Annotated in this window: 44 protein-coding genes (2 of these 44 only partly in view); 31 read left to right on the top strand and 13 right to left on the bottom strand. The window is 44.2% G+C overall.

Annotated elements, in window-relative coordinates:
- On the top strand, positions 1-37 hold the final stretch of the coding sequence (locus AC4BAP_RS16795) for a hypothetical protein (protein WP_490583830.1). 1,094 nt of this gene lie to the left of the window's left edge; only the last 37 of its 1,131 coding nucleotides appear in the window; its start codon lies off the left edge, out of view; its stop codon occupies positions 35-37.
- 54 nt (positions 38-91) lie between these two features.
- On the opposite strand, the gene AC4BAP_RS16790 is transcribed toward AC4BAP_RS16795, so the two are convergent.
- The 3 genes from AC4BAP_RS16790 to AC4BAP_RS16780 all read right to left on the bottom strand — a co-directional run bounded on the left by AC4BAP_RS16790 (position 92) and on the right by AC4BAP_RS16780 (position 3,048).
- Positions 92-1,966 (bottom strand): ABC-F family ATP-binding cassette domain-containing protein, encoded by a 1,875-nt coding sequence (locus tag AC4BAP_RS16790; protein WP_490583829.1) that lies wholly within the window; start codon positions 1,964-1,966, stop codon positions 92-94.
- A 100-nt stretch (positions 1,967-2,066) separates the two neighbouring features.
- Positions 2,067-2,456, bottom strand: coding sequence for an SPW repeat protein (locus AC4BAP_RS16785; protein WP_490583828.1), 390 nt, complete (start codon positions 2,454-2,456; stop codon positions 2,067-2,069).
- 88 nt (positions 2,457-2,544) lie between these two features.
- On the bottom strand, positions 2,545-3,048 hold the full coding sequence (locus tag AC4BAP_RS16780) for an RDD family protein (protein ID WP_490583827.1): 504 nt from the start codon (positions 3,046-3,048) through the stop codon (positions 2,545-2,547).
- A gap of 299 nt (positions 3,049-3,347) precedes the next feature.
- Between AC4BAP_RS16780 and murI the strand changes: the two genes are divergently transcribed.
- Entirely contained in the window at positions 3,348-4,163 is an 816-nt protein-coding gene (murI, locus tag AC4BAP_RS16775; protein WP_490583826.1) for a glutamate racemase, read from the top strand.
- 181 nt (positions 4,164-4,344) lie between these two features.
- On the opposite strand, the gene AC4BAP_RS16770 is transcribed toward murI, so the two are convergent.
- Positions 4,345-5,058 (bottom strand): hypothetical protein, encoded by a 714-nt coding sequence (locus AC4BAP_RS16770; RefSeq protein WP_490583825.1) that lies wholly within the window; start codon positions 5,056-5,058, stop codon positions 4,345-4,347.
- A 146-nt stretch (positions 5,059-5,204) separates the two neighbouring features.
- Here AC4BAP_RS16770 and AC4BAP_RS16765 point away from each other — a divergent pair, with 146 nt between their 5' ends.
- The 11 genes from AC4BAP_RS16765 to AC4BAP_RS16715 all read left to right on the top strand — a co-directional run bounded on the left by AC4BAP_RS16765 (position 5,205) and on the right by AC4BAP_RS16715 (position 19,826).
- Positions 5,205-6,308: a complex I subunit 1/NuoH family protein gene (locus AC4BAP_RS16765; RefSeq protein WP_490583824.1), complete on the top strand. Its 1,104-nt coding sequence runs from the start codon at positions 5,205-5,207 to the stop codon at positions 6,306-6,308.
- 78 nt (positions 6,309-6,386) lie between these two features.
- Positions 6,387-6,980, top strand: a complete 594-nt coding sequence (locus tag AC4BAP_RS16760; protein WP_490583823.1) for a NuoI/complex I 23 kDa subunit family protein — start codon at positions 6,387-6,389, stop codon at positions 6,978-6,980.
- A gap of 219 nt (positions 6,981-7,199) precedes the next feature.
- Entirely contained in the window at positions 7,200-7,712 is a 513-nt protein-coding gene (locus tag AC4BAP_RS16755) for an NADH-quinone oxidoreductase subunit J family protein (protein ID WP_490583822.1), read from the top strand.
- 2 nt (positions 7,713-7,714) lie between these two features.
- A complete protein-coding gene (gene nuoK, locus AC4BAP_RS16750; RefSeq protein WP_490583821.1) occupies positions 7,715-8,026 on the top strand; it encodes an NADH-quinone oxidoreductase subunit NuoK in 312 nt (103 codons plus the stop codon).
- 488 nt (positions 8,027-8,514) lie between these two features.
- Complete coding sequence (nuoL, locus tag AC4BAP_RS16745; RefSeq protein WP_490583820.1) at positions 8,515-10,689, top strand: NADH-quinone oxidoreductase subunit L; 2,175 nt, start codon at positions 8,515-8,517, stop codon at positions 10,687-10,689.
- 396 nt (positions 10,690-11,085) lie between these two features.
- A complete protein-coding gene (locus AC4BAP_RS16740; RefSeq protein ID WP_490583840.1) occupies positions 11,086-12,765 on the top strand; it encodes a complex I subunit 4 family protein in 1,680 nt (559 codons plus the stop codon).
- Positions 12,766-14,265: an NADH-quinone oxidoreductase subunit N gene (locus AC4BAP_RS16735; RefSeq protein ID WP_490583819.1), complete on the top strand. Its 1,500-nt coding sequence runs from the start codon at positions 12,766-12,768 to the stop codon at positions 14,263-14,265.
- An 8-nt stretch (positions 14,266-14,273) separates the two neighbouring features.
- Positions 14,274-16,169 carry an amidophosphoribosyltransferase gene (locus AC4BAP_RS16730; RefSeq protein ID WP_490583818.1) on the top strand — a complete coding sequence of 632 codons (1,896 nt, stop codon included), beginning with the start codon at positions 14,274-14,276 and terminating at the stop codon, positions 16,167-16,169.
- Between the two features lie 94 nt (positions 16,170-16,263).
- Positions 16,264-16,461, top strand: coding sequence for a hypothetical protein (locus AC4BAP_RS16725; protein ID WP_490583817.1), 198 nt, complete (start codon positions 16,264-16,266; stop codon positions 16,459-16,461).
- Positions 16,462-16,651: 190 nt separating this feature from the next.
- Entirely contained in the window at positions 16,652-17,059 is a 408-nt protein-coding gene (locus AC4BAP_RS16720) for a hypothetical protein (RefSeq protein ID WP_490583816.1), read from the top strand.
- A gap of 214 nt (positions 17,060-17,273) precedes the next feature.
- Complete coding sequence (locus AC4BAP_RS16715) at positions 17,274-19,826, top strand: T9SS type A sorting domain-containing protein (protein WP_490583815.1); 2,553 nt, start codon at positions 17,274-17,276, stop codon at positions 19,824-19,826.
- A gap of 55 nt (positions 19,827-19,881) precedes the next feature.
- Here AC4BAP_RS16715 and AC4BAP_RS16710 read toward each other — a convergent pair whose 3' ends face one another.
- Entirely contained in the window at positions 19,882-22,077 is a 2,196-nt protein-coding gene (locus AC4BAP_RS16710) for a M3 family metallopeptidase (RefSeq protein ID WP_490583814.1), read from the bottom strand.
- A 225-nt stretch (positions 22,078-22,302) separates the two neighbouring features.
- On the opposite strand from AC4BAP_RS16710, the gene AC4BAP_RS16705 reads away from it, so the two are divergent.
- Together AC4BAP_RS16705 and AC4BAP_RS16700 are read left to right on the top strand one after the other, a co-directional pair.
- Complete coding sequence (locus tag AC4BAP_RS16705) at positions 22,303-22,542, top strand: hypothetical protein (RefSeq protein ID WP_490583813.1); 240 nt, start codon at positions 22,303-22,305, stop codon at positions 22,540-22,542.
- Between the two features lie 76 nt (positions 22,543-22,618).
- Complete coding sequence (locus AC4BAP_RS16700; protein WP_490583812.1) at positions 22,619-22,870, top strand: hypothetical protein; 252 nt, start codon at positions 22,619-22,621, stop codon at positions 22,868-22,870.
- A gap of 144 nt (positions 22,871-23,014) precedes the next feature.
- On the opposite strand, the gene AC4BAP_RS16695 is transcribed toward AC4BAP_RS16700, so the two are convergent.
- A complete protein-coding gene (locus AC4BAP_RS16695) occupies positions 23,015-24,340 on the bottom strand; it encodes a hypothetical protein (protein WP_490583811.1) in 1,326 nt (441 codons plus the stop codon).
- Between the two features lie 309 nt (positions 24,341-24,649).
- On the opposite strand from AC4BAP_RS16695, the gene AC4BAP_RS16690 reads away from it, so the two are divergent.
- From AC4BAP_RS16690 to AC4BAP_RS16660, 7 genes are all read left to right on the top strand, one after another.
- Positions 24,650-24,952: a hypothetical protein gene (locus AC4BAP_RS16690; RefSeq protein ID WP_490583810.1), complete on the top strand. Its 303-nt coding sequence runs from the start codon at positions 24,650-24,652 to the stop codon at positions 24,950-24,952.
- A 178-nt stretch (positions 24,953-25,130) separates the two neighbouring features.
- Complete coding sequence (locus tag AC4BAP_RS16685) at positions 25,131-25,499, top strand: hypothetical protein (protein ID WP_490583809.1); 369 nt, start codon at positions 25,131-25,133, stop codon at positions 25,497-25,499.
- 423 nt (positions 25,500-25,922) lie between these two features.
- On the top strand, positions 25,923-26,405 hold the full coding sequence (locus tag AC4BAP_RS16680; protein WP_490583808.1) for a thioredoxin family protein: 483 nt from the start codon (positions 25,923-25,925) through the stop codon (positions 26,403-26,405).
- A gap of 8 nt (positions 26,406-26,413) precedes the next feature.
- The gene (locus tag AC4BAP_RS16675; protein ID WP_490583807.1) at positions 26,414-27,475 is read left to right on the top strand and encodes an FAD:protein FMN transferase; all 1,062 of its coding nucleotides are present in this window, start codon (positions 26,414-26,416) and stop codon (positions 27,473-27,475) included.
- A 4-nt stretch (positions 27,476-27,479) separates the two neighbouring features.
- On the top strand, positions 27,480-27,707 hold the full coding sequence (locus AC4BAP_RS16670) for a DUF4266 domain-containing protein (protein ID WP_490583806.1): 228 nt from the start codon (positions 27,480-27,482) through the stop codon (positions 27,705-27,707).
- A complete protein-coding gene (locus AC4BAP_RS16665; protein WP_490583805.1) occupies positions 27,692-28,903 on the top strand; it encodes a DUF3570 domain-containing protein in 1,212 nt (403 codons plus the stop codon). Before AC4BAP_RS16670 ends, AC4BAP_RS16665 begins: the two co-directional genes overlap by 16 nt.
- Before the next feature lie 109 nt (positions 28,904-29,012).
- Entirely contained in the window at positions 29,013-29,414 is a 402-nt protein-coding gene (locus AC4BAP_RS16660; RefSeq protein ID WP_490583804.1) for a DUF983 domain-containing protein, read from the top strand.
- A gap of 39 nt (positions 29,415-29,453) precedes the next feature.
- On the opposite strand, the gene AC4BAP_RS16655 is transcribed toward AC4BAP_RS16660, so the two are convergent.
- Positions 29,454-30,341 (bottom strand): dienelactone hydrolase family protein, encoded by an 888-nt coding sequence (locus AC4BAP_RS16655; RefSeq protein WP_490583803.1) that lies wholly within the window; start codon positions 30,339-30,341, stop codon positions 29,454-29,456.
- A gap of 1,099 nt (positions 30,342-31,440) precedes the next feature.
- Between AC4BAP_RS16655 and AC4BAP_RS16650 the strand changes: the two genes are divergently transcribed.
- The 3 genes from AC4BAP_RS16650 (at position 31,441) to AC4BAP_RS16640 (ending at position 44,363) form a co-directional block, all read left to right on the top strand.
- Positions 31,441-40,767, top strand: coding sequence for a LamG-like jellyroll fold domain-containing protein (locus tag AC4BAP_RS16650; protein ID WP_490583802.1), 9,327 nt, complete (start codon positions 31,441-31,443; stop codon positions 40,765-40,767).
- Between the two features lie 77 nt (positions 40,768-40,844).
- Positions 40,845-42,977 carry a cadherin domain-containing protein gene (locus tag AC4BAP_RS16645; protein ID WP_490583801.1) on the top strand — a complete coding sequence of 711 codons (2,133 nt, stop codon included), beginning with the start codon at positions 40,845-40,847 and terminating at the stop codon, positions 42,975-42,977.
- 48 nt (positions 42,978-43,025) lie between these two features.
- On the top strand, positions 43,026-44,363 hold the full coding sequence (locus AC4BAP_RS16640) for a PorP/SprF family type IX secretion system membrane protein (RefSeq protein ID WP_490583800.1): 1,338 nt from the start codon (positions 43,026-43,028) through the stop codon (positions 44,361-44,363).
- 94 nt (positions 44,364-44,457) lie between these two features.
- Here AC4BAP_RS16640 and AC4BAP_RS16635 read toward each other — a convergent pair whose 3' ends face one another.
- Positions 44,458-45,396 (bottom strand): DUF808 domain-containing protein, encoded by a 939-nt coding sequence (locus AC4BAP_RS16635; RefSeq protein ID WP_490583799.1) that lies wholly within the window; start codon positions 45,394-45,396, stop codon positions 44,458-44,460.
- Between the two features lie 796 nt (positions 45,397-46,192).
- On the opposite strand from AC4BAP_RS16635, the gene AC4BAP_RS16630 reads away from it, so the two are divergent.
- A complete protein-coding gene (locus tag AC4BAP_RS16630; protein ID WP_490583798.1) occupies positions 46,193-47,077 on the top strand; it encodes a hypothetical protein in 885 nt (294 codons plus the stop codon).
- Positions 47,078-47,089: 12 nt separating this feature from the next.
- Positions 47,090-47,566 (top strand): hypothetical protein, encoded by a 477-nt coding sequence (locus AC4BAP_RS16625; protein WP_490583797.1) that lies wholly within the window; start codon positions 47,090-47,092, stop codon positions 47,564-47,566.
- Positions 47,567-47,836: 270 nt separating this feature from the next.
- On the opposite strand, the gene AC4BAP_RS16620 is transcribed toward AC4BAP_RS16625, so the two are convergent.
- Positions 47,837-49,324, bottom strand: coding sequence for a recombinase family protein (locus tag AC4BAP_RS16620; protein WP_490583796.1), 1,488 nt, complete (start codon positions 49,322-49,324; stop codon positions 47,837-47,839).
- A gap of 1,184 nt (positions 49,325-50,508) precedes the next feature.
- Here AC4BAP_RS16620 and AC4BAP_RS16615 point away from each other — a divergent pair.
- Positions 50,509-51,903: a hypothetical protein gene (locus tag AC4BAP_RS16615; RefSeq protein WP_490583795.1), complete on the top strand. Its 1,395-nt coding sequence runs from the start codon at positions 50,509-50,511 to the stop codon at positions 51,901-51,903.
- An 83-nt stretch (positions 51,904-51,986) separates the two neighbouring features.
- Here AC4BAP_RS16615 and AC4BAP_RS16610 read toward each other — a convergent pair whose 3' ends face one another.
- Together AC4BAP_RS16610 and AC4BAP_RS16605 are read right to left on the bottom strand one after the other, a co-directional pair.
- A complete protein-coding gene (locus tag AC4BAP_RS16610; protein ID WP_490583794.1) occupies positions 51,987-52,235 on the bottom strand; it encodes a hypothetical protein in 249 nt (82 codons plus the stop codon).
- A 128-nt stretch (positions 52,236-52,363) separates the two neighbouring features.
- The gene (locus AC4BAP_RS16605; protein WP_490583793.1) at positions 52,364-52,885 is read right to left on the bottom strand and encodes a hypothetical protein; all 522 of its coding nucleotides are present in this window, start codon (positions 52,883-52,885) and stop codon (positions 52,364-52,366) included.
- Between the two features lie 403 nt (positions 52,886-53,288).
- Here AC4BAP_RS16605 and AC4BAP_RS16600 point away from each other — a divergent pair, with 403 nt between their 5' ends.
- Positions 53,289-54,116, top strand: coding sequence for a hypothetical protein (locus AC4BAP_RS16600; RefSeq protein ID WP_490583792.1), 828 nt, complete (start codon positions 53,289-53,291; stop codon positions 54,114-54,116).
- 156 nt (positions 54,117-54,272) lie between these two features.
- Positions 54,273-54,500, top strand: coding sequence for a hypothetical protein (locus tag AC4BAP_RS16595; protein WP_490583791.1), 228 nt, complete (start codon positions 54,273-54,275; stop codon positions 54,498-54,500).
- Position 54,501: 1 nt separating this feature from the next.
- On the opposite strand, the gene AC4BAP_RS16590 is transcribed toward AC4BAP_RS16595, so the two are convergent.
- Together AC4BAP_RS16590 and AC4BAP_RS16585 are read right to left on the bottom strand one after the other, a co-directional pair.
- A complete protein-coding gene (locus AC4BAP_RS16590) occupies positions 54,502-55,161 on the bottom strand; it encodes a hypothetical protein (protein ID WP_490583790.1) in 660 nt (219 codons plus the stop codon).
- 68 nt (positions 55,162-55,229) lie between these two features.
- Entirely contained in the window at positions 55,230-57,467 is a 2,238-nt protein-coding gene (locus AC4BAP_RS16585) for a GmrSD restriction endonuclease domain-containing protein (RefSeq protein ID WP_490583789.1), read from the bottom strand.
- A gap of 166 nt (positions 57,468-57,633) precedes the next feature.
- Between AC4BAP_RS16585 and AC4BAP_RS16580 the strand changes: the two genes are divergently transcribed.
- Positions 57,634-57,671, top strand: the beginning of a protein-coding gene (locus AC4BAP_RS16580) for a type I restriction-modification system subunit M (protein ID WP_490583788.1). The gene runs 1,681 nt beyond the window's last position; the window shows 38 of its 1,719 coding nt (coding positions 1-38); the start codon lies at positions 57,634-57,636; the stop codon falls past the right edge of the window.

The raw sequence follows: 57,671 nt of genomic DNA, 5'->3' as shown, positions 1-57,671 counted from the left end.
GAAGAACAGCATTATGATAAAGGGGCTTGAGAAATAAAAAACGGCTGACAGGTTATACTTTGTCAGCCGCTTTTCTATACTTCTTGTCTGGTTACATCAACTCAGCCAACTCCAGCCACCTGAATTCCTTCTCCTCCAGGTTCTCGTTTATACTTTCGAGTTCGGTTGCCAGTGCATGCAGCGTTTCGTGGTCGGTTACGGAGCCGCTGTTCATCGTTTCGATGATCTCGGATTTGCGGGTCTCGAGTTGCTCAATTTCCTGCTCCAGCCGCTCATACTCTTTCTTCTCGTTGTAAGTGGCTTTGCGCTTGTTGCCAGGCTGCTCCTGTTTTTTCTCTGGTGCCGGTGCAACGGCAGGTTTTGCTTCCTGCTCCTGTTTTTCCTGTTCTTTCTGCCACTCGCGGTAATCAGTGTAATTGCCCGGGAAGTTGCGGATCTTGCCATCGCCCTCAAACACAAAAAGGTGCTCTACCAGCCTGTCCATAAAATAGCGGTCGTGGCTCACAATCAGCATGCAGCCGCCGAAATTCAGAAGAAAGTCCTCAAGTATGTTCAGCGTGATGATGTCGAGGTCGTTGGTAGGCTCATCGAGTATCAGGAAGTTTGGGTTCTTGATCAGCACGCGCAGCAATTGCAGGCGACGCTTCTCACCACCGCTCAACTTGCTTACATAGGTATACTGCTGCGGCGGCGAGAACTGGAAGTGCTGCAGAAACTGGCTGGCCGTTATCACCTCGCCGTTGGCCATCTCTACTACTTCCGCAATCTCTTTTACAATATCAATTACCCGCTGATCTTCTTTATACTCCAGTTCATCCTGGGTGTAGTAACCAAATACGGTTGTCTGACCTGCGTCTATCACGCCGGCATCCGGTTGCAGGTTACCAACCAGCATGTTCAGGAAAGTTGACTTGCCGGCTCCGTTTGGCCCTACGATGCCAATGCGGTCTTTTTTCTTGAACACATAGCTGAAGTCATCTACGATCTTTTTGTCGCCGAACGATTTTGAGATATGGTCTACTTCGATGATTTTACCGCCCTGGCGTGTGGTTTTAACAGATAGCTCCAGTTGTGGGGCTGCGGTTTTCTTGGCTGCCTTCTCTTTTAGCTCTTCAAAGGCATCTACTCTATACTTTGCCTTGGTGCCACGTGCCTTTGGCTGACGACGAATCCAGTCGAGCTCTTTGCGCATCAGGTTGCGGGCCTTCTCGGTTTCGGCGGCAGCGGTTTCTTCGCGTTCGGCTTTCTTCTCCAGAAAGTAGCTATAGTTGCCTTTGTAAGAAAAAATCTGACCGTTGTCGAGTTCAGCAATCTCGTTAGCCACCTTATCCAGGAAATAACGGTCGTGGGTAACCATCAGCAGTGTAGAGTTCTGGGTGCTGAGCACACCTTCCAGCCATTCGATCGTATCCAGATCCAGGTGGTTGGTTGGCTCGTCCAGTATCAGCATGTCTGGTTCCTCGATCAGCACGCGGGCCATGGCCACACGCTTGCGCTGCCCACCCGAAAGGTGCTTTATTTTTGTGTCGAGGTTGTTAATGCCCAGTTTAGACAGGATCTGTTTCACCTTCACCTCAAAGTCCCAGGCCTGCAGTTCGTCCATCCGCTCCATCAGCTTCTGCATTTTTTCGGCGCTGGTGCCTGGGTTTGCAATGGCGGCCTCGTACTGGCTTATCAGTTCCAGCGTTTCGTTCTGCATCGAGAAAATATTCTGCTGCACGGTAAGTTCTTCGTCGAACTCCGGGTTCTGGCCCAGGTAACCAATGCTGACTTCTTTGCGCACGCTCACGCTGCCCTCATCGGGTGGTAGTTTGCCGGCAAGCACGTTAAGCAAGGTGGTTTTGCCGGAGCCGTTTACGCCCACCAGGGCAACACGCTGGCCCTGGCTAATGCCAAAGTTCAGGTTTTTGAAAAGCCAGCGGTCGGCAAAGCTCTTCGCAATATTTTCTGCTGATAAGAAATTCATAAGGCAAATTTAGGCATTAAAATCCATTGCGGCAGGCAAAAATAAAGCAGGTCAGCCAAAAGCCAACCTGCTTCACTTACATGTAAACTTTCAAAATTAATTAATGTGGTGCTTCATGGTGTATGTATTGCGCAGTGTATTCTTTACTGGGTACACGGTGCGTGGTTAATGAAGCAAGTATGGCAAAAATGCCACCAATCAAATGGGGCAAGTAAACCAAATCAGCAAAACCAAACACCCACGGCGACAGGGCCAGCATTACGCCCAGGCCAAAGTCAACGATCAGGTGCGTTTTCATGGGTATCCTTCGTACCAGTCCAACTTCAAAATCAGTAAACACAGTTTGAAGAAGTACAATTATTCCGGCTACCACCATAACCCAGGTTGCGGCTGATACATTTGAGAAATCAAATATCCAGGGCGCAACTATATATAATAATCCCACTACATAGTCCAGAATGCCATGAAAGCGGGTTGGAATAAATCGCATCTCAATCCTCCTTTCTTTTTAATCATTCATCAGATTATACGGGCCGGGAAAAAAGGGGTGCTAAAAAAGTGCAATTTTTTAGTTATCGTTAGTCGGTTACTACTACGGTGCGTGCCAGGTAGTCGTGCAGCATCTGGCTGCGGCGTGTGGTAAGTATAAGCAGGAAGCCAAGCAGCAGCGGCACGGCAGACAAGATTTTGCAGAAATAACGCAGGTTTGCCTGGGCAAATGTGATACGCTTGCCACGCAGGTCGGTTACCTTAAGCCCCAGCGTAAACTTACCTATGGTAGCCTGCTTTGGCGACGACTCCAGCAAAGTATAGTATAGCCAGTGCAGCACAGGCAGGTAAATGTTAAAGAAAAGCATCTTTATAATTACCCAAACCTCATCAAAGCTGAAACCGCCATCCTGCATCAGTTCTTTCCAGGTATACAGTTTTTGCGTTTCGCCGGAGGTAGAGTATAGAATAATGGTATACCAGAAAACCAGAAGCGACGTATCCACCAGAAAAGAAACAAATCTATTTGCTAAACTGCCATACAACGAGGTCCGCTTTACGGTTGGGTTTGGTATGGTAAGTATGGATTGCATATGGGCTCCTGCTTTTTAAAGTATTGTCGACTGATAAGTTTGCTGCAGTTGGACACCTAGTTGCTAGGCTGGCTTAGGCGCCAGATGTGGGGTTCTTGAATGTGAAATTATGAATTTGATTTAAATCAACAAATAATTTAACAAAAATTATATATATAAATCTGAAATAGGAATATAACGATCAGTAGTAGAACTAAAAAGTTACACAAAACATTCAAACGTATCCAAATATCATGTAAACGTACTTAATTGGGTGGTAAACATATGTTTTGCTTACTTTTTATATAACTTCGCTGCGTATGGCTTTAGATATTAAACACAGACCGATCGGGATTTTTGACAGTGGTATTGGCGGACTTACTGTGGCTCAGGCAATTGTGAATGTGCTGCCCCAGGAACGCATTGTATACTTCGGCGACACGGCCCACTTGCCTTACGGCGACAAATCTACTGCGGCCATACAGGCCTATGCCGTCAAGATCTGTGACCTATTGATAAAGCAGCACTGCAAGGTTATACTTATCGCCTGCAACTCAGCCTCAGCGGCAGCCTACGAACTGGTAAAAGAGTATGTTGGCAGCAAGGCCAAGGTGCTGAACGTGATCGATCCGATCGTTTCGCACATCGGGCAGACCTACCCTGGCAAAACAATTGGCCTGATTGGTACCAAGCAAACGGTTAACTCTAATGTATACCGCAAAAAAGTAGACGAACTGGATAAAAGCATTGAGTTAAAATCTCATGCAACACCACTGCTAGCTGCCATGATAGAGGAGGGTTTCTTCAATGATTCTATCTCTGAAAGCGTGATCCATGCTTATCTGTCAGACCCGGACCTTGCCGAAATTGAGGCGCTTATACTTGGCTGTACGCATTATCCGCTTATCAAAAAGCAGATAGAAGGCTATTATAAAGGAGAGGTGGATGTGCTGGATGCCAGCCAGATCGTGGCGCAGCATGTAAAAACCTACCTGGAGCAAAATAACCTGGCATCGGATAAACTGGTAGGGGAGCACCACTTTTATGTATCGGACTTTACCCGCTCATTTGAGGAAAGCACTCGCATCTTCTTTAAACGCCAAGTGTACCTGGAGCATTACCCGCTTTGGGAATAGAGGGAGTTAGAGAGTTGACCGGTGATTAAGGTGATTTTTTTGATTAATTCTAATAATAGAATGTTTTACTGAGGTAATTAGCGTATCAAAGTATAACTTGGAAGTATAACGAGAAGGCCGGAACCGCTGCTGAAAGTATAAATTAATTTCAGCAACGGCTCCGGCCTTCTGATCTTAGTAATTATTGTTGACTCATATTGCCTGGCAAGTTCATATTTACCAGTTTTACCTCGCCATCTTTGCCATCCTGCCCCTCTGTCTTGCCATACCTTCCCGGCTTTCCGCCTTTCCCGCCTTTATGCAGCAAAATAATGGACCTATGTTTCCGGTATTGGTTGAACCTCGGAATAAAATCTGTAGTGCTATAGGTTAATGTGATATTGCCGCCTTTGCCTCCACGGCCACCCGGGCCACCTACTGATGCCGAACGTACCGGCGCGGCGCTCTTAAAGGTACCATCGCCGTCTGATTTTGAGGTGGACTGAAGTTCATGCACTCCGTCTACCCCTGTGTCGCCATTGCCTCCCCGCGTATCAACGGTGAGGCTGCCCAGCGTTACAAAATGGATATTAACCTCTGCCGGGCTGCCATCCTGCCCGTCAGTCCCGCGCACACCCGCTGTTCTTTCCGAAGCATCCGGACCTTTGGCTATAACCTTGCAGTTTTTTCCAACAAAAGCGGTGTTTATACCCAAAAATGCAGGTTGCCCGGGTGTAAAGAGTATAACAGCTTTATCATGCATGATCAGGGTGTCTGCCAATAAAACATTGTCCGGACCTACCTGGTATACCTCTTTCTCTTTAATGAATAATTTAGAGATGGCATTTTGCGCTCTGAGGGCGTGTGCGCTACCCAGCAACAGCAGGGCAGTGGCAAGTATAAGTTTGTTATGCATTTATTTCATGAATGAGTTTATGGTAATAAAGATATTAAAATAGCAATATACCTGTTACATCTGTTACTATTTTATTTAAACCCGTCTTTGAGTACCAATTTAGCACATTAAAAACTACCTTTGCCTGTTAACAAACCTCAACGCCTATGCTTGCTTTTGTGCTCACTTTGGTGCTGCTGCTTGTGGTGGTAATTGTGCTGGCGTATGCCGAGCGCAAGGTAGCTGCCTTTATGCAGGACCGCCTTGGGCCTACAGAAGCCGGCCCTTACGGGAGCCTGCAGCCTGCCCTGGATGTACTGAAGCTATTGCAGAAAGAGGACATAGTGCCAGCCGCCGCTGATAAAACGCTGTTCAAGCTGGCTCCGATACTCATTTTTGCCGCCGTGTTTGCTGGCTTTGCTGTCATCCCTTTTACTCCTGACCTGGTACCTGCGGGTATTGGTATTGGCGTGTTTTACCTGCTGGCTATTATCTCGTTGGATGTGATAGGCTTGCTGATGGCGGGCTGGGGTTCTAATAACAAGTATGCCATGTTGGGTGCCATGCGCTCTGTGGCTCAGATCGTTTCGTATGAGATTCCGGCAGGCTTGGCTATACTTTCGGCGGTAATGGTTTGTCAGTCCCTGGATTTTCAGGAGATAAGCTACCAGCAAGGAGCCTTGATGAACCAATTTCCGGGGATGGAATTCGACATGAACTGGCTTTTCGGTATCCGTGAGCTAGGCATCAATACGACTACCATTGGCGGCATAACTACCTGGAACATTTTCAGGGCACCTATACTGTTAGTGCCTTTTGTAATATACTTCATAGCATCATTGGCCGAAAGCAACCGCGCCCCTTTCGATATTCCGGAAGCGGAGTCGGAGTTGGTGGCGGGTTTCCATGTGGAGTACTCAGGGTTCAGGTTTGCAGTGCTGTTTCTGGCGGAGTATAGCATGATGGTGCTGGTGAGTTTGGTGGCTGTAGTGTTGTTTTTGGGTAGTTGGAATACTCCTTTCCCTAACCTTGGGCCTGTGGCGCTGGCTTACTGGACCTCAGGTACTGTGGGAGAAGTTTCGGGTATACTTTGGGGGGCTTTCTGGCTATTGAGCAAAACGTTCGTATTACTGTTTATACAGTTGCAGCTACGCTGGACCTACCCACGGTTACGTGTTGACCAGCTGATGCACTTGTGCTGGAAAGTGCTGACACCAGTTGCGCTGGGTGTAGTGTTGCTAGCCGGCATCTGGCGACTGTTAATGATTTAGTTAGTTAAAAGTTAAGAGTTATGAGTTAATAGTGGTCTGACTCATAACTCTTAACTCATAACTCTTAACTTGAACGAAGTGAAAAAATATAAATCCGGATTCTGGAACGTGGTGAAGTCGCTGGCGAGTGGCATGCGGCTAACGTGGCAGCACTTTTTGCGTGCCAGGAACCGCCGTACCCCAGAGTACGTGACAAATGAAAATTACTTTAAGCAGCCTGACGGACTTGTAACACTGAAGTACCCGTACGAAGCGCTGCCTGTACCCGATAATGGCCGTTACCGCCTGCACAACGAGATCGACGATTGCATTGTGTGTGACCTGTGCGCTAAGATCTGTCCGGTAAACTGCATCACTATCGAGTCTGTGAAAGCAACAGAAGATATTGGCGTAACTTCGGATGGTACCAAGAAAAGGCTTTATGCCCCAGTATTTGATATAGACATGGCCAAATGCTGTTACTGTGGCCTATGCACCACCGTTTGCCCAACCGACTGCCTGACCATGACGCCTGTATACGATTTTGCCGAAGTGGACATCAAGAACATGATCTACCACTTCACAGATTTAAGCCCAGAACAGGCCGAGGAGAAAAAGCAGCTGTTGGCAAAGCAGCAGGAAGAGATGGCCGCTGCCAAAGCAGCAGCGCTGGCAGCCAGAAAAAAAGATTAATGCAGACCTCGCGGCGTCCGGAGGTCCCGCGAGGTCTAATGAGTTAGAGAGTTAGAGAAGTAGAGAGTTTAAGAGTTTGGGAATTATAAAATCCGCTCATTCACTCATCCGCTCATTCAAAATTTACCTGTCTAGGTATTAGACACTCGCAGGACCTTCGGGCGCTGCAAGGTTTTTAAAAAACGAACAACCAATAACTAACAACGAATAACCAAAACCGTGCTTTTCTACATCTTCGCCATACTAGCCATACTTTCGGGAGCATACATGGTGCTGACGCGCAATCTGTTGTATGCTGGTTTTTCGCTGCTAGTAACCTTGCTAAGCATAGCGGGAATTTACGTAATGCTGTTTGCCGACTTCATGGCTGTGACGCAACTGATGGTATATGTAGGAGGTGTGCTGGTGCTTATACTTTTCGGCATCATGCTTAGTAGCCGGGTACAGGATAAATCGGTGCTGTCGGAAAACGTGAACAAAGTATGGGGGCCCTTGGTGGCGAGTTTGATACTAGTTGGGTTGAGCTATACTATCCTGAAAGCTGATCTGCAGAATTTACCGTGGGTGCAAAATGCTGATATAGATGTGCTGGGACAGAAAAAAAGCACGGTGCAGCAGATCGGTATAAATTTAATGACTGATTTTGTGGTGCCTTTTGAGGTAGCGTCGCTGTTACTGCTGATTGCCCTGATCGGGGCTGCCTATATTGCCACCGACAAACAGAAAGTATAAGTATGGAACAGATTCCTTTAGAGCATATTTTACTTTTAAGCGCTGCACTTTTCAGCATTGGGGTGCTGGCTGTTATTACCAAGCGCCATGCGGTGGTAGTACTGATGGGCATTGAGCTGATATTTAATGCGGCCAACCTTAACCTGGTAGCCTTTAGCCGCCACGACCCGATTCTTCTGCAGGGGCAAATGTTTTCGCTGTTCGTTATTTTAGTTGCCGCCGCTGAGGCAGCTGTGGCTTTGGCTATTGTGCTGCGTGTGTATCAGTATTTTAAAACGGCTAATTTGAGTGAGATAGTAACTCAGGATCGGTAATTAAGAAAGCCACAAATTGATAGGGTTTCTCCTGCCGCAAGTTTAGCGTAAGCGTAACTTGTGGCTGTAAATGAGGCCAGTTTGTAACTGGCTTTCTGCGCAAGCAGAAAAGTATACTTTGCTCGGGATCTATACTTTATCAGATTTATACTTTATCGTCTATAGTCGAGGTATAAAAGTGTAGCTAAGGCCATCGCAAACCTTGCTTTTTCAAAGCAAAGCAGTTATAAACTGCTGCCAAGTACAGCCACAAGTTACGCTAACGCTAAACTTGCGGCATATTTAACTTTTCCCTACAAGCTTAGGTCTAAGGAGGGGCAGGGGTGGTTGGACCCGGTACTGAAGGTAATCTTGCCCTCTTTCAAAATCGCGCAAATCCTGATTCTGACAAAAAATCATTTTAAATCAATTCAATCCCCTTAATCTGTGGTCCAATATACTTAACTTTGGCACCTTAAAGGCATAAACCCGAAAACTCAAAGTATACTTTGGAGCTATCCGAACTTTTAAGGCCACTGGTAGGAACGCCGCAAACAACTACTGCTATGGCAGTGCTGTTGCTGCCGCTTCTCGGCTTTATTACGCTATACTTTTTTGGCCGCAAGCTGCCCCATAAAGGCGATTGGCTGGGGATCTGCTTAACGGGTCTGGCTTTTATACTTTCCGTGTGGCTGTTCGGCCAAACCTGGAACACCGCCACCTACCATGCACGCACCACCTGGTTCAGTATTCCGGCTAGCATCGTTTCTGATTTTACAGCAGGTATACTTTTGGATAACCTTACCGTGCTGATGCTTGTGATCGTTACTTTTATCTCAACATTAGTACAGTTATTCTCGGTTGGCTACATGCACGGCGATAAGGGGTACCATCGCTACTTTGCTTACTTGGGGTTGTTTACTTTTAGCATGCTGGGTATTGTGCTCGTAGACAACCTGTTACTGCTGTTTATGTTCTGGGAATTGGTGGGCTTCTCGTCTTACCTGCTTATCGGGTTCTGGTACCATAAACCTGCCGCCATTGCAGCAAATAAAAAGGCTTTTCTGGTAAACAGGGTGGGAGACATCGGCTTGCTGTTAGGTTTGTTTGCCTTCTATACTTACTTCCGCACTTTTGACCTGGAGGCGCTCAGAGCCTTGATAGCTGCAGGCAATTGGGCAGATGCTAACTTTATACTTGGCTATACTTTAAATAACCAGCCCTGGCTACTGGAGTTAAGTCCCTTGTTCCTGACGCTCGCCGGATTGGGCCTGTTTATGGGATGTGTGGCTAAATCGGCGCAGTTTCCTTTGCAGGTGTGGTTGCCGGATGCCATGCAGGGGCCTACCCCGGTTTCATCCTTAATTCACGCTGCCACCATGGTGGCAGCTGGTGTGTACCTGGTTGCGCGTTGCTATGCATTCTTCACTCCGGATGCTCTTACGGTTATCGCCGTTGTGGGTGCAATAACTGCCCTGGTTGGTGCCATTGCGGCCTTAAAGCAATACGACATAAAAGCGGTGCTGGCATTTTCCACAATCTCACAACTGGGGTATATGGTAATGGGCATGGGTACAGGCGCATACGATGCCTCGCTTTTTCATCTTACAACACACGCTTTCTTTAAAGCGGCGCTTTTCCTTAACTCCGGCATTATCATACACGCCATGCACCGTGGTTTGCATCACATGCACCATGTGGGGCACATAGACGCACAGGATATCCGGAACATGGGTGGACTGCGAAAAACCATGCCGCTCACGTTTTATACTTACTTGCTGGCTGCAGCTGCGCTGGCCGGTATTCCATTGTTCTCAGGATTTTTGTCCAAAGATGCCATACTTTCTGTTGCCTGGGCATGGGCACAGACTATGAGCCAGAACGGCAGTAATTTATATTTTATAGTGCCGATCACTGGATTTGTGGTTGTGCTGTTGACCGCCTTCTACATGACGCGCCATATGTGGTTCATGTTCTTTGGCAGTTTCAGGGCTCCTTTTGACGTGCACCTTATTCGCTTATCGCATAAACAGGAAACAGAGCAGGTTATGCTTGTGCCTGTTTTGGTGCTGGCTATACTTTCGCTGGGCATTTTCTTCTCCCTGAACCCGCTGGTATTTAAAGGCAGTTGGGTTGTGGAAGGGATCAGCCTGAAGTACCAAACAGTTACCTTGCTGGCTGAAAACCTGGTGCAGAATGTTGTGTTGCAGGACGAGGCGAACCATTGGCCACACATTATCATAGGGATAGTTTCGGCCTTCCTGGCTGCCACAGGTATTGCGCTGGCCCTGGCCAATTACAACAAAAGATCAAGCGAGCAGCTTTTAACGGAGCAGCCCCAAGGTGTTTTTGCCAGGCTGTCTTATCACCACTTTTACTTAGATCAGGTTTACGAAAGTATCTTTGTAAAGCCTGTGCTGTTGCTTTCGAAGGGGCTTTACCGTGTAGACAAGCGTGTGATCGACTATACCCTGGACTATGGAAGCAAATGGCTGGTGGTGTTTTCCAAGATCATTGGCTGGTTCGATAGGTGGTTTGTGGATGGTTTGGTATGGCTGGTTGGTGCATCGGCTAAATTCCTGGGCCGTTTTGGGCGTGGGCTGCAGAATGGCAAGGTGCAATCGTACTATGCCTATTCTTTGTTCGGATTTATTTTGATTATACTATATATCGTGTTCTTTTAAAGTATCTTTGACCGGTGATTAAGGGGATTTTATTGATTAGAGGGATTATGACCTCACGGTCTATAGGATTTCTGCTCTTTCGGATTTGTGAACTGGAAGTATGATAACTGCGGATTTTTAATCCGCAATAGTAAAGGCGGTAACTATAAGTAAACAAGGGGATTGCAAATCCGCAATTAATATGGCTCCGGATTGCAAATCCGAAGCAGCAGGTTTGATGGATCTGACCTCACAGCGTCTTTAACTTGTCCCGAAGTATTTCGGGAAACCTGTGAGCGTCTAGCTGGCAATAAAAAACAATCAACAATTAACAATCAACAATAATAACAGTTGAACGATTTTATACTTAGCGGCTTAATCTTTTCACCTTTGCTGGTAGCATTGTTTGTGCTGTTAATGCCTGTCCGGATGCAACAGCCTATACGGTTCGTGGCGCTGTTTGGCACGGTGCTGCAATTGGTATTAGCCCTGCTTTTATACTTCAGGTTCGATGGTACGGCCTTTTCCAACGGGCAAACCGGGTACCAGTTTGTGGAGAAAGTAAACTGGATAGGCTTTTCGTTGGGTAGCCTGGGCCGCCTGCAGATCGATTATTTTGTGGGCGTGGATGGCATGAGTATAGGCATGGTGCTGCTTACAGGTATAATTGGTGTGATCGGAGTCATCTCTTCCTGGACCATTACCAAAAACGTGAAAGGCTATTTCCTGCTCTACCTGCTGCTCATGGCGAGCGTGATGGGCTGTTTCCTTTCACTGGATTTCTTCCTGTTTTACCTCTTCTTTGAGTTCATGCTACTGCCAATGTACTTTTTAATAGGCATTTGGGGTGGGCCTAAACGGGAATATGCAGCCATCAAGTTCTTTATTTATACTTTAGTTGGGTCGCTTTTCATACTTGTGGTGATGATCGGATTGTATACTTCCGTGATCGACCCAGTGGCTACGGCGGCACAAATGGAACTACTGCAAAACGGGATTGTCAGCCCGGATGCCATACTACAGGTGCAGCAACTCTTGCAGCAAAATGTGCTGAGCAGCGATGAACTGGTGCGTACATTCAGCATTCCGGCCATGATGGAGCCTGCCAATTACATTCCTGGCAGTTTGCTGCATGTGCTTTCGGGTACGGAGTTATGGGATCTGCCGCTGCGCTTTATTGCCTTTTTGTTGCTGTTTGCCGGTTTTGCCATTAAAGTGCCATCGGTGCCTGTGCATACCTGGCTACCCGATGCGCACGTAGAGGCACCAACTCCGATCTCTGTTTTGCTGGCGGCTATACTTCTGAAAGTAGGGGGCTATGGCCTGATCCGTATCGTTTACCCGATCTTCCCGGATGCCGGCGCATACTTTTCGGTGCTGGTTGGTGGCCTGGGTGTTTTGTCAATCATCTACGGTGCGTTATGTGCGCTTGCCATGAACGACCTGAAAAAGCTGATTGCCTACTCATCTGTATCGCACATGGGATTTGTGTTGCTTGGGTTAGCCTCTTTAACAGTTGAGGGTGTAAACGGCGCCGTTTACATGATGTTTAGCCACGGCATTATCTCGGCCATGCTCTTCCTGGTGGTAGGCGTTATCTACGACCGTGCCCACAACAGAGTGATCCTGAATTTCCGTGGATTAGCCAACAGAATGCCGGCTTATACGGCCTTTGTGGTGGTGGCCTTTTTCGCGTCGTTGGGTCTGCCGGGTTTCTCAGGCTTTATATCAGAATTGATGGTGCTGCTCGGTGGTTTCAGTGCCCCGGATGTAACGGGTATGCTGCCGAGGTGGATGACGGTGGTTGCGGTGATTGGTTTACTTTTGAGCGCAGCTTATTACCTGTGGGCTTTGCAGCGCATGTTCTTCGGTAAGTACTGGATTTTTCCGGAACTGCGTGAGAAAGCATTGATCAGCGACCTGACTGCCAGAGAATACCTGATGCTGGTGCCTCTAGCCGTTCTAACCCTCTTGTTCGGAATTTTTCCGCATCTGCTGCTTGATAAAATGGGCACCACAGTTACCGGCTTTACAGAGTTGGTGCTACAAAACGGTCAGGAACAGATAAGTATGGTTCTATCTTCCATTATACAATAAGTGAACGAGCAGGCAGCCATTTTATCGGATAAGATCAACGCCATAATTTCGGGGGCGGGCTCCTTATTGCCTGAACTGCTGCTGGCGCTTTTCTTCCTGTTACTCGTTATCCTCGACCTGTTCAAATCCAGGACAGTAAAACAGATATTGCCCTGGATTGCGCTTTCGGGTTTGTTTGCCACACTGGTGGTACAGCTATTGGGCGGCTATACTTCCGGGGGTGATACGTTTCTGAACCTGCTGCTATCAGACGGACTGGCGCAGTTTGGAGGTATACTTTTCAGCGTTACGGGTATTTTTACTATCCTGCTGTCGTTGCAAAGCAGGCCGCTGGAGCAAATGGAACAGGGCCGCGGCGAGTATTATGGGCTCCTGCTCATACTTGTGCTCGGGCTCAACCTGATGGCCAAGTCCGTTAACCTGCTGATGGTTTTCTTGAGCATCGAAACCGTTTCCATTGCGTCTTACATCCTTACCCTTATCCTGAAAGAGGACCGCCGTTCTGTAGAGTCCGGCATCAAGTATATACTTTACGGAGCCCTTTCGGCGGGTGTGATGGTGTACGGCATGTCTTTTTTCTATGGCTTTACGGGCACGTTAAACTATACCTCGGAAGGATTTGCGCTGGCGCTTTTGCAGGCCGACGGCATGTTGGTAACAATTGCGGCTATACTTGTATTTGCCGGGTTCTTTTTCAAGATTTCGGCTGTTCCGTTTCATTTCTGGGTACCAGATGTGTACCGGGGAGCTCCCATGCCTGTGGTTGCCCTGTTCTCAACGGGGCCAAAAATGGCGGGTATATTGGTTATACTTAGGTTTGTGGAGCCGTTTGCTGATGCCCTGACTTACGCCGATGTACAGTTGTTTTTAGGGGTTGCGGCCCTGGCTACGCTGGTAATTGGTAACCTGACTGCCCTGTGGCAAAGAACGCCGCGCAGACTGATGGCTTATTCCTCGGTTTCACATGCAGGCTTTTCGCTAGCAGCCCTGCTGGCCTTCGGTACGGACTATACTTCAGGAATCCTGTTTTACCTGGCGGTGCTGCTGTTCATGAACTTCGGTATTTTTCTTTTCCTGCAGATTTCTGAAGATGAGTTGGGTGTGCAGCAGTTGGATGACTTCGCTGGGCTTGGCAAAGTATATACTTACCTCGGGGTGATGGCCTTGCTGTACCTGCTTTCCTTAACCGGCTTGCCGCCACTGGCAGGCTTTATGGGCAAGCTACTGATCTTTACCAATATTTGGGAGGCCTATACTTTGTCCGGGAACTCCATGATGCTGACCTTGTTGGTAGTGGGCATCCTGCTAACCGGCGTGGCTTTGTTTTATTATATTAAGATTCCGTACTACCTTTTCTTTAAAAGGAATTTAAGAGAAGAAATTTTAGTTACTTCACTATCAAATAAACTGCTGTTGGCTTTGTTTGCGCTTCCATTGCTGGTGCTGTTCTTTAAACCGGACCTGCTCCTGACCTGGATAGAGCGACTGCTGGCACAATAAAAGCACCCATGAGCGACTCTATTAAGCACGAATGCGGCATTGCCCTGATCAGGCTCAGAAAACCGATCGATTATTATGTAGAGAAGTATGGAACCCCGATGTATGGCATCAACAAACTGTACCTGCTGATGCAAAAGCAGCATAACCGTGGGCAGGACGGTGCAGGGGTTGCCAGTATCAAAATAAATGCCCTCCCCGGCATCGATTATATCAACCGCTTCCGGTCAGTTAAAACGCGCGCCATCGACAGCATCTTCGGAAAGATTGGCAAGGAGTTCAAAAAGCTGAAAGAGGATCATCCGGAGCATGCCGACAATACCGGGTGGATCTGGGAGAACATGCCTTTCTTGGGGGATGTATACTTAGGCCACCTGCGCTACGGTACCCACGGCCTTAACAGCGTGGATAATTGCCACCCCATGGTGCGTGAAAACAACTGGCGCAGCCGTAGCCTGGCCGTGGCCGGTAACTTTAACATGACCAACGTGGATGAGCAGTTCCAGAAACTACTGGAACTGGGGCAGCACCCGAAGCATAAATCCGACACCATCACCGTACTGGAGAAGATCGGCCATTTCCTGGACGAGGAGAACCAGATGCTTTTTGATGAGTTTAAGAAAGGCGACTACACCAATAAAGAAATCACCAGCCTGATTGAGCAGAACCTGAACCTACAGCGCGTGCTGAAGCGTGCCTGTAAGGATTTTGACGGTGGTTATGCCATGGCAGGCCTTACAGGTTACGGCGCCTCTTTTGTGGTACGCGACCCGAATGGCATACGTCCGGCATATTATTACGTGGACGACGAAGTGGTGGTGATTGCCTCTGAAAAACCTGCCATTAAAACAGCCTTCGACATCGACTACAACCAGATAAAGGAGATCACACCGGGCCATGCGCTGATCGTTGACAAGGCCGGCAACCCGGAACTGAAGGAGATCATGCCGCAGGGCGAAAAGTTGTCGTGCAGCTTTGAGCGCATCTACTTCTCCAGAGGCAACGACCCGGAAATTTACAACGAACGCCTGAACATGGGCCGTTTGCTTTGCAGGCAGATACTGGAGGCTATCGACTATAACCTGAAGGACACGGTGTTCTCATACATCCCGAACACTGCCGAAACCTCCTGGCTGGGCATGATGAAAGGGATTGAAGACCACCTGCGTGCCTACCGCAAAAAGGCTATTCTGAACAACCAGCTTTCTGAGCAGGAACTGGATGAGATTCTGCAGTATAAGCCGCGGGCACACAAACTGGTAATTAAAGATGCCAAATTGCGCACCTTCATTACCGACAACACCAGCCGCGACGACCTTGTTACACACGTGTACGACACCACTTACGAGGTTATCAAGAAAGGTGTGGATACCTTGGTTGTGCTGGATGACTCGATCGTGCGCGGAACCACTTTGGAGAAGAGCATTATTAAGATGCTGGATAAACTGGAGCCGAAAAAGATCATCATCGTTTCCTGTGCCCCGCAGATCCGTTACCCTGATTGCTACGGCATTGACATGTCGCGGGTAAAGGAGTTCGTAGCTTTCAGGGCGATGCTTGCTTTGCTGGAGGATAACGGCAAGAGCCACTTGGTGCAGGAAGTATACAAAAAATGCGTTGATGCGCAGGACACGACGGAGTTCAAGCAGAAAAACTTTGTGCAGGAACTGTTCGATCAGTTTACCCACGACGAGCTGTCTGCCAAAGTAGCACAGATCGTGAAGGCACCGGGTATTAATGCAGAAGTACAGGTTATCTACCAGACCATAGAAGACCTGCACCAGGCTTGCCCGAACCACAAAGGCGACTGGTATTTTACGGGTAACTACCCAACGCCGGGCGGCACAGGTGTTGTTAACCGTGCCTTTATGAATTATGTAGAGAATAAAGCAGGCAGGGCTTACTAAAGCGTCTGCTTTTTATACTTACAGCACCTCCGGAGGTACGATTCCGGAGGTGCTGTTTATTTATAGTCACCACCATTTAAACTTTGCTCTTGCTATGCAAAATGTTGCTGAAGTCATCTTTACACTCATCCCGCTTATACTTTTTGTATACCTTTCAATAACCATGCTGGGCGTTATAAAATACAATCAGCATACGGCATTTCTGCAAAACGCATCTGTTACTACCAAGGTGGCGGTTTACGGTGGTACCATTGCTTTTCTGATCATGGCTGTGATTGACCTGATAGGTTAGTAGTTTGCTGTAAAACAGTTTTTTACCCTTTGGTTGTTAGCGTGGTTTCTGTGCTTTTGTGAAAAATTAGTGCAATAAAGACAATCATTTATTTTTATTTTCGGTAAATAGAATCTGGGTTTTTATACTTGGTTAAATTCTATTTATGATGAACAGGGCAACGGGCTTAGGACTATGTACTGAGGTTGTTTTGCAAAATGACTTTGTATCGGTGTGCTATAATCAAGATTATCGCTTGCTCATACTTAACTGGAAACGGCAAATCACCATTGATGAGCGCAAAGAGGTTTTTTTGTGGGGCTATGATTTTACGATACAGCACCAGGTTAAAAACTGGCTGATCGACGATGAGGAGATCTACATGTTCACGCAGGAAGAAAAAGACTGGGTAGAGAACTGCTGGACAGAACTGGCCGCGCATGCCGAGATCAGGAAAATAGCCGTTTACACACCCGATCATTTCAATACCCTCTCCACAATGACGGAGTTTACCTCCAACGCACAGAAAAACTACAAGCACCACGGTAAAACGAGACACGAAGTATTCACAGATTACGAAAGTGCCCTGAATTGGCTGCGGGTGAGTAGTCAGAAGTGATGCTACGGAGGCGGTTTATACTTGCGAGCTTGTCTATGGTGTAAATGCCATTTGAGCCGCCTATGGAATAACCAGAACCTTTGTAGCCCAGTCATTTGCATCCACTAAACTTTCTGCATTTTGATTTTATTCTGCAGTACATAAGCTATCTTTGCAGCTTTAAGTTAAGGGCATACCGAATTGCCTATATTTCTGATTTTCTATTAGTATCTGCTTGAAAAACAATTACCTACTTGCGCTTTTTTTCATTGGCTTTTTCCTGTTCAGAACCGTTACTGTTGCAGCACAGCAGCAAAGCAGTACAGCCGAGCCATTCCCTTTTTCGGTAAATAGCACCAACCTTACCGTCTGGAACGGCGAGAAATATGTGCCAATCTTCCTGAAGGGTATAAACATGGGTATTGCCACACCGGGCACCTTCCCGAGTGAGCTGGCAGCCAGTAGGGCCGACTACGGCAGGTGGTTCCAGCTTATCCGCGATGCCGGCTTTAATAACATCAGGTTGTATACGTTGCACTACCCGCGCTTTTACGAGGTGTTGGATTCTTTTAATCTTGCAAACCCGCAGAGCCCTTTGCTATTCTTTCAGGGGGTGTGGTTAGAAGAAGAATTGCCGGGTTACGATGAAAACCTGTTCTATTTGAGCCCATACTTTAAGCGTGAGATAGAGGAGAACGTGGACTGCGTGCATGGTGACCGCACCATTGCTGCGAGGCCGGGCAAAGCACACGGCACGTATAAAACTGACGTTTCTAAATGGCTGCTGGGGTATATCATTGGCAGGGAGGTGCACCCGCCTGAGGTAATTCATACCAACGAAAAGCATCCTACCCATACTTCGCACAATGGTCGTTTCTTGTCTATTAAGGATGTGAACCCTGCGGAGGCTTGGACAGTAGAGCACTTGGATTACCTGCTTTCCACGGAGATGGATAAGTATAAAACCCAACGCCCCGTGAGTTTCTCGAGCTGGCCTACCCTGGACCCGCTTTCGCACCCCTTGGAGCTGAACACCTACGAGGACATGGCCTCCATCGATATTTCGAAGATGGATTGGTCGAAGGCGAAGGCCGGTTATTTTGCCAGCTACCACGCTTACCCCTATTACCCCGATTTTGTGAGCCGAGACCCGGAGTACGCCAGCTACAGCGATTACCTGGGGCAGAACAGCTACATCGGGTATCTGACAGCGCTTAAAAAGCATTATAAAAACGTGCCCCTGATTATTGCGGAGTTTGGTGCGCCATCGAGTTGGGGAGTGGCCCACTATGCGCAAAACGGCGTGCACCACGGCGGTATGGACGAGGAAACGCAGGGCAAGTATAATCTGCGCCTGTTACAGAATATTGAGGCTGCCGGTGGGGGCGGGGGCATTCAGTTTGCCCTGATGGACGAGTGGTTTAAACGCACGTGGGTTACTGACCAAATGGACTTTAACCCCGACAGGCGCATACTTTGGCATAACGTAACAGCGGCAGAGCAGAACTTTGGATTGCTTGGTTTCAAAAAAGCTGGTCCGGAAACTACACCGTGGCAAACCTTCTGCAACGACTGTCCGGTTAAAAGCGTGGAGGCAGGAGTAGACTTTGGTTACCTGAACATGAAGCTGAACATTGGCAAACCTATGCTGGTGAACGACACGCTTTGGGTAGCCCTGGACACCTACGATGCTGCCCTGGGCGAGAAGCTGTTGCCAAACGGAAAGCGCATCGGCAACGGGGCAGAATTTGTGCTGATGGTTACCAATTACAAGGCAGAACTGTATGTAACGGAGGCCTACGACCTGTATGGCATCTGGCACAGAACATCTACTGATAAGCAGTTATACCGCTCTATAGCCACTGACGGTGCGCCCTGGCGAATTGTACGCTGGAAAAACAACAACAACGAGCAGGAAGTGCAGTATGTAGGCAGCATGCGCGTAAACCGACTGGGCTTGCCACCTTCTTCTCTTGACGCTGTAACAATCACAGACAACGCCATCGACATTAAACTGCCCTGGACTCTGCTGAACTTTACAGACCCAAGTACGGCCACTGTGATGCACGATAACCTCAGCACCCCGGAGCGTGAAGTGCGCGTATCAGATGGCATTGCCGCTACTATTTATTACGGGGGCAATAGATACGAAACAAACAGCCGCTATACTTGGGAGAACTGGAACCACGCACTGAATGCCGTGGAGTATAAAAAGGCATCTTATGACGTGGCCAAAAAGTATATGCGCACCATGCCGGGTGCCCCTATCGCAAAGCAGGACAAGTATACTGTTAAGCTGGGTAAGATAAATGAGGTAAAAGTTAGCGAAGGCCTTCTGAAGAACGACTTGTCGCTGGACGGCAGCTTGATGGAGGCTGTGCTGGAAACCGGGCCTGGAAAAGGGCAGCTGATGCTACACAAAAACGGGGCTTTCCTGTTTGTGCCGGACGAGGACCAGACAGGTGAGGTTACCTTTACTTACCGCGTAATAGCAGGCCTGCACCGTTCAGAGCCCGTTAGTGTAAAACTTACAATCGAGGGCACTCCTGCAGGTGATGGCTTTGCAGCCGTTTACCCTAACCCAACTTCAAGCAGGGTAAATGTGTCCTCGAAAGCAGTAGTTGACCGACTGGAAGTATACAACCACTTAGGAAGATTGCTACAGAGTATTGCCGTTAATTCCAAAGAAACGAGCATGGAACTGGACAAGCTGCCTCCGGGCATTTACCTTATCAAACTTTACTCTGGCAAAGAAACCCTGACCAAGAAAGTGGTATTGCTACAATAAAACAAAAGCGCCTGGCAAATTTGCCAGGCGCTTTTGTTTTACAAAGTATGTGTGCTTATTTCTTAGCCTTTGGCCCCGGTACCGGGAAACCACGGTCACGCATCAAAGCATCAATCTTAGCATCGCGGCCACGGAACTTGCGGTAAGCCTCAGCTGGGTCCATAGAGTTGCGTGGGGCAAACAGGTACTTCACCAGTCTGTCGGCAACCTCTTTGTCGTAGAACCCACCCGGAGCCTCCTGGAAAGCCTCGGCTGCGTCAGATGTCAGCACGTCGGCCCACAGGTATCCGTAGTAACCCGTAGCATAACCCTCGCCAGAGAATACGTGCGTAAAGTGCGGCGAACGGTGGCGCATTACGATCTGCTTCGGCATGTTCATTTTAGCCAGTGTCTCACGCTCAAACTTGTCCGGGTCCAATCCATTCGGGTCAGCCAGGTGGAAGTGCATGTCCATCAGGGCAGAAGCCAGGAACTCAGTTGTAGCAAAGCCTTGGTTAAAGGTAGATGCCTTCTTGATCTTGGCAACTAACTCTTTCGGCATCGGCTCGCCTGTCTTGTAATGCTTCAGGAATTGGTTGATCACCTTATCAGTAGACAGCCAACGCTCCAGTAACTGCGACTGGAACTCGGTATAGTCGCGCACGCCGCTGTTCAGGGTTGGGTATTTTACGTTAGATGCTAGGAAGTGCAGCGCGTGGCCAAACTCATGGAAAAATGTTTCCGCATCGTCCCAGGACACCAGCACAGGTTCGCCTGGGGCGGGCTTCACGAAGTTAGAGTTGTTAGATGACAGCACTGTTTTCTTGCCATCGAAGGTAGTGTGGGCACGGTAGGTAGTAGCCCATGCACCAGAGCGTTTACCCTGACGTGCAAATGGGTCAAGGTACCACAATCCGATATGCTCACCGGTGGTCTTGTCGGTAACTTCCCATACTTTCACATCCTCATGGAACACCGGCACAGAACCCTCAGGTACTGGCGTAAACTTAAAGTTGAACAACTCACCGGCAGTGTAGAAAATGGCCTGCGTCAGGTTACCTAGCTCCAGATATTGCTTCACCTCATCAGAGTTCAGGTCATACTTTTGCTGGCGCACTTTCTCGGCGTAATAGCGGTAATCCCAAGGCTCAATCGTGATCTTGGTTTTGCTCGTTTTGTTGGCAATCGCCTGCATGTCTGCAACTTCCTGCTTTACACGGGCAAGGGCAGCCGGCCAAACAGCGTTCATCAGGTCCATGGCAGCCTGTGGGTTCTTTGCCATGCGGTTCTGTAGGCGCCACTCAGCGTAGTTGTCGTAGCCCATCAACTTCACACGCTCGTTGCGCAGCTTCAGTATTTTGGCAATGTTCTCGTTGTTATCGTTGGCATCTCCGTTGTCGGCACGCGAGTAGTAGTTTTTCCATACTTGCTCGCGCAGGGCACGCTCATCAGAGTAAGTCAGGAACTGGTCCATGGATGAACGGGTGTTGGTAACGGCATACATACCTTCCTTGCCACGGTCAGCGGCCGCTTTGGCAGCAGCCTTCGCAAAAGACTCCGGCAAACCGCCCAGTTGGTCTTTAGTAAAGTATACCACATACTTTTCTTCGTCGGCAAGTACGTTGTTGCCAAACGAAGTATAAAGCGACGAAAGCTCTTTATTGATCTCAGCGTAACGCTGCTTTGCCTCTGGGCTAAGGTCTGCGCCCTCCATGGCGAAGTTCTCATACACCAGTTGCACCACACGCTGCTGATCGGCAGGTAGCGGGTTTTTCTTGGCGTTTTCGTAAACAGTTTTTACACGCTGGAAAAGCTTCTCATTCTGAGAGATCTTAGAGTTGAACTCAGATATCTTAGGGGCTAACTCAGCCTGTATCTTTCTGAACTCCGGCGTAGACACATTGCTACCCCAAATGCCATAGTATGTAAACACACGACCCAGCTCTTCACCTGCTCTTTCCATCTCCTCGATGGTGTTCTCGAACGTGGCAGGCTGGGGGTTCTTGGCAATCGCCTCGATCTCGGCCAGGTTTATGGCCATTGCTTTCTCCATGGCTGGCTTCAGGTCAGCCAGGTCCATTTTGTCGAAAGCCGGAACGCCACCGTAAGGGCCTGTCCAAGGTTTAAGCAGTGGGTTGGTTTCTTCTTGTTTTTGCTCTACGGCAACTTGTGTTTGCTGCGACTGTGGCGTTTGTACCGAAGTACAGCTTGCCAACGCCAACAGCACCAGTAAGCCAGACTTTTTGCCAGCTACTACTATTTCTTTTTGCATAGAATTGTTGGTTTGTGACTCAGGTTCGTGCGAGCCTGAAAAGGTAAATTTAGCACAAGATACGGAAAAATAACCGTCTGTAAATGCCCTCCAATGTCCAAAGAGCATGCCATAAAACCCGGGCATGACCTGGGTGCAGGAGCGCCATGATAAATATATAAAGTGGATTATACCTGCCTGGTAGTATCTTACGTAGAATATATTGTACCCCTAAAAGTATAAGCTATGCATTCTACTGTTTTCAACTTTGGCGAAGGAAGCTTGTTTATAACTAACAGGCGGCCTGTGAAACAAGAGATCAAGGACAGGCTGCTGTGGCAGGCAATGAAAATTGCCAAAACAGGCAGACGCGTATTCCAGGACGGACTGATCATTTATACGCCACTCCCTGCTTATCTGGATGGGCCAACCACAATTGAGGTATACTGGGATTTCAGAAGCCCGGACGAACTCGATCAGAATTAAGCAGGCCTTGTTTATCTGTTTCGTAACAAAGCCTGTATGAAACATGTAATTTAGATTAGCCTTCTTACATATTTGCATGAACCTAGAATTCTTTAACACCCACTCTCATGCAGGAAGATTAGAAATAATCTGGGCTCATGGTACTTTTCTGGCCCACAGGGGCAGAAGAGGATACCGGATAGCGCTTTATGACCTTGGTAATTTCTTTGCCGAGATCTGGTCTAACCCACACACCGACTACATAAGTATGGTGAGGGGGTACAAGAGCAAAAAAGCGCTGGAGCCATACCTGGGTAAGATAAGTATAGAAAGTATGATGGAGTGGTAAAGTATACAGCTGTTTCAGTATTGCCCTTATGATACAGCAATGGTCTGTTTTAAGCAGCCCTCCTAGTTATCCTATGGTCTAAAAATCGACAATTTAAGTTAGAATAGAGGCTACCGATGGTTTACACCGGCAACCTCAATTTTTTTACCTGGTGGCATAGGGCTGCTGTACCGTAACCGAACTTACCACCTTGCCTCCCTGGTTTTTAACTTTTGCCAGTGGGTGCTGTTGCTGTGCACCTACTTTCTGAAGCAGTAAAGAAAATAGCTGTACTGCTTCAAGTTCTGTAAAGGTGCAATGGCCATAGCGGTTTATTGGTACTGCCGCAAACAGAGAGCTTTTACCCGTAGGTACCTTTTCCTGGTACAAGGTCATGTTCCAGATAAGCTGTATCGGGTCGAGGGTTGTGTGCGATTTTACCAGAGGCTTCTTAAAGATGCCGCTTGTCTCATAAAGCTTTTTAATGGTTTTAGTTGCTTCCTTGTCTGCCTCGTAACGCTGCACAGACTCGTTTATCAGGGCATCTAGCGTTGGGCTGCCCGAGCCAGCGTAGACGTACTTCGCGTTATCGAAAGGCTGACCTCCCAGTTTCTCGATGGCATCAATAATGAAGAGATTGTAAGTGAGCACGCCTACTACCGTCTGCACTATGGAGTTAGGGTCGTTGGGTAGGTAAGGGGCCTGGGCTACATTTAGCAGCGCAATGGTTTTAGCCTGATCTTGTGATATGGCATTTACGATTTGGGGTATGTAAACTGTCTCCCAGTTCAGGATCATGTCGTTTGGTACATCAACCACAGTGCCGGGCAGCACATTCGGGAAGAAGAAATCAAACAACACCCTGAAGTTGCCATAGTAATTAAGCTGCCGCTGAAAATCGCCACATGGCCCGCATAAAGACAAGCCTCCGCTCCATAGTTCCGGGTAGCGCTCAATGGCCAGTGTTGTTACCAATCCGCCTTCAGAGGCCCCCGTCAGGTAGATCTCGCCGGGCATGCCATATTCCTCAATAAACCTGTTGCGTAAGTTTATCATGTCCTGGATGCCTGTCTGAATGGCCAGCCCATTGTCGCTGTAACTGGTTGTGGCAAAGGCATAGCCAAAACTTGTGAACAGCGGGGCGTACACACTTGCCTCTTCCGCGATGTGCAGCGGCTCAAAAGCGGGTGTATAACCGCGTGCATAAAGTATAAGTTCGCCGTTCCAGTTAGCGGGCACGCATATAAATATGATCTCACCGGACGGCTGCAGTACCTCGGTTCGGCATAAAGACTGCGTTATGTCTCCGTTAAAGGTTGTAACTGTCTGCACGTTTGTGGTAGCCAGGTCTGGCTGCATGGGGCTAGGTTCTTCCTCCAGCATCGGCTGACATTGCGCCAACAGGGTAAGCAGGCAAATGCATATGACCTTTACCGTTTGTGAGTGCTTGAGCAAGTTAAAGTCCTTCAGGTAATGTAGCGTTGTTTCCATAGGTTATGATCTATTTAAATCCTGAAATGTAAAAGCAGCTTAAGGTCAGGGTGAAGGGCAGGTGCAGGTATCTGATCCTGGGAAGGCGGGGCTATTATCCCGCTTTAGATTGGATGCTGATTACCAGCACAAAGCACACTGGTAACGGCGTTTAGTTGTACGAGTAAGTATAAAATTAAACTGCATTAAAAGTTGATAAAATTAGTTTCAGGCAATATTTGCACCGTGTATACTTCTTAATTTGTTGTAAAGGCTGATATGGGTTATAGCTACAAAAAGGAAACTGATAGTCTTTGTATCTTTGCCCTGATGAACTTTATTAACCTTAGCACCTATTACCGGCTTTATGCTTTCTCGGATTACGGAAGTATGAAAGCGGCACTGCCTTACCTGAGAAGTGCGGTGCTGGCAAAAAGGCTGGCAGATATTGAAGAGGCTGAGATAAGGAGATACGTGATCAGAGTTGCCCAAGGTGGCTACAAAAACTACCTGGAGCCGATCAATGAGCTCTACCCAAAACAAAGTGCGGCGCAGTCATTTATTTCTGCGCTTCAAGTACTATACAAAAGTAATGGCTACGCTGCCAGGTATGTTGTGGTTGAACGGAGATGATCTGCTTTAAAACTAAAACTGTTATTGAACCATACAGCCTATCTTTACCTTATAATTCAGTAAAGCTGATAATATAATAAGGTATTAGCTGTTATATTAATGATGATCTAAAGATTAACAGGCATATAATTACACGTTCATTCATAATACTTATACATTTGTAAAAACTGCATCATCTGTGAAAAAGATATTACTGTTACTGCTAATGGTCATTACCTGCTTCAATCTTGCAGGCGGCTATGCTATGGCAGTCACAGTAATTTCACAGCCATCTGAGTCAGCTCTAAACTTACACCTAACCAGCAAACCAACCAGAGATGTACTGAAAAAGCAGGTTTATGATCTGCTAGCCGTGCAAGCCGGTAAATGCGAAGAGAAGGAGGATGACTGGGCACAGCCAGAACTTAAGTTTCATAACAAGGTGGCTTGCAGTTCTTTTACCCCTGATTTTAACCTTCTCAATAAGCATTTTCTGGTACACTATAGCAAAGCAATCAAAGCTAAACATCCTGCTGCCAGCCTGTTGTACCACAACCTCAGACTATAACATTCCATTTTGGGTTATTACTACCTGTTCCGTGAACAAACCCTAGTTCAATGGTGGTAATCCTATTTACACCCAGCCTCTAAGCCGTCAACTTTATTTATAGTATGGTTTTGTCATTGGTTCGATACCGGATCGGGGATTGCTTGATTGCCATATTACTACCAGAGATAAGTAATAAAGATGCTTTAAAGTATAAACTCCACAATCATACTTCCGATAGCTAAAGTCTTATACAAATACTGATACTCTGGCAATAACAGCACTTTTTGATACCCAGTACCGTTGTGTTAATACAACAAAAAAAGGTGGTTGTAGAGCGAAACAGACGTACACAGTATTTCACATTTCCAAAACTACTGCCTTGCTTGCACAAGCAAAGGATGGTTTGTTTCGGATACTATTTAAATTAAAAAATTTGTTTCAATGAGAAGAATACACATCATCCTCCCCCTGGTTCTTATACTTTTCTTGTCAGGTTCCTTTATCCAGGCTAAAGCCCAGGCTACAGCAACAGCGCATAATCCCTGGCTAAAAAATTTTGAAGAAGCTTTAAAGCAGGCCAAAACAGAGCATAAACCTGTTTTGATGGTATTTGCCGGTTCCGATTGGTGCAAACCCTGCATCTTATTGCGAAAGGAGGTTTGGGACACCCCGGCGTTTGCTAAATATGCGGCAGACAATCTTGTTTTGCTCGAACTGGATTTTCCGAGGTTCAAAAAGAATCAACTGCCAGCTGCGCAGGTTAAGCACAACGAGCACCTGGCCGAAGTTTATAACAAAGGCGGCGAGTTTCCGCTGGTGGTGTTAACGGATGAAACCGGAAAAGTAATTTCCAGAACAGGGTATAAGGCGGGCGGGGCTGAGGCTTATGTCCAGCACCTGAAGGCTTTGCTTCAACATAAGTAATAGCTGCTATGAAATCCAGAGGGTTAGCTTTTCTGATTCTATACCTGTTTGTGGGTTGTGCGGCAGCTTTTGCGCAAACAAGCACAAAGGCTAAAGTACAAAAACGAGTCTTATTGTTGATGGGTACACGGTTTGAGCTGGCTGCAGTTTCGGAAAGTGAAGAGCAGGCAAACCAGGCTATAGACGCAGGTATAAATGAGATCAGGCGTATTGAGGCACTCATTTCGGAATGGCAGCCTACCAGCCAAACCAGCGCCATAAACCGGGCTGCCGGCTCCATGCCTGTCCGTGTAGAGCAGGAACTGTATGATCTCATATCCAGAAGTATAAAAATATCGCGGCTGACGGATGGCGCATTTGATATTTCCTTTGCCGCAGCGTACAAAATCTGGAAGTTTGATGGAAGCATGCAGCAGATGCCTTCGCCGGAAGCGGTGGCAGCATCTGTCAAGCATATCGGTTATGAGAAGATAATACTAAACCCCGACCAACAAACAGTGTTCCTGAGCGAACCGGAGATGAAGATCGGCTTTGGTGCCATTGGCAAAGGCTATGCCGCTAACCGCGCACGGGATGTAATGCGCAAAATGGGTATTAAGGCCGGCTTGGTAAATGCCGCCGGCGACATGATTACCTGGGGCAGGCAACCTGATGGCCAGCCGTGGTATGTTGGCATAGCAGACCCAGTGGAGCATGACAAGGTTTTCTCGTGGCTCACTGCCAGTGAAACATCCGTGGTTACTTCCGGCGACTATGAAAAATACGCCGTGATAAACGGGAAACGGTTTGCCCACATCATAGACCCTCGTACAGGCTCCCCGGCAACCGGACTGAAAAGTGTAACCATTATCTGTCCTGATGCTGAGTTAGCAGATGCCCTTGCTACAGCCACATTCGTATTGGGCGCCACAGATGGTTTGCACCTTATCAATCAATTGAAGGGGATTGAATGCCTGATGATCACGGATAAGGATGAGATGATCACTTCGGATAACCTGCACCTGCACTTTTATCAGAACAAAAAAGATACTGCCCAGCAGGAAGATGCTGGAAAGAAACGTATAAAATAAAACTATGAGAAACCAACGGGCCTATTTGCTTGCCGCTGTCTGCCTACTTTTGCTAGGTACGCTTAGTGGCTGCGAGGTAGTTAAACCATACCAGCGCACTTTCCTGAATGAAGAGGAAATGAAGCTGAGCGCAAGAAAGGTGCAGACCTTTGAAACCAACTTTGAATCGTATAGGGAAGGGGCAGCCGGTGCTACTGGTGGTAAAATGGGAGGAGGATGCGGATGCAATTAAAGTATATCCTGATGCTTGCGGCCTGTACCTTAACCACCGCATCAATAGCGCAAACCACAAACCGGAATTCTGGTAGAAGAGCGCGTGAATTAACTCCCGCCGAAGTAAATATACTGGGCAGTTACTACAGTCAGGATGGCAAACACTCGCCGGTTACCGGCGGTGTAGGCACCGAACAGTTAACTGATGTCACGCCCACTATCATTGTAAACGTTCCGCTGGACACTGCTACCAACCTGAATGTAAACTTTGGGATGGACTTTTACTCCTCTGCTTCAACAGATAAAATTGATTTTAACGTGTCGTCAGCTTCAAAGTCGGATGTGAGGACACATTTGAATGTTGGCATTAGCCGCAGAAACGCTTCGCGTAGAATTATCAAAGGCATTACCATCGGCGGCTCTACGGAATATGATTACCAATCTGTATCGCTGGGTGTAAACTGGAGTCAGGAATCTGCAGATGGAAACCGCGAGTTGAGCCTGGGTGCATTAGCGTATTATGATGTCTGGTCGCTTATCTACCCTGTGGAGCTGCGCAGAAACGGACCATTACTGAGCACTGACAAGCGCCAATCTTACAGCATTTCAGCTACGCTCTCTCAGGTGATCAACCGCAGAATGCAGGCAGCCATTTCATCGGATGTGGTATACCAGACAGGTTTGCTTTCAACGCCATTTCATCGGGTATACTTTAAAGACCAGGAAATGCCTGACATTGAGCGGCTCCCGGATACTCGCTTGAAGTATCCGCTGGGCCTGCGCCTGAACTATTATACTTCCGATTACCTGACCATGCGTTTCTTCTACAGGTTTTACTCCGATAGTTGGGGCATGACAGCCAATACTTTTGAAGTGGAAACACCTGTTAAAGTGGGGCCATTCTTTTCTTTCTACCCTTATTACAGGTACCATACCCAAACGGCCATCGACTATTTTGCGCCTTTCCGGGAACACCTTTCCACAGAAACGCATTATACTTCAGATTTTGACCTGTCGGGTATAAACAGCCATAAAGTTGGTCTCGGCGTGCGTTACTCCCCGCTGCAGGGCATAACAAAATTCGGTCTTCCGTTCTCTAAAAACAGCACACAGTTCAAAAGTATAGATCTGCGCTTTGGCAACTACTGGCGCAGCGACGGCCTGAATGCATTCATCATCAGCACAGATCTGGGCTTTACGATTCCGGCGAAGTAGATGTAAAGGCCCTTACCATAATTCCATACTTTTAGCTGGTTTATCAGTAAGGTAAGTCCTAACTTGGAGCCTGTAAGTATGGGCAACCAAAACCTATTTACAAGTATAAATGAGCCAGCGGAATTCACTAGTATACAGCATTATTGCGGCTAAATGCCCCCGGTGCAGAGAGGGAAACATGTTTCCGGAGGGAACGCTTTACAGCACGAAGTTTGCCGAAATGCATAAGCACTGCCCCTGTTGCGGACAACCTTACGAACCGGAACTGGGCTTTTATTACGGAGCCATGTATGTAAGCTTTGCCTTTAACGTGGCCATCTTCCTGGTTGCCCTTTTTATACTTTACCAGTTCGTTGAAGAGATAACCCTGGCTATGATGATCGGAATTGTGGCTGTGGTGGTGATCGGTTTACTGCCTGTGATTTTCAGGCTATCCAGAGCACTTTGGATCAATATATTTGTAAAGTATGAGGGGCCCTGTAGCCAGATCCCCAACAAGTTGCGGGAATAGTGCTGCAACTTGCTGGGGAGATCGTGGTTAAGTAACCTGCTATTTCAGCTCCTTCTTAAAAAAGTCTATCGTGCGTTGCCAGGCCAATTCAGCGGCAGCCTTGTCGTAGCGCGGGGTAGTATCGTTATGGAAGCCATGGTTTGTGTTGGCGTAAACATAGGCTTTATAATCTTTATTGTGCTCTTTCAGGGCGGCTTCGTAGGCGGGCCAGCCTTCGTTTACCCGGGTGTCCAGTTCAGCGTAGTGCAGCAGGAGTGGAGCCTTTATTTTTGCCACATCCTCGGTGGCCGGCTGGCCTCCGTAAAATGGCACTGCAGCATCTAAGCCCGGTATCCGCACTGCCATCATGTTGGCTACCCAACCTCCAAAGCAAAAGCCTACCACGCCAACCTTGCCATTGCATTTTTTGTGATCTTTCAGAAATTCATAGCCGGCTATAAAATCCTCCAGCATTTCCATTCTGTCGCGTTTATTTTGCAGGGCACGGCCCTCATCGTCGTTGCCGGGGTAGCCTCCCAATGGGGTCAGGGCATCAGGGGCAAGCGATACAAACCCAGCCAGCGCTGCCCTTCTGGCAACATCCTCTATGTGCGGGTTCAGGCCACGGTTCTCATGCACTACCACAATCCCTCCCAGTTTTTTCTTTGCAGTTGCCGGCATACACAACAAAGCCCTGATAGTGCCGCCTCCTTTCGGGGATGGATAAGTGATGTAGCTGGTCTTTATTCTCGGATCATCTGCCTGTAACTGAACACCACCTTTATAATCGGGCATCAGGAAACTCGTAAGCGCCCCCACAGTTAAGCCTCCCACTGCAAACACAGAAAGCTTTTGGATGAAATCGCGCCTGTTTATCCGGTTGTGGGCGTAGTCATCGTACAGGTCAAACACTTCCTGTTTTATGTCTTCTTTGTTGATGTTGTCCATAAAAGTATAGATAGGGAGGATATAATCTAAATATAGTCAATTTTAAATTAGCCTGTCTGACTGATCTTTATCTGCATTTAAAACATGCAGATAACTCAAAGATTGTTGTTTTTATCTATGAGCCTGTTTAGAGTTTATTAAAATCTATTCTGCCTGCCCTTGCTGCGTGTTTTCACCGGCAAGTATACTAGCCAACGTCATTTAATTGTTGGTGAAAAACACCAACAATGGCGAGGTCATACTTCTTAACTAAAACTCTAAACAGCTTCCATGCAATAAAATGAAATCTGCAAAGCATAAAGTATGGCCAAAGTAATCTGACCACCTTATATAAGGTATAGAGCTTAGCCTTATGTCTACATATAGATGACTTTATGTTGATTGGATAAGATAAGAGATATAAATACTTAGCAAATAATAATATTAATAAAATTGAATGTTGTATAAATTTAAGAAATTTTAAGTACAAATACTTACTTAATCTACCAATTCATTTGCCTCAATTAAAGTAGCTCAACCCCTTTTTATATTCAATCTATGTTTAAATGATGATTTTGAGAATTAGTGTCAGCTATTATTAAGCTTTTAAGTTAATCAGGTACCTAAATTGGAAATTTATTTACAGTATAACAAAACACATAAGTTGTTTAATGCTATTGCGTTACATGATTAGTTTGTCATACATTTGCCGTTACTAATATGAAGCAAACTTCATATTAGTGATACCTTCTATACCTGCAAGCCTGTGCTGTTATTATAAAAAGCAGTTCGGGCAGATCCTCTGAAAACACTTAGGCAGTAATCGTTGATTTAATTCACTTTATTTCTATTGAATGGTATAAGTTTACTCCTTCACTAGCATTTTCTCATACTCCAATAGGTATTCTCTTTTTAGCAAAAGCAGAAATGGAAAGTTTTTGTTTAAAGCGAAAGGGGATGTCTGTCTATATCTTTGTTCTAGCACCATTATATAAATGGATGTGCCAGAATAATTTTACAAGTAAAAGAATTTTAAAGATTGAATAGTAATTGACCTCAGGGCTTCTGTGGTAAAACCAAATGAGTACCATATAGTCCCTTAATTCTTAACCATACCCTTATGAAACACCTCTACCTACGGACAATTTATTTGTTTGTTTTCTCTTTCTTCATTCTGGGAGCGCAGCAGGCTTTTGCCTATAACTGGTTCTATAGCATTAGCTATAACCAATCTCAGGGCAGGATTTATATCACAGCCGCTGTAGATGAAGACGACTGTTGGTCATGTGCTAATGACTATCTGAAGGACATGGACATTGACTATAGTTTGGATGGAGGGGCCACTTATTATAATATCTTAAGGGATGCGAGCAGAGGCAGCCGTATGGGCTCCTGGAATAACGGTATGATTGTGAATAACGGTTCAGCCTGGGATGGTGATATTGATAAGCAGCATTACTATATAAACGTACCCGCAGATTGGATCGGCAGAACGATCAAAATCAGGACTTACTATAATTGGGGAGATAATGATGACCCAAGCGGTCATAAGTATAATGATTTTAGCATTCCGATACTCATTGCACCTACAATTGCCTCTTCCAGCTCCAACGGAGAGCAAACCAGTACTGTAATAAACTGGAATGAGGCCAATGCGAATGGCTACCCTACAGGTAACATTAAGTATGAGCTATTAAAGAACGGTGCACTTTTGGCTACCCTCAATTATGGGCAAACCAGCTATACAGACAATACCACGTTAGATAAAACCAAATATAACTATCAGGTTCGTGCACGGTTAAGCCTTTCTGCTTCAGGTGCATATTATTATAACACAGGTGCTGCGAAAGAGGTCTGGAAAAACCCTAAGTTGGCTATTACACCAAGTTATGCCGCCTGCGATACAGGCGTGAAACTAACCTGGGTAGCACCCTTGCTAGACAATACCTACAAGTATAAAATTACCCGCAGCAGCCGCGCAGATTTTAGTGCCGGCCTTTATACGTTTAACATCGATAACATTGCAACCACTACTTACTTCGATGATTCTGACCTTGGGCATCAGGCGACAAATTACTATAAAATAGAAGTGCTGAACGCGAGTAACCAGGCTGCAACTGCATTAACATCCGGCACGGCTTCTATTGTTACTAACTTTTTGCCTGCTGTGCCCACAATTACACTAACTAATAATGTTAACAGCTTCCTTGTATCCTGGACGGGTTATACTTGCTCTAACATCACAGATTTTGAACTGATCAGAAAAACCTATCAGGGAAGCAGTTTGATAAATACGCAAAGTATCATTATCGCAAAAGGGACATTTACTTACGATGACACCAACCTGCAAGCCTGTAATACTTACGAGTATCAACTTAAGGCGCGGAATTCATTTGCTAATTCCTCAAGCAATATTCTAAAGCAGGCAGTTTCTGATAATATCGCAGATGCTTTTGCAATTTCTAATGATGATAAAACTAATCCGCAGCACCAGTTTTACAACCACGATTACCGGTTTAAGGCATCTAAAGGTTTTTATACCAACTATGTGCAGCTGCAATGGGATGCCAATTACAAAAGCCGCATTCAGAGCTATAATATCTATCGCAAAATTGCAGGCTCAAACTATACAAAGGAGTTAATAAAAGTGGTAGAGGGCGGAAGTGCCACCATTTGGACAGATGAATATACCGAAGCCAACACTATTTATGAATATACTATAGAAGGTGTGGCTGCCTGCGATGGACAGCAGATACAAACCCTGCAGGCAACAGCCCTTGGTTTTAGAGCCCCTTACGGTAATGTAAGTGGCCGTATTACGTTTGCAGGCGGACAAGGTGTAGAGAACGTTGAGGTGCGTGCCCGTAATACCGAAGGTGCCGCCGGTAAAGCCATCAGGTTTAAAAACACAACCACAAGTTTAGATATTAATGCTTCTGCCGTTTTCTGGCCAAGCGAACAAGGGTGGGCATTTGAGGCATGGTTGCGACCAGAAAATGCAACAGATGCTTACACGCTATACGACCATTTGAAAGATAACGCAGGCCTTAAAGTATACTTTGATGGTACGAAGTATAACCTACAGTCTGGAACAGAGGTGGTAAGCATTACCCCTGCCGGACTTCTAAAAAACAATGAGTATACGCACATTGCTGTTAGCTTAAACACAGTTACGCGCCAGGTGCAATGGGTAGTGAACGATTCTGTGTTTACAGTACAGCAGTTAACAAATGCGTTTGTGCCTAATACAGATCAAAACCTGTCTTTGGTAGTTGGTAACAACCGTGCTAAAGATTCTGGCTTTAAAGGTGTGGTTGATGAGGTCAGAGTTTGGAGCAAAGCCCGAACCGCCAAAGAAATGGTACGAGACCACAGCCGCTATCTAGTTGGCACCGAAGCAGGCTTAATTGCTTACTGGAAAGCCGACGAGGGGTTTGGAGCAGCTTTGTTTGACGGATCTAAGTTTGATAAAAAGTATAACGAGAACCACGCCAAGCTAAGCGGCACTTTCGAGTGGACAAACACTATTCCAACAGAGAATCAGTTGGCCAATGTTGCCTACACCGATGCCAAAGGCGATTATAAAATGACTGGTATTCAGTTCCGTGGATCTGGCGAGACCTACGAAATTACCCCGATGCTGGGTGTGCACCAGTTCGACCCAACCTCTATGCAGTTATTTATAGGTGAGGGGTCTTTAAGCCACAACGGCAAAGACTTCAGAGACATCTCATCCTTTATTGCAAGAGGTATGGTCCGTTACAAAGGTACTTCGTTCCCGGTGCAGGACGTACAAGTATTAGTTGACGGGAAAGTACTTATCAGTTCAGACAACAAGCCTGTGGCATCTGATGCCAAAGGTGAGTTCGTAGCACAAATCCCAATAGGAAAGCACACATTGTCGTTTGTGAAAAACGGGCACGTATTTGCCAATTCGCATTGGCCGGCCCAAAACCAAACATTCGATTTCCAGGAACACCTGCGCGGCACATTAGAAATTATCGACACAACAAAGGTACTATTTGTTGGCCGCGTAGTGGGAGGGCAAATCGAAGAGGCCAAGCCGCTGGGTATGGGACTTTCGGTAAACAATATCGGGGAGGCCAACATTGTATTGGAGCCAGAAAAAGGTGGTGATCTGGATGAAAGCCCAACTATCTACCAGTCAACGCTAACACTTAAGACAAATGTGAACACAGGTGAATTTAGCGCCTGGATAATTCCCGAGAAGTTTAAAGTAAATTCAATTACAACGGTTAACACCAGATCAGATGGCGGGCGTTACAGTTTTGGAACGCAACCTATTTTAGATTTAAGTCTTCCTGTACAATCTTTTAAATGGGAATATAAGCTTAACGATAATGGCGTTAAAGTAGACTCAGCTAAGTACCATTTCTCCAGGAAATTTACACCTGCTGATGTTACGCCGATGTATGCAATGAACGATGGAAAGGTAATTGGCGAGGAATCCATTAAGCTGGATGAAAAGTCTCCTGCAATTGACCTTTCAAACAAACCGCTGGGTCATCCATTGTTTAAAATGGGTAAAACTTATTCTTTCCCATTAAGCTTTTTTGAAGAATACGAGAACGCTGATTCGAAAGAAAAAAGTCGTGTACCTATTACCAATGCATCCATCAGAATAAATAATAACTGGAAAGCAGGATCTCCGGGAGAGGACCTTGTACTTAGCAATAAACAAGGTGTGCTACAGTATTCATTTAAAGCAGGAGCACCTAATTTAACTGCACCTTATACATCCGATATGAATGTAGCCGTGAAGATTGGTGAAAAGCCTTATACTTCACTAGAGAAGCAAACCGGATTTGTGATGGGGCAAACTACTTCTGGTTCAGGTTTCCTGACAAAAGGCCCTGATGTTGTCGAGTTTGTATTGCGTGACCCTCCTGGGTCTGGTAGCTATTCTTTTATTGCAAAAGGTTCCGGCACTACTAAATCGACATCGGTAAGCAGAACAGATGGTAGCACGCAGGAAATTAATCCAACGCTCCACTTAGGTATGAAAACAACGGTAGCTACGGGTGTGGGTGTAGCATTTCTTTCGGATAGCGACGCCAAGCACCAGGTTTCAAATTCAGAAGTAATTAGTGAAAAACATACCAGCAACGGTGATTTTGTTGAGACCATTGAGATTACAGAAAGCTGGCAAACAAGTTCTAATCCAGACATGGTAGGCAGCGATGCCGACTTGTATGTGGGTAGAGCCATGAACTTTATCATCGGCAAAACTGAAAACTTGGAACTCCTGCCGATAGATGGCGCTTTTGGCCAATTACCACGCTCAACAGCAACTTTCAATTTCGGTGGCAAGCAATATGCTTTAGTGCGACGCCAGGGTATAGCAGCTGCGCAAGATAACTTTAGCACACGCTTCATGTACTCTCAGTATCATATCGAAAACAACCTGATTCCTGAATTGAAGAAATACAGAAATAGTCTGTTGCTGAAAGGTAACGGTGTATTTGTATCTAAAATTAATAAGGATGATGCCCGCTTTGGTGCGGATAACTACGATTCGCTTGCATTCCCGACCAACTTCCTTAAAAAGAGTACAACTGGGGTTGCAACACGTGGTCAGTACACAGGTCCTAGTTATACATTTAACCCAGTTAAACTTAGCGATCCGGATTCTGTGTATATACTTAACCAGCAAATTGCCTTATGGGAGAAGGCAATCCGTGACAATGAAAAGAATAAGGTAGATGCAAAACTAAGTACATCAAAGCCCGAAAATGTTTCTTTTGATGGCGGTACATCTTATACATGGGAGAAAAGCCTGAATTCGGAATGGGGTACCTCGCATACATTCGAAGTTACGGCAGATGCTTCGCTGGAGGTAGTTACAGGATACAGGTTTAATTCGTTCGGTCTGGAGCTTAAACTAAAGGCTGAATATAATCACGCTTTATCCGGTACCACCGGCGAATCACAAACCAAATCCATGACCTACGGTTACGTGTTCGCTGATGGCGATAAAGGTGATTACTTTAGTGTGGATGTAATTGATCCATCGAAACTCAATTTTACAAGCAAAACAAATGACCGTGTAAATTGGGAGGATTACTATGAACTGAGAGACGGCCAGAAAGACCATAACAACGGTTTCTACTCTCCGATGTTCTATACCCGTGGCGGGCAATCATCTTGCCCATACGAGGGCGGCGAGAAGACCAAATACTACCAGCCGGGCAAAGAACTGAACGCAGCAACACTTCAGCGCGAAAAACCAGAAATCTCAGTAGAAAACGCCATCGTTACAGGTGTGCCAGAAAACAATGCTGCCGTATTCCGCTTAAGACTTCGAAACAACAGCGAGTCGGAAGAAAACATGTGGTATGGCATTCAGATCGATGAGGCTTCGAACCAAAGCGGCGCGATACTACAGATTGATGGAGCTTCGCCTAACCGCGCGTTCAATGTACCTTATGGCAAGACGATCGAAAAAATCCTGACAATTAAGAAAGGACCTGGTGCAGTATTCTCTTATGAGAACATCGGCATTATACTTTCATCTTTGTGCCAGCCGGAAGAAATTGCCGATACGGTAAAAGTGTCTGCATACTTTGAGCCAGCCTGTACGCCGGTTAAACTTTTAGCCCCATTGGATAACTGGCTGGCCAACGTAGATTCTAAGGGTGTGCTGCCAATAACAGTTAGCGGTTACGATGTAAACCTTGCTACCTTCCAGCGTATCGAACTGCAGTATAAGTCCACGGCTTCAAATACATGGGCTACCATTCACAGATATTATAATAAGCAGAACGATTACGATGCAGCTATTGCCCGTGGAGAGCAGGCAGAATATATAAATGGTAAAACTACCATTAGCTATAACTGGAAAATATCTGAACTGCCAGATCGTAACTACGAGGTAAGAGCAGTTTCTTATTGCGCGGATGGCTCGGTGAGCTACTCAGATGTTAGAAAAGGTCTGAAAGACGAAATACCTCCGTTGGTATTCGGAACACCGCAACCTGCAGATGGTATACTTTCTCCGAACGACGAGATCATGATCCAGTTTGCGGAGCCTATCGAAGCTGGCTTAATTTCTAAAAGTAACATCTCTGTACGCGGTGTACTTAACGGTTCGGACAGAGCACACGGCAGCTTCCTGAGCTTCGATGGCCAGCAGGCGTTTGTAAAAATACCTGAAGGCATGCGCCTGGACAACCGATCGTTTACGATTGAGTTCTGGGCCAGAATGGCAGCTGGTACACCGGAGAGCATTGTATTTACGCAAGGCGATGGAAGTAGCGCTATAAACATTGGATTTGATGCAGCCGGTAAACTTTATACGGAGTGGGGCGGCAACCAACGTTTAACTGCAAATCAAGTAATGGCTACCTCTACCTGGAACCACTATGCGGTGAGTTTTGATGCTGCTTCTGGAAATACTAGCCTGTACGGCAATGACAAAGCGCTTGGTGAGGCAAGCTTCACAAGAGGGTACGAGGGTACAGGCCAGATTTATGTAGGTAAGAACTACGAAGGAACCAAAGCCTATGCAGGAGATTTATACGCGCTGCGAATTTGGGATACCTATAAGAGCCGTGACGAAGTATATGCGTTGCAGTCTAAAAACATGAACGGCACGGAGCGTAGCCTGATTGGTGCATGGCCGATGAATGATCTTGCCGGCACCGGTGTGAAAGATGTTGCCCGCGCCTTGCATGGCGTATCTACGGCACAATGGGTGGCCGAGCCTGCATCAAAAGCTGTTAAGTTTACTGGTAACGGTTACTTAACAGTACCGAGCGGACACGCGCCAATTACCAAAAATACTGATTTCACACTCGAGTTCTGGTTTAAAGCCGGCACTGATGCCAAAGAAACAACGCTGTTCTCGGCCAGCCTGGTAAACACAGACATGCAATGGTCTTTGGATATCGATAACAAAGGAGGCATTTTCCTGAAGCAGCAGGATGTTCAGTTTAAAGGTGTTGATAATGATGTGTTGGATAACAAATGGCACCACCTGGCCATGGTAGCAGACCGCAGAGGTAATCTGTCGTTTTACATGGATGGTGAACTGAAAAACTCACGTAAAGCCAACACGCTGGCAAACCTTACAGCGCCAGCTTTATACTTTGGTGCCCGTTACGCAGTAGTTTCTGTTAGCGGTTCACCTGTTACTACTATCGATAGGCACTTTAAGGGTAATCTTGATGAGATCAGGCTTTGGAATTCTGCCAGAACTGCCGAACAGCTGAACAGAGCCATGCGCAGCAAGCTTGCAGATAACTTACCTGACCTACAAATCTACCTGCCTTTTGAGACTTTTGTAGATAATAGTGGTGTAATGGTGTCTCAGAATTCTGAAAAGGAGTTTAGTGGGAAGACCACAAATACGGTTGCGGCATTCACAAATGTTGCCTACACCGCAGAGTCTCCGCTTATTGACAGACCACAACCTGAGCAAAATGTTAGCTTTACTTATGTTGTAAATCAGGACAAGATTTTGATCACCCTGAATGAGCCGCCTGCACTTGTAGAAAAGACCAAACTGGACATAACGGTTCAGGGCATTATGGACAAAAACAGCAATGCCATGCAAGGTGCCAAAACCTGGTCTGTGTTTGTTGATAAGAACCAGGTGAAATGGAATAACACCCAATTACGATTCGAGAAACAGCTTTACGAGCCGTTGACTTTTGAAGTGGAAATTGTAAACATGGGTGGCTCGCAGGAGAACTTCAGCATTGAAGGCGTACCAGGATGGTTAACACCGCAGCCAGCAACAGGAACAATAGAGCCAAACAGCAAGCGGATTATCAAATTTGTGGTGCAGGAAAGCCTTAACATAGGCAACTATACAAAAGACTTATACTTGCGCACCGGGTTTGGATATGACGAAAAACTGGCGCTAGACCTGAAAGTGTTTGCTGTATCACCGAAATGGACTGTTAATCCGGCTAACTTTGATAAGTCGATGAGTGTGACAGGCCAGGTGAAAATTAACGGACGTTTTTCAACTAACCCGGATGACAAAGTGGTGGCGATGGTTAACGGCCAGGTACGGGGCGTAGCTCAACTGAAGTATGTAAACGGATACGATCGCTACATGTTCTTTATGGATGTGTATGGCAACGTGAATGAAACTGAAAAAGTGAATTTCAACATCTGGAATGCTAACCTTGGTGTAGTGCACACAGATGTAACTCCTGCCTCGTTAACCTTCCGCGATGGTGAAATTTACGGCTCACCGGCAGATCCGCTTATACTTGCTGCCAACAACGAAGTATACCAGGACATCGCCCTGAAAAAAGGATGGAACTGGTTATCATTTAATGTGGATGTGGCGAACAAGGAGATCAGCAATGTGATAAATCCTGCGCTGCTTAACACAAGCAGTATTCTGATGTCGCAACTATGGACAGCTGATTACTCTGGTAACTCTTGGTCGCCGCCAGGCAAGAAGTTTACGAACACCGACAGTTATTTATTAAAAGTTGATGCTGAAGGAATGCTGCGTTTGAAAGGCGGTTTATTGAATCCGGAGAACGAGCGCATCACGCTGAAGAAAGGATGGAACTGGGTAGGTTATACGCCGCAGGCCAGCATGCCGGTTAAAGATGCACTTGCAGGGGCTACACTAAACAGTGGCGACATGATTAAAGGCCAGACTGGTTTTGCCATCTACGACGCTTATATGGGTTGGATCGGAAGCTTGGCATACTTAAAAGGTGGCGAGGGATATCGTGTTAAATCAACTAAAACAGCAGACGTTGTATTTACCTTCCCGAAAGCATCCGTAAACTCGGCGCGTGTAAGTAAGTCAGAGGAGGAAAGAGCATTTGAGGCTACCAACTTATTGTATACAACGCTGGTGCAACCACATAACTTCAAGTTTAACATGAGCCTGGTAGCCGAGGTTAACTCAGGCAATGTGCAGGAGGGAATGGTAGTTTTGGCAACAAGCAATGCCGGTGAATATGTTGGTTGGGGTGTTGGCCGTAAGGTAAACGGTAAAGTATTGTTCTTTACAACTATCTATGGCAACCGCGAACTGGACGAGGTAAACTTTGCCTACCATGCACCAGACGGAAAACTGGTTGTGGGTCTGAATGAAAAAGTGAAGTTTAGTAGTGAGCAGGTTACTGGCTCGTTAGCAACTCCTTATTTACTGACGACCAATGGGAAAATTCCGGCCGCTTTACCTGCTGTTTCGGCTACCAAAGTGTACCCGAATCCATTCTCTGAAAGGCTTTCTTTTGCCTGGGTTAACACTCCGGGAGAGCAAACCACGCTTGAACTTCTTGACATCACAGGACGCAAATTGAAAACCATCTACAATGGTGCTCAAAGCGTGGAGACAGGTATGTTTGAGTGGGAGGGAAGAACGCTTACTTCGCTTCCGGCGGGTATGTACATCGTTCGCCTGACGCATGGTAACAGCCAGGAGATCATAAGAGTGGTTAAAAAGTAAGCTAATCCTGAAATGTAAATCAGAGCCTGCTCCCTAAACAGCATACTTAGAGGGGCAGGCTCATTACTAAAATTATTATGCGGAAAAATATACGCTATATTATAAGTGCCTTAATCTGCCTGATCTCTTTACAGGCCAATGCACAAGCTCCGAACTGGTCGGTAAATGAGCGGGACTTTCAGTACCAGATGGCCGTAGTGGGAGTAATTAACCTGGACGGCATTGAGTCGACGGACACGAACGACAAGCTTGCCGCTTTTATTAATGGTGAAGTCCGTGGTGTAGGCCAGCCTGTATACCTTGCAAACTATAACCGCTACGTGGTATACATGAATATTTACCACCACGATGGAAACGGAACCATAAGCTTTAAAATTTACGACGACAGCCAGAACAGGATAGTAGACCTGGAGCAGACGGAGAATTTTGAAATCCAAAGCTTAAGAGGAAACACGGAGGCACCGATTGCCTATTCTTTCCCTCGCTTAAGCAGCGAAGCGAACATGCTTACCTTTAGTTTGCCCAACCAGTCAAGTGCTGCAATCAATGGCACAAATATTTCGGTGATAATGCCATTTGGCCAAAACCTGAGTAACCTGGCTGCCAGCTATACTACCTCGCCACTCGCTAAAGTATCGGTGCAAAATCAAGTGCAAACCAGCGGTACTTCCCTGAATAACTTTAACCAGCCGGTTACTTATAAAATCATCTCGGCAGATGCGACTACCGTTAAGAACTATACCGTTACAGTTAGCTTTGCGCCCGCAGAGCCCCAGGGCATACTTTTGAGCAACGCACAGATTAGCGAGTCAGCCCCAACAGGAACTACGATTGGAACTTTAAAAGCTATAGACCCTGATGGGTATGGCACATTTACCTATACTTTAGTAGCAGGTGCCGGAGATACGGATAACAACCATTTTAAAATAGAAGGCGATAAACTGCAGCTTAAAACCAAACTGGACTACGAGACCAAGCAGGTTTATACTTTTAGAGTGAAAGCTGTTGACGAAGTTGGCAATGCAGTGGAAGTAGCCCTGCAGGTTGCCGCTCTTAACGAGAATGATGAGAAGCCACAGCCAGTAAGCGCGTCTATCAACATCCCGGAGAACCAGCCTATTTCTACTTTAGTGCATACTGTAGCTGTAACCGATCCTGACGGCCCAAGTAATTTTACCTTCAGTATTTACGATGGTAACCTTGATGGTAAATTCTCGATCCATGATAAAAAAGGGGAGATTCGTGTGTTGCAGATGATGGATTATGAGAAAGATAAGAGGACATACGATCTTACCATCAGAGTTTCGGACGGAATCAATGAGGGCTTCGCTGACATTACCTTCGAACTGCAGAACGTGAACGACGAGACTCCTGTAGTGGCAGAAAAAACACTATCTGTAAAAGAAACGCTTGCCGTTGGTTCTGTAATTCATCAATTATTCCCGACAGATGCTGATGGGACTGATACGTTCTTTTACAGGATCTTGAATGCAGCCAGTATGCCATTTGCGATTGATGCTGACGGTATACTTACAATTGCATCGGCGTTGGATTATGAGAAAGTAAAAGCTTACGACCTTAAAATAGAGGTAAGCGACGGCCTTAACAAGAAGACATTCTCATTCCCTGTGAACATAATCAATGAGAACGACGAGGCCCCTGTGTTGACAACCACATCAGTGGAGGTTGTTAATTACCTAGCGCCGGGCACCGTTATTTTACAGTTAGAAGCAACTGACGCTGATAAAGACGGCTCTCCGATTACGTTCTCTTTGGTTAATCCAAGTAATGTGTTTGAGCTGTCTGCTGATGGCAAACTTTCCATCAAACAGGTGCTTGCCTTTTTGAATGAGCAGGTTTACAAATTTAAGGTTGCCGTTAGCGACCAGGTGAACAGATCGGAAGCAGAAGTTACCGTGAATGTAAAGGATGACGGAGAGGTTGAAATGGAAATCTCGAACATCATCACGCCTAACGGAGACGGGTACAACGATTTCTGGGAGATCAACAGAGGCTACCTGTATCCTAATTACATCTTCAGGGTGTTTGACATGCGTGGGCAGGAAGTGTTCTTCAGCAAAGGCTATCGTGCAAACTTCTGGGACGGCACCTACCAGGGTAAAAAGTTGCCTACTGGGGCATACATTTATACTATACAGTCAGCTGACAAAAAGAAATCATACAAGGGTACGCTTAATATCATTTACTAAGCACAATCTTTTTAAAATTAACACAAGTCTGATAAGCTCTTATTTATTATGGACGGGAAAAAAATAATTGTGCTGTTGGCACTCCTTGTAACCGCAGCCGCAACCAAGGCGCAAACTGTGCAAGACTACTTTTTCAAAAGCTGGGATCTAACCTATATTTCGCCAGCCGCATTAGCAGCTGATACAAGTATGATAGGTAACATGACCTATGGCAGGGATGCAGTTGGAGGCGTGCAGACTAACGTTGGCGGCCAGGTGCAATTACATACAGGTTTTGAAAGCGGTCACGGCGTGGGTATTGCTATGCAATCGAGCCGTACAGGAATATTTACCAGCAATAGCATTGGCGCTGGTTACGCCTATCGTGTGCGGTTGTCGGAAAACCAGTCGCTTTCGGCAGGAGGGCGATTTACATACTTTAAGTATAGCCTTGATCGTGCAAGTGTTGTACATAGCAATGTAGATGATCCTGTGCTTTACGGTGATATGTTTCAGCAAAGCAGTTTATTGATCTCTACAGGATTACTTTACCAGGTTGGCCAGTTTAGATTGGCTGTAAATGCACCGGATATGTTGCCAATTGAAGGCAGCCGGTACACAAAAAGAAAGTTAAACGTTTATGCTGATTATAGTTTGCAGGTAAACAATTGGGAAATCCGACCTAACCTATACTTTGAAAGATTAGAAGCATTGGGAGATTGGTTTGAATCTGGGCTTTATGTAAGCTACGACAATAGAATTGCTGCTGAGATCAGCTATACTTCCGAAAACGCACTTCGGGGCAAAGCAAGTGTAAACTTTAACAAAATAACGGTAGGTTATGGTTACAATGCAGGCAAAACTGGTAAAGAAGGTTCCGAAAGTCAGATTGGGCACCGGTTATACATTGGTTATAACTTTGGCAACCTGTTTGCCAGCAGCAAAGCCCGTAAGGCACAGGAATTGAAGGAAAAAAAGAAACTGGAGACTATACTTAATGACCAGGTGCAACTGATAAGTGATTTTCAGTCAACACTTAACCAAACAGAAGAAAGCCACCGCAAAATGGTAGATGAGCAGGAAGCTGCTAAAGCTGCCGAGGCTGCCGAGAAGGAAAGACTGGAAGCTGAGAGGTTGGCAAAATTAAAATCGGAAAGTAAAGAAGGAACAAAGTCAAAAAGAGGTTACTATGTGGCTATAGCTTCGTTTGATACCATGCGTCGTGTGAACATTTTCATGGCTGAGTGTCAGGAAAAGGGCCTGGAACCTAGAGTGATTTATATACCTCACGAGAAAAAATACCGTGTATATGTTGGTAGCATTTCCAGATTCAGTAAATCACTTGAAGTGAGAGACAGGTTGCGTCATCAGGGCTTTCACGATAGCTGGGTATTTGAAATAAAATAAGCGTTACATCATCAACCGAAGTATACTACAGCCACCCTACAAAAGGGTGGCTGTTTTTATTAGCGATCCCTATATCTTTATAAGGCATTTGTTATTATGCAGCCTTTGCCGGAGATTTCTTAAATATACTTTGTGCCAATGCAACAAGCTTTGCAATAACTGCCCCTAACAGTATTCCTCCCAAAGCAAGTATAATTACCTTAGCCAGCCAGGCAATAAACGGAACACCGGAAAGGGCATGCTCTAAACTCTCCAGCGGGTGGTGTAAAAACGGTAAGCCGTGCGCAATGATTTCCGCACCTACCCACAACATAGCTGCCGTACCAACATAACCCAGTATGACCAGAAACTTAGGCATTGACTTTACGATGTTGCGCCCAATTTTACGTGTAGTCGGATGAAATTTTTCCTGTGCCATGTGTAAGCCAATATCATCAGCTTTTACAATGAGGGCTACAAATCCATAAACAGCTATAGTTATAAAGATAGCCACGCTCAGCAACACTGCAATTTGAGTTATAAGGGTGCTGTCGGCTACAGTGGCATAGGCAATTGCCATGATCTCTGCGGAAAGTATAAAATCGGTACGAATGGCGCTGCCCACCCGCTCTTTCTCCAATTCCTGTGGGGTTATCACTTTCATATCCTCGGTTGGCTGATCGTTGGGCTCATGGCTTTTGCTGAACATGGAGTGTATTTTCTCATAGCCCTCAAAACATAAAAAAGCCCCGCCTACCATTAGCAAGTATGGTATAACACCTGGTGCAAAGTAACCTAGCAGCAGCGCAGCCGGACCCAGAAAAATAGCTTTATTAACCAAAGACCTTTTAGCGATCTGGTATATAATGGAAAACTCACGCTTGGGATCGAGGCCAACTACATACTTTGGCGTAACGGCAGTATCATCGATCACAATACCTGAAACTTTACCTGTTGTTTTAGCCACTTGCGTGGGAACGTCATCCAAACTTGCCGCACTAACTTTTACAAGTGCTGCCACATCATCCAAGAGAGCGAGTAATCCTGTCGCCATTATTTTTTATCGAATTAAAACTTGATCAGACTTATACTTTCCGGGGTAATAACACTTTTGCCCGATCCTAAATATAGGGCAAAGAATCTGGATAGCAATCAAAGGTAATCAGTACGTAGGCGAATAAGTATAGGGTTTTTGAGGTAGGTGTGCTTTGATGTGAAGAAAGTAGATACGAAGAACTCCAAACTGGGAGGGGTTTATCTTACAAAATATGTCACCAAGTATAAGGCTGAGATTAAATGTCAGGTCTGGGACTGCTCCAAGTCTATCTTTGCGCTTTATACCGATTTCTATACTGATTATAGCTTCTTAGAGGAGCTATAAAGGCTTAAGAAGGATGAGATAAAAGAAGTGCCGCTCGAGTTCTGCACGCTTCATCTAGTGCCTTTAGATAAGACCACTATAAAGTTTTATGACAGACTTGAGAACAAGAATAGAAAAGTTTTAGAAAGTCTGGTTAATGAGCAAGTTACAGATAGTAACGGTTAAGATCGCTTAGTTAGGCAAATGCAGCCTAAAATTACCCATTTTTGAGTATTGGGGGAGAAAGACAGGTGGCATACATTTGTTACTTTCTAAAGTTGATATTTTACCTCAATAATCTACTTGTTCGACATACTTAATAACCTGCTTCTTACTTGGATATAGTTTGATGACTATGTCATTATCATCAAAAATCTTTTAGCACATGTGTTAGTCTTTTATAATTACAGCATTCAACAGTTAACCGTGCTGGTTGAAAGTTTAGATTTAGAGGCTAAGAGCTTAATTTTTTCACCCTAATATTTATAAAATGAAAAAACTCTACTTGTTGTTTTTTGCCCTCCTGACCGTAACCTTTCTGCAGGCTCAGGATATCATCACCAAAACTGACAGAACTGAGATTAAAGCCTTAGTTACTGAAATTTCTGATGAAACAATTAAATACAAACTTTTTGAATTTAAGGAAGGTCCTGTATATAATCTTAAACGTGCTGAAGTACATAAGATAGTATACTCAAATGGCCGTGAGGAATTGTTTAGTACGTTGCAGTCTGCGCCTAAAAATACAGAAGCAACAGACGCATCAGTAGGTGCTAAGGTTAATAATTTGCTCGGAAAGATAGGTGAACAACCAGTATCAAGGACGCAAACCACAGCAGAAAAGTTAAACCGCACATTTATCGGTGTATCTTTCTCCAGACAGTTAACATTCTCTGAAGATAGTTATGACTTCGAATCAAAACCGCTTTTCGGCTTTAATGTGCTACTGGAAAAATACATTGAACCCAAACAAAGTAGTGTTCCAAAAGCCCCTTCCACAGGTTATGGTTTAGCCTCAACAAATTACTTTGGATATTCTGAAACCATAGGTAATGAAACCTACACCGGATCGCGTCATTACGTTACCGGTTACTTATTCAAAGAATTATCGGTGAAAAACATTGTGACGTTTGGTGGTCTGGCGGGTGGTGGCATGTGTTATACACGTGGCAAAGCTGATGAGAACAACAAAGTAAATGCGGGTGAATCTGCAGGAGTATTCGGTGGTGGTGCCCATCTGGGCTTATTTGCGCAGCGGTCCTTAACAATGGGTGCATCTGGCAAGCCATCCACGCTTGTTCGTTTTGGTTATGACATGTTTTTAATGTCTAATGCAAACGGTACACTTGGAGCAAATATATCTATAAGCTTTTAATTTTTATTGAATATGAAAAACAGATCAATTTTATACTCTCTTATAGTCCTTTTCTCATTCACATTTTTTGGTTGTGTAAGCGATGCCGAAGAAGACTTTATGTTGATTGCTGAAAAGATTAAAAACGGAGACTCTGGGAGCAGCGGCTCTTGCCCTGTAGGCATGTGGAAGACTTCTACCTGTAATGGAGCTGGATCTTTAATTTACTTCTTTGGTAGCAACGGCGAAGGTTATTCTGAGAATCCTGACTGTAACGGCATTTGCTCATCACTTAAATTTCATTTTAAGTACACGGTAAGTGGTAATACTATTACATACAATTTTACCCGTACTGAAGATGTGTTTTGCTCTGGTAAAAATCAAGGTCGTCCTGCTGTTCCTTCTGGAACTTACACTATTACTTATACTTGCCAGAAGAGTGGAGCAGAGCTTTTAACAGAAACCTCAACTAACGGAGTTAGAAAGACAACCCTTTTTACACGAATGTAAAGCTGTTTCAGCAAGTTTCTGTAGGATCTAGCTAACTACTGTTTCCCTGTTACAACAAAAAAGCCCTGCAGATTTGATTCTGCAGGGCTTTTGTACCCTCAAGCGGACTCATGTCGAACTTTTTTGTGGAGGATTTAGAGAAGATTATCAGATTCTATGATGAACATGAACATCTCTTTTCATAGAAGCATTTTAGGTTTATGAATCTCAATTAAACAAAAAAGGGAACATCTTATGTGTTCCCTTTTTTGTCTTGAGTGTAAAATATTACTATGCAGCAATTGAGTATGTTGGTGAGAATTGGGCTTGTAGTTTATACATCTCATTGATTTTTAAGCCCTCAAATCCCTTTTTGTCTTTATCGTAGGTTAAGCCATCTGTAATGACTGTTTTCAGAAAAGCTTTCTTTTCATACGTCTTTAATCTTTCGTAAAGCAGAATAGGATTTTCTAAAAGCGACATTACTTTATCGTGTATGTTTTTGACCTTTGGCACTTTTAGATTAATCATGTCACTCTTAATAATGTTAATCTTGGTCTCCGTTTCTTTTTTTATTTTTCGATAGGTGCTTTCATCAATATCGCCGTCCAGTTTGATAATTAAAAGGTTTTCAAGCCTTCCTTGTAATTTTGCTAATTCATTCTTTTTTAGGCGATGCTGTTGGATTAAGTCAGCATATCTTTCGTTGTACTTTATGTCTATAAAATCTTGAATAGTTTTTGTATAAGCACTATTGAGTTCAAAGCTTCTTAACAGTTGGAAGCCACTATTATGAACGTGTTTCCCCGATACATTCAGCTTACACCCATGATTGCATTTGTAATATGCTATACCTTTTGTTACATAGCCCGAAAGATTCTTATGGCACTTATAGCACTTTAAAATGCCATTCAAAGGAGTTTCATCTTCATTTGTTTTCTTTTTCTTTTTCAATGCTCTCTTGTTTAAGAGCCTCTGTATCTGTTCAAACTCGCTAACACTGATGATTTTTTCATGCTTACCCATTATATAAGGAATACCTGCATCCAGCAGAGTTTTATCGACTAATTTGCCACAGTATATCGGTTTCCTTAGCAACTCACCTAAGTATTTTGTGCCAATTACTAAACCAAGACTGGAAAGCTCAGCGTTTACCTCAGTTATAGTCTTCTTTTGTAATATAAGCCTGAATGCTTTCTTCATCAAAGGTGCTTTCTCAGGACATAACTCAATCGAAGGGAACAACTGATTGTTTTCATCTAACTTTCCTTTTCTGGAACTGGTAACGTACCCTATTGGAGGTTTGCTGACAGTTACTCCCTGCTTTAACTTTGCCAACCTGCTGATAACGGTGATTTCTTTCCGCTCCTGGTTTTCCTCGTTTGCTTTTAAGAACTCCTGAAACAAGCTCATTACACCTTTATCGTCTTCGGACGATAGATTACCTCGTTGAACGTGAAGGTGTATTCCCTTTCCTTTCAGTTCCATCAATTTAGTACTCGCAACAGGTAGATATCGTGAGAATCTGCTGGCAGATAATACTATCAAAGCATCGTACTTATTTCTTTTATCTGTAAGCTTCTTCATCATCTGCTTGAACTTAATGTTTTCTTCTTTTGCACTTTCGTAAGCCGATTCGTGGTGTATAACCTGAAAGCCTAATTTTTTGGCATAGTCGGTACAAATAGTGAGTTGAGTATTCAAACTACCGTTGTCGAGTTGTTCTTGTGATGATACCCGTGTCCAAATCAGACATTTATTTCTGTTTATTGTTTTCATTTTCTTCCTCTTCCTCCTCTTCTTCTAAGAAGATATCTATCGCTAATTGTATAAGTGTTTCTATCCCTATCGTGGTCTCCATGATTTCCATTGATTTGCCACTTATAGAAATTTGATTGAGAGTTGTTTTATTTTTTTTTTTGAAATATTTACGATGTGCTGAGACTACTGAATTAATAGAAACTTCTGCGTGCTACATGATAAACTGTATTAATGAGAAAGCTTCTTATGTACTTAGTTCTTCTTTTCGTTATATTGTTCATTAAAGAGCATTTAAATTATTTATGCACTTTATACATTGAAAAAAGGATAAGTTTGAAATTTTCACTAATTGATTTCAAATATCTGAAAGAGCAATTTTTAACCTATGTCATCAATATGTCTAACCACTCTATTTAGGCTGTGAAAGTCGATACAGCAGAATCAGCTAAACGAGAAGATGTTTGTAGTGATAGTAATGATGTCTTCTTATAAGTGATGCAATGCGCTTATATGAGGTAGTATTGAAGGTTATGTATAGACTAAACTGATTAACCGATTTTATACAAGATAATGATATATTATACTTACTTATAATACCTTTTACTTATAGGTAAAGTAGCTTTTATACCATTCTGGTCTCTAACTATACATCAGGTAGAATTCTTCCTTTAATTTATGTGATAAATTTATATCTACTTCCTATTCTGAAAGCTACCTGCTCGCTTCCGCTCCCAGGTAACTGTAACACTCGCTCACCGCTCGTGCAGATAGAACATGTGAAAGAATGTGAAATTTTGGGTGTTTTAAAATTAGCTTAAAATATGTGTTTACAGCTAACTGGTGGTGTTTTTGAAGTGAATACTCTTACAAGTCATTAACCATAAGATATAGAAAAGGGGAAATTATTGGAAATGGAATTTGAGCCAATTTTATACAAGATAATGATATATTATACTTATTAATATTAACTATTACTTAAAGACAAAGAGATTTACCATTCTAAGTATTCTATATTAACTATTGGGTATCATTTCATCTGGTATGAACGAAAGTGAATAGCAGATAAGATAATAGTCAGTATTCAGAAAGATGAAATATGATATAACTGAAATTATATTAGTCACAATCTTAAAACTAATCTCTTATTTCTTATAGAAGCTATATCAACAGATATATAAATAAGAAAAAAGAATTAGTTAAAAATGAAGATAAAGAACAATGAGAGAAAGCTTTACATACCATCAAAAGTAAACTTACCACAGCTAATATTAGCCAAATACAACAGCGAACGATACCGCTTGGACCATCAGGATAAGTATGCTTACGTGCTGTCTAAAATCATAGAGCAGAAGATATTCACCACGCCTAAGAGAAATGGTATGGTACCACTAAAAGCCACCACTCTACGGGATATTTTGGGTGCTGACTACTACAAGATTATAGTAAAAGACCTGCTTGAGTGGGGAGTTATCATCACCGATAACCATTATGAGCCTGGTGTGGTGTCACGAGGTTATGACATCTCCATGGCGTTTCAGTCTAAGGCGGTGGAGATAATGATTCTAAAGGATGAACTGGCTCGTAAATTACAAAGGAGAAAGCAGGTGTTGGCATCGAAGCCAGAGAGCTACATTAGAACGCAGCTAAAGTATATCGGAATACGCCATGAGGAGGCGCTGCAATACATTGATGAGAAATACGAAAGGACTGTCCAGCTAATTGATTCGCTGCCGCCAGAAGGCTTGTATGATAGCTTTAAGCAGGCACTGTATGATTACCCAGACATTGACTTCTACTCCATCTCTTTGAAAAATGAAGACAAATACGACAGCGTTCTTTTGGATGATGCTGATTACCTGAAATCGGTGATGCAGAGTAAGCGCAACGCTGATTTTGCCGCCATTCGCAACATTGTGAACAGGAATTTTTGCTTTAAACCAGACGATGTAACAGGGCGTGTATACACGTTCATCACTAACCTGTCCAAGTCACTGCGACAGTTCCTATATCACAAGAAGCATCCTTATAAGCTACTGGTGAATATAGACATAAGGAATTCACAGCCGTTCATCTTCTGTAGCCTGTTGGTAGACTACTACTGTAACAATCTCCCAGCAGACGTGCAGGAGTATATTGACCTTTGTAGCCAAGGAAAGCTTTATAATGTGCTGATGTCGGAGATGAATTTTATGGGTGATAGGAAAACATTTAAGCAGATGCTGTTTGCTACCCTGTTCTATTGCACCAACCACTATGCTGATAGAAGCAAAGACTCAGAGTATTTTAGAAACAGATTCCCTAATGTTTATGCTGTTATCAAGCATTACAAGGCGAATGATTACACGCTGCTGAGCCGCCTGATGCAGACCACCGAAGCCGATATCATGATAAAGCGAGTTGTGAATAGACTGATGCGCAATAGCACGTTTCTTACAACTATACATGATTCAGTACTAACTCTTCCAGAGCATACAACAGAGGTTATTGATACCATTAAATACTACTTTAAGAAGGAATATAGTATAGTGCCATCTCTCGATGTGGAGCAGATAACAAGTCAAAGTAGCGATGAAGCAAGTGTGCCAATGGCAGCCTGATTTCAATAACAGGAAGGAAACCAAAAAGGAACAAAGAGTAATTTACTAACTCTTAGTTCCTTTTTGGTTTGTTGTTTATGGTGCTACTCATCACGGAGTATGCCTTTTATCTTTCTGTTCCTTGTATCAGCTATTATTTTTTCTCCCTGAACCTGTAGGAATGTTTTTTCCTTTACCCAAAGAGGGTATGCTTTTTCGTGCAATTCCTGTAGTGAATACCAGACCCACTCTGCTTTTATCTTCTCCAACGCATCTGTGAGTTCAGGAATGCTCAGCACATAGGCTTCTTTCCTATTGTAAATAACCAGGTCTTCTATTTCCTGATAGGTCATATGTTGCGGGTGTTTACTAACCATACTTATTGCATTTGTTTACGGTATATATAAACTCCCGCTGCCTGAAAATTTATCGTGTGGGTACAGGCAGTTTTTTTACCTGTCATGATTGAACCATAGAACCTTTAATATTCAAGTATCAGCCTCTCAATTTTGCCGACCCTGTCGGTCATTAAATCATTAATGGTATCATCAATGGCGCAGTTTTTATCGGAATCGAAAACGTGCTGAGGTAGTTTTTCCATCACATCGTCTGAGATAACAATAGGTGTGTTGAAGCAGGATAGCAGGTCGCAGAACTCTCTGTTGCTATACAGGCTTATAAACGAACTGAAGTTAAAAGTCTCATCTGCCTCTACATATAAAGCTAAGAGACTTCCATTCTCAAAGACTATCTGCTTTGCTTCCATATCAAGATAAAGTGTAACTAACAGTTCATCAAGTTTGGGAGTCCTGAAATGATTGGAATATAGCTTTTTAGCTACGGCATTACTAAGGTGGTTGAAGAGGACCAGGTACTCTCTATACCGCTGCATTAGGCTGATGTAGTCATTAACACTACTGATTGCAAAAGGACATTGTAACTCAGCCTCTAACTTCCTAAACTGCTGTATCTTCTTGTTTAAATTTCGTGCTTCTATGCTCATTTTGTTTAGTTATAAATCTGAGCATTATAGAAATGACAAAATCAAAAGTTTAAAAAATTATCAGCCTTTATCGGGTTAAGCTAACATTAAATTCGCATGAAGCAAGGTAAGGTGCTTATAGACAGGTATAAGGGTCGTGAAAGAGTGGTCAAAATAGTGCGATACCTCTTTTATATTGAACAGTCTGCATCATTTATGACCACTCTATCAGACAATGTACAGCATAACCTGATTAAATATTTTCAGTCATAGGTATTGGCAACATTTAAATTGTTGTAATCATTTAATAACCAGATTTTTATACTAAATAAGATAGTGTTTATGATAATTTTACCTTTAATTTTTAAAACAAATTCTGATTTCTGTATAGAAATACCATGTTTAACAATAAAGGAATTCTAACATGGGAAAGATAGAAGTTGCCAGAATCAGGCAGGATTTCATAGACGGCATCGTAGAGAATAAGAAAAGCTTAACCGTTCTCATATCAACTGAAGAATACTCAGTAAGACTGGCGCCAGAATCAAAGACACTATTGCGGAAAGATGTTTCTGGTGTTAATGCGACCAGCAGCTTATGTGATGTGCTGCACAATGGCTTCACCCAACAGTATCTGGATGCAAGTGAAGCAGATGGGTTTTACAAAACGGTACAAGGAGTACTGCAAAAATACTTAGGGGCTAAAATCAAAGTGGTTCATGGAAATGAAGCACCATATTTTCAGCTTGCCAATCATGAAGATAATCATAACACCTATAAGCATGATACCACTTATATAAGCATTGTGGCTACGGATGAGCTTTTAAGAGTCCTGAGAAGTGGAAAGGTAGCCAGGATGGAAACCAAAGGTGACATTTCTAAACTACCTAATATTCTGGCTAACGTTAAAAAAACGAGAGGCATTAGAACCAAACTAACAGTAAAGTCTGTGGTCTTCATAAATGATGAAGAGGAAGAAAAAGAATTCGCATGTTCGATAACTTTAGCTGGTAACCAACTAAGGTATAATAGCTTTGGAATACTAAGATTGGTTTCTGATATAATGTATGCGCAAGGCAATTTCAACATCAATCTCAGAGATGCTCATATCACCTACTTTTATGATGATTATGACAATGTATTCAGGGGAGAAATAGTTAAGGTTTGCAACGCCAGTGAGTGGAGGGCATTACGAATTGAAGAGTTAAATCTTTCTGATAGCCTGAGCAATCATCAAGATACCTTATTTTAGCGAAGGAGCTTTGTAACAGGTACATTATATGAGTGGGCAATCGAAATGGCAGTGGGTTTAAAATTACTCACTGCCATTCCTATTTCAGTAGAAGGAAGTTCTTCTGGATAGACTGGCGTAACTTTTATATATAATTCAACAAAAATAATGAATTATATGATGCTGAACATCACGCCAGAACATCTTGAACTATACTTTGACGACTTTATAGCTACCCAGCCAGCGGAAATAGCCAGCGACTTCAGGACTGTTTTAGGTTTGATATTCTGTTTCGACAGCCCTGAATTTGTAGAAGAGATAGCGAAACCCAACGATGCTTTGTATAAGCTGTATAAGGATGCTGAAGCATACATTTTAAATAGACTGTCAGATACACAGCGTTAGGTTAGCTTTTAATTTTTAGAGTTGGAGCAGAATTTAATCTGTTTACTACTTCATTAAATTCTTTTTTACTTCCAGAGATAAGTTTATTTATGAACTCAACTTTTCTAACATCATAGATTGCAGAAACATCTGATGCTGTGTACCTGCACAAAAGATTACCATGAGTTTCAAAACCATCAGGTAAACAATTATGAAGCTTCTTGGCTGTTATCTTTACGTCTTCATCTTTAGTAACTATAACTGCCCTGGCATACTTTGATATAATTTCAGTAATGGACTCTGGCTTATCTTTTATCTTCTGTATAATAATGTTTATTGGCATTGCATGTTCATGCCTAAGACCTTTACAGCGATTTGGAAAGTCATATAGCTTCTTTTCAAGATAATGTATAATTGCTTTTTCAGACCAATATGGCTGACCTACATATTTTTTTGAAGAGCCATCATTACAGAACTCAGTAGCATTCCATACAAACTGCCTTAGCAGCTTGTCTAATGTCTTATTGAGTTTTTCATCTCCATTGTTACCTGTTTCTATTAGTGGTTGCAGCAAATTGCCTATTCTTTCCTGCTCATCTGCATTGAATGCATCATCAACTAAGACCGATAAAGGTTCAGACTGCTTTAGTATTTTCCTAATGTGTGCTTTAAAACTATCCATCGTAGTTTATAGCCAAATGATTTTATAGCTGATAGTCAATATTATTGGCGGAGCCAATTCTGTAAAATCTATACAATTGTAGAATCCATTTCAGATACTTCTTGCATTACTTTAGATTTGCTTTTAGCGATATCTCCAAAATCAAGTATTTCACCTATCTCAAGTGTATCATACCATTCTGCATAAATATTACAAAGTCGTGATATGATAGCGGATAAATGAACAGTTACCATCTCTGTGTTGTCATGGTTTATTCTGTTTTCAATCTTCTCCCAGTATTCCCAATCATTGTCTTTAACAAAGCTTTCATCACGAACATCAATACTTTTCTCTACATCAACAAGCCTTTTTTTAGGGGATAAATGATTGCTCTCGCTTCTGTTATCTTCTAATGACATTGCACGAAGGTTGCCAATAGTGTTGGTCCAGTGTTTTGTGTTTCTATGAATATACCATTTTCCATTAGCCCAACTACCAGGGTAAATATGGTCCCAATCCCATGGAGTGTTGGTGTCTTTTAGATTTTCCATCTGGTTGAAATCACCAAAGTTATTGTTGATGTATTCTCTTTGAGCAAAAAGCAGTAAGAATCTATTTTTAATTACTTCTTTGATAAACGAATACCAGATACTATTAACAAGATGTTTCGTGTCTTCGGGAGACTTGTTTTCTGTATTCAGGATATACTCATACTGTTTTGCGATATCACTATTAGATTCAGGGTATAAATCATCCCATAGTTTATTTTTATTAATGACATCTTCCTCTAAGCACTTCTGTAAAGTTGTTGGAGGAACCAATGGGTACATTAAGTAATCATTTCTGCCAAAAAATGGAAGTTGTAGAACTTCTCTTGTCCAAAGGTTCTCGGAAGAAATATTATTCCATATTTCACGGACATATTTCTTTTCATCTCTGCAAAACCAGCTTAAAGCAGTAACTGATGCTAACGCTCGTTTTTTCTCACTTGGAGTAATATGGCAGTTCTTTAATCTAATCCACTGTAGTAGCATCAAGAATAACTCGGGTGACTTTCTTACAATGCTCTTAACTAAAACTGGCGGAATTTTGATATCGTCCTCGGACAAAAGTATGTTAATGGCACAATCAAAAATTTGCTTAGCCTTACACGGTGTCTCTTGTTCAGTAGTTAAATCATCAATGTAGTTCTTGAGCATGTTCCTAAACTCAACATTCTTTATCCTTCTTCTGAAGTCATTGACGTTCATAGGGGCGGGATACGAATTGTTCAATTCTGCGTAAGCTAATCTGGAAACTAAAGAAATAACCATTGAAGGTGCAACAAAGCTCGCACCGATACTCTCTACTAATCCTTTGGCTTCAGGGAAGGATGCTTTATAGATGGAATAAATTAGCTCTTCGCCTGCAATTCTTGTACCTGATGAATTTAGTCGCACAAATAATGTCGAATCTTCGCTGTTGCTATTATTGCCAGATTCTTCATCTTCTGTTTTTAGTACCTCCTGTTTAACAACTATTCCTGGTATTTCTACACGTTGAATATGCTTAATTGCATGAAAGATGCTATTATCAAAATTATCACCAAAGAGTAGGTTTTTTAGGCTCTCTAAGTAACCCTGAGTGTTATCACTATGTTTGGTAACAATGTATTTTTCTGGAAGATATGTTTTACACTTCGATAGTAACTCTTCTTTCCATTTACTGTCACTTGCTTCATCAGAAGTTGAAACAGCTTCTATAAGGAATGATAATGGAACAGGCAGGTTCGCATCGTATGGGAACACATTTTTATTTGACAAACCAATATACCCTTTAATGTCATTTACAGGGTTCTTCTTGAATATTTCTAAAGCTCTTCTCCTGTCAGGCACAGTTAGTATGTTGGAGTTGTAAACCCTTTGATATCCCCAAGGATGTGACTGGGTGACCGCCCTAACAACAAATTTTTGAGTATATGTCTTTTCGTTTGGTGCCAAATCAATCCATATTACTGGCATGTTTGTCTTTTTCAAAGACCAAAAATTGATATCTGATAACGTCCAAGGGTTAAAATATCCCAACGCTATTGATGTTGCTCGTTGCTGACCATCTAACAAAAACAATTTACTATCCTCACTTCTTGATAGCAGAAATGCTCCTATAGGAAAGCCTCTGAGCAATGAATCCCATACTGCCTCAATTTGATTTACATCCCATACAAACCCTCTCTGTAATGGCGGTAAATCAACAGGGGAGTTTTGATGGTTTAGCTGCCATGAAGCAATATCAGTGAGTGTGAAGGATTCAGGTTTAGAAGTGACAGTGTCAGTTGCTTTTGTGGTCATGTTTGTTCTCTAAAAGTAGTAAGATGTTGTGACTGTTTAGCTTATAAGGTGGATAGCTTTTTAAGTCCGTTTTTACAGCTACAATATCCCAAATTTCACTTAATATTCTAAATATTATATTTTATCTTGTGGATATTATTTCAAGAGAGATTTAGAATACCCATTTATGATAAATTTTAGAGAGTACGCCAACTTCATCTGGTC

This window comes from Pontibacter sp. GD7 (assembly GCF_058216375.1).
The sequence above is the reverse complement of the archived record's forward strand: the minus strand, read 5'-3'. Positions and strand labels throughout refer to the sequence as shown.

Bases quoted from the DNA above. Each gene is read 5' to 3' on its own strand.
- AC4BAP_RS16695 (WP_490583811.1), bottom strand. From the start codon at position 24,340: ATGGAAACAACGCTACATTACCTGAAGGACTTTAACTTGCTCAAGCAC.
- AC4BAP_RS16600 (WP_490583792.1), top strand. From the start codon at position 53,289: ATGGGAAAGATAGAAGTTGCCAGAATCAGGCAGGATTTCATAGACGGC.
- AC4BAP_RS16640 (WP_490583800.1), top strand. From the start codon at position 43,026: ATGGACGGGAAAAAAATAATTGTGCTGTTGGCACTCCTTGTAACCGCA.
- AC4BAP_RS16595 (WP_490583791.1), top strand. From the start codon at position 54,273: ATGATGCTGAACATCACGCCAGAACATCTTGAACTATACTTTGACGAC.
- AC4BAP_RS16675 (WP_490583807.1), top strand. From the start codon at position 26,414: ATGAAATCCAGAGGGTTAGCTTTTCTGATTCTATACCTGTTTGTGGGT.
- AC4BAP_RS16680 (WP_490583808.1), top strand. From the start codon at position 25,923: ATGAGAAGAATACACATCATCCTCCCCCTGGTTCTTATACTTTTCTTG.
- AC4BAP_RS16710 (WP_490583814.1), bottom strand. From the start codon at position 22,077: ATGCAAAAAGAAATAGTAGTAGCTGGCAAAAAGTCTGGCTTACTGGTG.
- AC4BAP_RS16770 (WP_490583825.1), bottom strand. From the start codon at position 5,058: ATGCATAACAAACTTATACTTGCCACTGCCCTGCTGTTGCTGGGTAGC.
- AC4BAP_RS16645 (WP_490583801.1), top strand. From the start codon at position 40,845: ATGCGGAAAAATATACGCTATATTATAAGTGCCTTAATCTGCCTGATC.
- AC4BAP_RS16705 (WP_490583813.1), top strand. From the start codon at position 22,303: ATGCATTCTACTGTTTTCAACTTTGGCGAAGGAAGCTTGTTTATAACT.
- AC4BAP_RS16785 (WP_490583828.1), bottom strand. From the start codon at position 2,456: ATGCGATTTATTCCAACCCGCTTTCATGGCATTCTGGACTATGTAGTG.
- AC4BAP_RS16670 (WP_490583806.1), top strand. From the start codon at position 27,480: ATGAGAAACCAACGGGCCTATTTGCTTGCCGCTGTCTGCCTACTTTTG.
- AC4BAP_RS16590 (WP_490583790.1), bottom strand. From the start codon at position 55,161: ATGGATAGTTTTAAAGCACACATTAGGAAAATACTAAAGCAGTCTGAA.
- AC4BAP_RS16635 (WP_490583799.1), bottom strand. From the start codon at position 45,396: ATGGCGACAGGATTACTCGCTCTCTTGGATGATGTGGCAGCACTTGTA.
- AC4BAP_RS16700 (WP_490583812.1), top strand. From the start codon at position 22,619: ATGAACCTAGAATTCTTTAACACCCACTCTCATGCAGGAAGATTAGAA.
- AC4BAP_RS16615 (WP_490583795.1), top strand. From the start codon at position 50,509: ATGAAGATAAAGAACAATGAGAGAAAGCTTTACATACCATCAAAAGTA.
- AC4BAP_RS16625 (WP_490583797.1), top strand. From the start codon at position 47,090: ATGAAAAACAGATCAATTTTATACTCTCTTATAGTCCTTTTCTCATTC.
- AC4BAP_RS16730 (WP_490583818.1), top strand. From the start codon at position 14,274: ATGAGCGACTCTATTAAGCACGAATGCGGCATTGCCCTGATCAGGCTC.
- AC4BAP_RS16630 (WP_490583798.1), top strand. From the start codon at position 46,193: ATGAAAAAACTCTACTTGTTGTTTTTTGCCCTCCTGACCGTAACCTTT.
- AC4BAP_RS16740 (WP_490583840.1), top strand. From the start codon at position 11,086: ATGCCTGTCCGGATGCAACAGCCTATACGGTTCGTGGCGCTGTTTGGC.
- AC4BAP_RS16620 (WP_490583796.1), bottom strand. From the start codon at position 49,324: ATGAAAACAATAAACAGAAATAAATGTCTGATTTGGACACGGGTATCA.
- AC4BAP_RS16605 (WP_490583793.1), bottom strand. From the start codon at position 52,885: ATGAGCATAGAAGCACGAAATTTAAACAAGAAGATACAGCAGTTTAGG.
- AC4BAP_RS16690 (WP_490583810.1), top strand. From the start codon at position 24,650: ATGAACTTTATTAACCTTAGCACCTATTACCGGCTTTATGCTTTCTCG.
- AC4BAP_RS16650 (WP_490583802.1), top strand. From the start codon at position 31,441: ATGAAACACCTCTACCTACGGACAATTTATTTGTTTGTTTTCTCTTTC.
- AC4BAP_RS16585 (WP_490583789.1), bottom strand. From the start codon at position 57,467: ATGACCACAAAAGCAACTGACACTGTCACTTCTAAACCTGAATCCTTC.
- AC4BAP_RS16610 (WP_490583794.1), bottom strand. From the start codon at position 52,235: ATGACCTATCAGGAAATAGAAGACCTGGTTATTTACAATAGGAAAGAA.
- AC4BAP_RS16660 (WP_490583804.1), top strand. From the start codon at position 29,013: ATGAGCCAGCGGAATTCACTAGTATACAGCATTATTGCGGCTAAATGC.
- AC4BAP_RS16780 (WP_490583827.1), bottom strand. From the start codon at position 3,048: ATGCAATCCATACTTACCATACCAAACCCAACCGTAAAGCGGACCTCG.
- AC4BAP_RS16765 (WP_490583824.1), top strand. From the start codon at position 5,205: ATGCTTGCTTTTGTGCTCACTTTGGTGCTGCTGCTTGTGGTGGTAATT.
- AC4BAP_RS16790 (WP_490583829.1), bottom strand. From the start codon at position 1,966: ATGAATTTCTTATCAGCAGAAAATATTGCGAAGAGCTTTGCCGACCGC.
- AC4BAP_RS16655 (WP_490583803.1), bottom strand. From the start codon at position 30,341: ATGGACAACATCAACAAAGAAGACATAAAACAGGAAGTGTTTGACCTG.
- AC4BAP_RS16725 (WP_490583817.1), top strand. From the start codon at position 16,264: ATGCAAAATGTTGCTGAAGTCATCTTTACACTCATCCCGCTTATACTT.
- nuoK (WP_490583821.1), top strand. From the start codon at position 7,715: ATGGAACAGATTCCTTTAGAGCATATTTTACTTTTAAGCGCTGCACTT.
- AC4BAP_RS16665 (WP_490583805.1), top strand. From the start codon at position 27,692: ATGCGGATGCAATTAAAGTATATCCTGATGCTTGCGGCCTGTACCTTA.
- murI (WP_490583826.1), top strand. From the start codon at position 3,348: ATGGCTTTAGATATTAAACACAGACCGATCGGGATTTTTGACAGTGGT.